Source organism: Ectopseudomonas composti, from assembly GCF_001567565.1.
In the GTDB taxonomy this organism is placed as follows: domain Bacteria; phylum Pseudomonadota; class Gammaproteobacteria; order Pseudomonadales; family Pseudomonadaceae; genus Aquipseudomonas; species Aquipseudomonas composti_A.
Genome location: NZ_LSSW01000029.1, coordinates 445918 through 502010 on the forward strand (window position 1 = coordinate 445918; position 56093 = coordinate 502010).

At 63.3% G+C, this 56093-nt stretch carries 53 protein-coding genes and 1 tRNA gene (2 of these 54 only partly in view); 31 read left to right on the plus strand and 23 right to left on the minus strand.

Features of this window, described 5'->3' with window-relative positions; all coding sequences use genetic code 11:
- A protein-coding gene (locus PCLY_RS18560) for a GlxA family transcriptional regulator (RefSeq protein WP_061241084.1) crosses the window boundary here: on the minus strand, window positions 1-524 show its 5' portion. Its footprint begins 418 nt before the window's first position; only the first 524 of its 942 coding nucleotides appear in the window; its start codon is at window positions 522-524; its stop codon lies off the left edge, out of view.
- 122 nt (window positions 525-646) lie between these two features.
- On the opposite strand from PCLY_RS18560, the gene PCLY_RS18565 reads away from it, so the two are divergent.
- The 4 genes from PCLY_RS18565 (at window position 647) to PCLY_RS18580 (ending at window position 3215) form a co-directional block, all read left to right on the plus strand.
- A complete protein-coding gene (locus PCLY_RS18565; RefSeq protein ID WP_061241085.1) occupies window positions 647-1117 on the plus strand; it encodes a nuclear transport factor 2 family protein in 471 nt (156 codons plus the stop codon).
- 100 nt (window positions 1118-1217) lie between these two features.
- Window positions 1218-1937, plus strand: coding sequence for a phosphatidylcholine synthase (pcsA, locus tag PCLY_RS18570; RefSeq protein WP_061241086.1), 720 nt, complete (start codon window positions 1218-1220; stop codon window positions 1935-1937).
- Entirely contained in the window at window positions 1934-2215 is a 282-nt protein-coding gene (locus PCLY_RS18575; protein WP_061241087.1) for a GIY-YIG nuclease family protein, read from the plus strand. The genes pcsA and PCLY_RS18575 overlap by 4 nt, the downstream gene beginning before the upstream one ends.
- A 64-nt stretch (window positions 2216-2279) precedes the next feature.
- A complete protein-coding gene (locus tag PCLY_RS18580; RefSeq protein WP_061241088.1) occupies window positions 2280-3215 on the plus strand; it encodes a glutathione S-transferase family protein in 936 nt (311 codons plus the stop codon).
- A 311-nt stretch (window positions 3216-3526) separates the two neighbouring features.
- Here the strand turns inward: PCLY_RS18580 and eutC are convergent, their stop codons facing one another.
- The 4 genes from eutC to exaC form a co-directional block, all read right to left on the minus strand.
- Window positions 3527-4336 carry an ethanolamine ammonia-lyase subunit EutC gene (eutC, locus tag PCLY_RS18585; protein ID WP_061241089.1) on the minus strand — a complete coding sequence of 270 codons (810 nt, stop codon included), beginning with the start codon at window positions 4334-4336 and terminating at the stop codon, window positions 3527-3529.
- A gap of 15 nt (window positions 4337-4351) precedes the next feature.
- Window positions 4352-5746: an ethanolamine ammonia-lyase subunit EutB gene (locus tag PCLY_RS18590; RefSeq protein WP_061241090.1), complete on the minus strand. Its 1395-nt coding sequence runs from the start codon at window positions 5744-5746 to the stop codon at window positions 4352-4354.
- Window positions 5747-5792: 46 nt separating this feature from the next.
- Window positions 5793-7241: an ethanolamine permease gene (gene eat / locus PCLY_RS18595; RefSeq protein ID WP_061241091.1), complete on the minus strand. Its 1449-nt coding sequence runs from the start codon at window positions 7239-7241 to the stop codon at window positions 5793-5795.
- Between the two features lie 63 nt (window positions 7242-7304).
- On the minus strand, window positions 7305-8825 hold the full coding sequence (gene exaC, locus PCLY_RS18600; protein WP_061241092.1) for an acetaldehyde dehydrogenase ExaC: 1521 nt from the start codon (window positions 8823-8825) through the stop codon (window positions 7305-7307).
- 351 nt (window positions 8826-9176) lie between these two features.
- Between exaC and qhpR the strand changes: the two genes are divergently transcribed.
- Window positions 9177-10247 carry an AraC-like transcriptional regulator QhpR gene (qhpR, locus tag PCLY_RS18605; RefSeq protein ID WP_061241093.1) on the plus strand — a complete coding sequence of 357 codons (1071 nt, stop codon included), beginning with the start codon at window positions 9177-9179 and terminating at the stop codon, window positions 10245-10247.
- Between the two features lie 4 nt (window positions 10248-10251).
- On the opposite strand, the gene PCLY_RS18610 is transcribed toward qhpR, so the two are convergent.
- From PCLY_RS18610 to yjeH, 5 genes are all read right to left on the minus strand, one after another.
- Window positions 10252-10572, minus strand: a complete 321-nt coding sequence (locus PCLY_RS18610) for a glutaredoxin family protein (RefSeq protein WP_061241094.1) — start codon at window positions 10570-10572, stop codon at window positions 10252-10254.
- Window positions 10569-11414 (minus strand): polyphosphate kinase 2 family protein, encoded by an 846-nt coding sequence (locus PCLY_RS18615; protein ID WP_061241095.1) that lies wholly within the window; start codon window positions 11412-11414, stop codon window positions 10569-10571. Before PCLY_RS18615 ends, PCLY_RS18610 begins: the two co-directional genes overlap by 4 nt.
- 1 nt (window position 11415) lies before the next feature.
- The gene (yejK, locus tag PCLY_RS18620; protein WP_061241096.1) at window positions 11416-12423 is read right to left on the minus strand and encodes a nucleoid-associated protein YejK; all 1008 of its coding nucleotides are present in this window, start codon (window positions 12421-12423) and stop codon (window positions 11416-11418) included.
- A 289-nt stretch (window positions 12424-12712) separates the two neighbouring features.
- Window positions 12713-14038, minus strand: coding sequence for a TAXI family TRAP transporter solute-binding subunit (locus PCLY_RS18625; protein ID WP_061241097.1), 1326 nt, complete (start codon window positions 14036-14038; stop codon window positions 12713-12715).
- A gap of 171 nt (window positions 14039-14209) precedes the next feature.
- Complete coding sequence (gene yjeH, locus PCLY_RS18630; RefSeq protein ID WP_061241098.1) at window positions 14210-15463, minus strand: L-methionine/branched-chain amino acid transporter; 1254 nt, start codon at window positions 15461-15463, stop codon at window positions 14210-14212.
- A 123-nt stretch (window positions 15464-15586) separates the two neighbouring features.
- On the opposite strand from yjeH, the gene PCLY_RS18635 reads away from it, so the two are divergent.
- The 11 genes from PCLY_RS18635 to PCLY_RS18685 all read left to right on the plus strand — a co-directional run bounded on the left by PCLY_RS18635 (window position 15587) and on the right by PCLY_RS18685 (window position 27899).
- Complete coding sequence (locus PCLY_RS18635) at window positions 15587-16006, plus strand: Lrp/AsnC family transcriptional regulator (RefSeq protein WP_061241099.1); 420 nt, start codon at window positions 15587-15589, stop codon at window positions 16004-16006.
- The gene (sbcD, locus tag PCLY_RS18640) at window positions 16003-17223 is read left to right on the plus strand and encodes an exonuclease subunit SbcD (RefSeq protein WP_061241100.1); all 1221 of its coding nucleotides are present in this window, start codon (window positions 16003-16005) and stop codon (window positions 17221-17223) included. Before PCLY_RS18635 ends, sbcD begins: the two co-directional genes overlap by 4 nt.
- A 276-nt stretch (window positions 17224-17499) precedes the next feature.
- A complete protein-coding gene (locus PCLY_RS18645) occupies window positions 17500-18126 on the plus strand; it encodes a LysE family translocator (RefSeq protein ID WP_061241101.1) in 627 nt (208 codons plus the stop codon).
- A 784-nt stretch (window positions 18127-18910) separates the two neighbouring features.
- Entirely contained in the window at window positions 18911-19288 is a 378-nt protein-coding gene (locus PCLY_RS18650; RefSeq protein ID WP_231740188.1) for a GNAT family N-acetyltransferase, read from the plus strand.
- An 84-nt stretch (window positions 19289-19372) separates the two neighbouring features.
- Complete coding sequence (locus PCLY_RS18655; protein WP_061241103.1) at window positions 19373-20122, plus strand: outer membrane protein; 750 nt, start codon at window positions 19373-19375, stop codon at window positions 20120-20122.
- Between the two features lie 122 nt (window positions 20123-20244).
- Window positions 20245-20850, plus strand: coding sequence for an HD domain-containing protein (locus PCLY_RS18660; protein WP_061241104.1), 606 nt, complete (start codon window positions 20245-20247; stop codon window positions 20848-20850).
- Window positions 20851-21055: 205 nt separating this feature from the next.
- The gene (locus PCLY_RS18665; RefSeq protein WP_231740176.1) at window positions 21056-22036 is read left to right on the plus strand and encodes a GGDEF domain-containing protein; all 981 of its coding nucleotides are present in this window, start codon (window positions 21056-21058) and stop codon (window positions 22034-22036) included.
- A gap of 68 nt (window positions 22037-22104) precedes the next feature.
- A complete protein-coding gene (locus PCLY_RS18670) occupies window positions 22105-22467 on the plus strand; it encodes a hypothetical protein (protein WP_061241105.1) in 363 nt (120 codons plus the stop codon).
- Between the two features lie 60 nt (window positions 22468-22527).
- Window positions 22528-25962: an SbcC/MukB-like Walker B domain-containing protein gene (locus tag PCLY_RS18675; RefSeq protein ID WP_061241106.1), complete on the plus strand. Its 3435-nt coding sequence runs from the start codon at window positions 22528-22530 to the stop codon at window positions 25960-25962.
- A 2-nt stretch (window positions 25963-25964) separates the two neighbouring features.
- On the plus strand, window positions 25965-26507 hold the full coding sequence (locus tag PCLY_RS18680; RefSeq protein WP_061241107.1) for a hydrolase: 543 nt from the start codon (window positions 25965-25967) through the stop codon (window positions 26505-26507).
- A gap of 147 nt (window positions 26508-26654) precedes the next feature.
- Window positions 26655-27899, plus strand: coding sequence for an SLC13 family permease (locus PCLY_RS18685; RefSeq protein WP_061241108.1), 1245 nt, complete (start codon window positions 26655-26657; stop codon window positions 27897-27899).
- A gap of 22 nt (window positions 27900-27921) precedes the next feature.
- On the opposite strand, the gene rlmF is transcribed toward PCLY_RS18685, so the two are convergent.
- Entirely contained in the window at window positions 27922-28923 is a 1002-nt protein-coding gene (rlmF, locus tag PCLY_RS18690) for a 23S rRNA (adenine(1618)-N(6))-methyltransferase RlmF (RefSeq protein ID WP_061241625.1), read from the minus strand.
- Window positions 28924-29131: 208 nt separating this feature from the next.
- On the opposite strand from rlmF, the gene PCLY_RS18695 reads away from it, so the two are divergent.
- Window positions 29132-29602, plus strand: a complete 471-nt coding sequence (locus PCLY_RS18695; protein WP_061241109.1) for a bacteriohemerythrin — start codon at window positions 29132-29134, stop codon at window positions 29600-29602.
- A gap of 6 nt (window positions 29603-29608) precedes the next feature.
- Here the strand turns inward: PCLY_RS18695 and PCLY_RS18700 are convergent, their stop codons facing one another.
- The 8 genes from PCLY_RS18700 to PCLY_RS18735 form a co-directional block, all read right to left on the minus strand.
- Window positions 29609-31438: an SLC13 family permease gene (locus tag PCLY_RS18700; RefSeq protein ID WP_061241110.1), complete on the minus strand. Its 1830-nt coding sequence runs from the start codon at window positions 31436-31438 to the stop codon at window positions 29609-29611.
- Between the two features lie 31 nt (window positions 31439-31469).
- Window positions 31470-31766: a winged helix-turn-helix domain-containing protein gene (locus PCLY_RS18705; protein ID WP_061241111.1), complete on the minus strand. Its 297-nt coding sequence runs from the start codon at window positions 31764-31766 to the stop codon at window positions 31470-31472.
- A gap of 35 nt (window positions 31767-31801) precedes the next feature.
- Window positions 31802-33178, minus strand: a complete 1377-nt coding sequence (nhaD, locus tag PCLY_RS18710; protein WP_061241112.1) for a sodium:proton antiporter NhaD — start codon at window positions 33176-33178, stop codon at window positions 31802-31804.
- A 145-nt stretch (window positions 33179-33323) separates the two neighbouring features.
- Window positions 33324-34757 carry a Na+/H+ antiporter NhaC gene (gene nhaC, locus PCLY_RS18715; protein WP_061241113.1) on the minus strand — a complete coding sequence of 478 codons (1434 nt, stop codon included), beginning with the start codon at window positions 34755-34757 and terminating at the stop codon, window positions 33324-33326.
- 139 nt (window positions 34758-34896) lie between these two features.
- The gene (locus PCLY_RS18720) at window positions 34897-37728 is read right to left on the minus strand and encodes a valine--tRNA ligase (RefSeq protein WP_061241114.1); all 2832 of its coding nucleotides are present in this window, start codon (window positions 37726-37728) and stop codon (window positions 34897-34899) included.
- A 138-nt stretch (window positions 37729-37866) separates the two neighbouring features.
- Window positions 37867-38304, minus strand: a complete 438-nt coding sequence (locus PCLY_RS18725) for a hypothetical protein (RefSeq protein WP_061241115.1) — start codon at window positions 38302-38304, stop codon at window positions 37867-37869.
- Window positions 38305-38364: 60 nt separating this feature from the next.
- Entirely contained in the window at window positions 38365-38784 is a 420-nt protein-coding gene (locus PCLY_RS18730; protein WP_061241116.1) for a DNA polymerase III subunit chi, read from the minus strand.
- 107 nt (window positions 38785-38891) lie between these two features.
- Window positions 38892-40379, minus strand: a complete 1488-nt coding sequence (locus PCLY_RS18735) for a leucyl aminopeptidase (RefSeq protein ID WP_061241117.1) — start codon at window positions 40377-40379, stop codon at window positions 38892-38894.
- Between the two features lie 143 nt (window positions 40380-40522).
- Between PCLY_RS18735 and lptF the strand changes: the two genes are divergently transcribed.
- Both lptF and lptG read left to right on the plus strand, forming a co-directional pair.
- Window positions 40523-41647 (plus strand): LPS export ABC transporter permease LptF, encoded by a 1125-nt coding sequence (gene lptF, locus PCLY_RS18740; protein ID WP_061241118.1) that lies wholly within the window; start codon window positions 40523-40525, stop codon window positions 41645-41647.
- Complete coding sequence (gene lptG, locus PCLY_RS18745) at window positions 41640-42704, plus strand: LPS export ABC transporter permease LptG (protein ID WP_061241119.1); 1065 nt, start codon at window positions 41640-41642, stop codon at window positions 42702-42704. Before lptF ends, lptG begins: the two co-directional genes overlap by 8 nt.
- Before the next feature lie 61 nt (window positions 42705-42765).
- On the opposite strand, the gene PCLY_RS18750 is transcribed toward lptG, so the two are convergent.
- From PCLY_RS18750 to PCLY_RS18760, 3 genes are all read right to left on the minus strand, one after another.
- Window positions 42766-43263 (minus strand): RDD family protein, encoded by a 498-nt coding sequence (locus PCLY_RS18750; RefSeq protein ID WP_061241120.1) that lies wholly within the window; start codon window positions 43261-43263, stop codon window positions 42766-42768.
- A 104-nt stretch (window positions 43264-43367) separates the two neighbouring features.
- Entirely contained in the window at window positions 43368-43580 is a 213-nt protein-coding gene (locus tag PCLY_RS18755; RefSeq protein ID WP_003459665.1) for a cold-shock protein, read from the minus strand.
- 336 nt (window positions 43581-43916) lie between these two features.
- Window positions 43917-44001 (minus strand) — tRNA-Leu (locus tag PCLY_RS18760).
- A gap of 220 nt (window positions 44002-44221) precedes the next feature.
- Between PCLY_RS18760 and PCLY_RS18765 the strand changes: the two genes are divergently transcribed.
- The 7 genes from PCLY_RS18765 to PCLY_RS18795 all read left to right on the plus strand — a co-directional run bounded on the left by PCLY_RS18765 (window position 44222) and on the right by PCLY_RS18795 (window position 51265).
- Window positions 44222-44965 (plus strand): substrate-binding periplasmic protein, encoded by a 744-nt coding sequence (locus tag PCLY_RS18765; protein WP_061241121.1) that lies wholly within the window; start codon window positions 44222-44224, stop codon window positions 44963-44965.
- Window positions 44966-45033: 68 nt separating this feature from the next.
- Entirely contained in the window at window positions 45034-46077 is a 1044-nt protein-coding gene (queA, locus tag PCLY_RS18770; protein WP_061241122.1) for a tRNA preQ1(34) S-adenosylmethionine ribosyltransferase-isomerase QueA, read from the plus strand.
- Window positions 46078-46097: 20 nt separating this feature from the next.
- The gene (tgt, locus tag PCLY_RS18775; protein ID WP_197432210.1) at window positions 46098-47213 is read left to right on the plus strand and encodes a tRNA guanosine(34) transglycosylase Tgt; all 1116 of its coding nucleotides are present in this window, start codon (window positions 46098-46100) and stop codon (window positions 47211-47213) included.
- Between the two features lie 40 nt (window positions 47214-47253).
- The gene (gene yajC / locus PCLY_RS18780; RefSeq protein WP_061241124.1) at window positions 47254-47583 is read left to right on the plus strand and encodes a preprotein translocase subunit YajC; all 330 of its coding nucleotides are present in this window, start codon (window positions 47254-47256) and stop codon (window positions 47581-47583) included.
- Between the two features lie 225 nt (window positions 47584-47808).
- The gene (gene secD / locus PCLY_RS18785) at window positions 47809-49677 is read left to right on the plus strand and encodes a protein translocase subunit SecD (RefSeq protein WP_061241125.1); all 1869 of its coding nucleotides are present in this window, start codon (window positions 47809-47811) and stop codon (window positions 49675-49677) included.
- Between the two features lie 9 nt (window positions 49678-49686).
- Window positions 49687-50604, plus strand: coding sequence for a protein translocase subunit SecF (gene secF / locus PCLY_RS18790; protein WP_061241126.1), 918 nt, complete (start codon window positions 49687-49689; stop codon window positions 50602-50604).
- Between the two features lie 118 nt (window positions 50605-50722).
- Window positions 50723-51265, plus strand: coding sequence for a glycine zipper 2TM domain-containing protein (locus PCLY_RS18795; protein ID WP_061241127.1), 543 nt, complete (start codon window positions 50723-50725; stop codon window positions 51263-51265).
- A 133-nt stretch (window positions 51266-51398) separates the two neighbouring features.
- On the opposite strand, the gene suhB is transcribed toward PCLY_RS18795, so the two are convergent.
- Window positions 51399-52214, minus strand: coding sequence for a type III secretion system regulator SuhB (suhB, locus tag PCLY_RS18800; protein WP_061241128.1), 816 nt, complete (start codon window positions 52212-52214; stop codon window positions 51399-51401).
- Window positions 52215-52358: 144 nt separating this feature from the next.
- On the opposite strand from suhB, the gene trmJ reads away from it, so the two are divergent.
- From trmJ to iscU, 5 genes are all read left to right on the plus strand, one after another.
- Entirely contained in the window at window positions 52359-53138 is a 780-nt protein-coding gene (gene trmJ, locus PCLY_RS18805) for a tRNA (cytosine(32)/uridine(32)-2'-O)-methyltransferase TrmJ (RefSeq protein WP_061241129.1), read from the plus strand.
- A complete protein-coding gene (gene cysE, locus PCLY_RS18810; RefSeq protein ID WP_061241130.1) occupies window positions 53131-53916 on the plus strand; it encodes a serine O-acetyltransferase in 786 nt (261 codons plus the stop codon). The genes trmJ and cysE overlap by 8 nt, the downstream gene beginning before the upstream one ends.
- A 137-nt stretch (window positions 53917-54053) precedes the next feature.
- Window positions 54054-54551 (plus strand): Fe-S cluster assembly transcriptional regulator IscR, encoded by a 498-nt coding sequence (gene iscR, locus PCLY_RS18815; RefSeq protein WP_061241131.1) that lies wholly within the window; start codon window positions 54054-54056, stop codon window positions 54549-54551.
- 30 nt (window positions 54552-54581) lie between these two features.
- Entirely contained in the window at window positions 54582-55796 is a 1215-nt protein-coding gene (locus tag PCLY_RS18820; RefSeq protein ID WP_061241132.1) for an IscS subfamily cysteine desulfurase, read from the plus strand.
- A gap of 71 nt (window positions 55797-55867) precedes the next feature.
- On the plus strand, window positions 55868-56093 hold the 5' portion of the coding sequence (gene iscU, locus PCLY_RS18825) for a Fe-S cluster assembly scaffold IscU (protein ID WP_017362576.1). The gene runs 161 nt beyond the window's last position; 226 of the gene's 387 nt are visible here — the first part of the coding sequence; its start codon is at window positions 55868-55870; its stop codon lies off the right edge, out of view.

Genomic DNA, 56093 nt, shown 5'->3' on the forward strand with positions numbered 1-56093 from the left:
CCGGCATGCTGGGCGATCAGGTGCAGGCACAGGTCGAGCCCGGCCTGGGCGCCACCGGAGCAGAACAGCAGGCCATCCTCGGTCAGCAGCAGGTCGCTGCGCAGTTTCACCTGGGGGAAGTGGCGGGCGAATGCCTCGGCCAGCGCCCAGTGAGTGGTGGCCTGGCGACCATCGAGCAAACCGGCAGCGGCCAGCAGGAAGGCGCTACTGCACAGACTCGCCACCTGCTGCCGGTTGCGCCGGGCCAGCCACGGCAGAAGCCTGGCGTTGCTGTCCAGGGTGCGGGCAATGGCGCTGCCCGTTGCAGGCACTATCAGCAGGTCGGCCTGTTCGGCCAACGGCAGGCCACCATCGACCTGAATCTGCGCGAACTCCAACTGCACGGGCTGGCCGTCGAGGCTGAAACGCAGCAGCTCGAAATGTGGCGTACCGGCCAGACGATTGGCCAGGCTGAAGGCGTCCTGGGCCATGCTCAGGCTGGAACAGACGGTTTGCGGACAGACGTACAAGGCGATGCGCAGCATGACTGTGAGCTCGAATGGGGTTGGCGATTATTGACACAAAGTTGTCTTTATAGCCAATCGCCGCATGCTCCTCCTGCGCCCAGACTAGGCTGCATTCACCAACGAGCACGCAGGAGCGAGCCATGAGCCACCCCAACGCCGAGTTGATCCAGCGCTTCTACAGCGCCTTCCAGGCGCTCGATGCCGAAACCATGGCAGCTTGCTACGCCGAGGACGTGCGTTTCTCCGATCCGGTGTTCATCGGCCTGCGCGGTGCTGAGGCGAGCGATATGTGGCGCATGCTCTGCAGCCGAGCCGAAGGCTTCTCGCTGACCTTCGACTCGGTACACGCCGATGACCATGCCGGCAGTGCCCGCTGGGTCGCCCGCTACCGGTTCAGCGCCACCGGTCGTCAGGTGGTTAACACTATCCAGGCGCGCTTCGTGTTTCGCGACGGGCTGATCGTCGAGCATCGCGATCATTTCGATCTCTGGCGTTGGGCCCGTCAGGCGCTGGGTGGCAAAGGGCTGCTGCTGGGCTGGGCACCACCGGTTCAGGCTGCCATTCGTCGACAAGCGGCACGCGGTCTGGCCCAGTTTCGCGGTACTCGCTGAGGCGTGTGAAGGAACGCAGTGGTAGGCTAGCCGGTCTTAGCCTTCAATAAGAGAGTTCGCACATGGGGTGCGGCCTCTCCACTGCCAATCGAGACCTGCCGTGACCGAACTGATCGTAGCCGTAAAACAGGCCAAGGCCTGGGGGGTGCATGCCGTCACTGCCAGTGGGGTGATTCTCGCCCTGCTGGCACTGCTTGCCGTGCTCGACGGCCAGCCCAAACAATGCCTGATGTGGCTGGGGCTGGCGCTGCTGGTCGACGGGCTCGATGGTTCGCTGGCGCGACGTTACGACGTCAAGGGCGTGCTGCCGCACTTCGACGGCTCGACCCTGGACCTGGTGATCGACTACCTGACCTACGTGTTCATCCCGGCGATCTTCCTCTATCGCTTCATCCCGCTCCCTGACTACACCCCCTTGTTTGCCGTGGGGCTGATTCTGCTGTCCTCGCTGTTCTGCTTCTGCAACCTGAACATGAAGAGCAAGGACAACTACTTCGTCGGCTTCCCGGCGGCCTGGAACGTGGTGGTGTTGTACTTCTACATTCTTGACGTACACCCCTGGGTCACTCTCGGCATGATCGTGCTGTTGGCTGCTCTGACCCTGACCAAGATGAAGTTTCTGCATCCCTTCCGCGTACGCCAGTTCATGCCGCTGAACATCGTCGTGACCTTCGTCTGGATGCTCTCCAGCGCGCTGCTGATTGTGCAGTACCCGCACAATTCGATGTGGGTACTGGGCCTGTGGTTCGCCGCCTCGGCCTATTTCGTCGGCATGTGCCTGTGGCGCTCGGCGCGTGAGTGGTTCCCGGCACGCGGATGACGGCGGCACTGGAAAAGCCCTGGTTCGTCTACCTGGTGCGTGCCGCCAACGGCGCTCTCTACTGCGGTATCAGTGATGATCCGCAGCGACGCTTCGCCCAGCACCAGAGTGGCAAGGGCGCGCGTTTCTTTCATACCAGCCCGGCGCTGGCGCTGGCCTACGTTGAGGCCTGTGCCGGAAAGGGCGATGCCCTGCGCCGCGAACGGGCGATCAAGCGCCTGAGCAAAAGTGCCAAAGAGGCGCTCATTCTGGCCGTTGATGGCGATTCATCAGCCTGAGGCGGTGTGCGTGCGTGGGCTGCAGGGGTAAGCTGGACGCTTTCGAACTGACGCGGAGCGCGCCATGCACGAGCTGATTCTTCACCATTACCCGACCTCTCCATTTGCCGAGAAGGCTCGTTTGCTGCTGGGCTTCAAGCAACTGTCCTGGCGCTCGGTGATGATCCCGCCTGTGATGCCCAAGCCGGATCTGACCGCGCTGACCGGTGGCTACCGCAAGACGCCGGTGTTGCAGGTAGGTGCCGACATCTACTGCGACACCGCACTGATCTCCCGCCGTCTGGAAGCGGAAAAGAGCACGCCGCCGCTGTTCCCGGAAGGGCAGGGCTTCAATGTCGCGACCCTCGCCCAGTGGGCCGATTCGGTGCTGTTCCAGCACACGGTGTCGCTGGTGTTTGCCCCCGAGTCCATGGCCGTGCGCTTTGCCAAGGTGCCGCCGGAGTTCGCCAAGGCTTTCGCGGCCGATCGTGCGGCCCTGTTTTCGGGCGGTACAGCCAGCCGTCTGCCGTTGGAGCAAGCGCGTCACCAGTGGCCGGCGCTGATGGGGCGCCTGCAGCAGCAACTGCAGCAGGGCGGTGGTGACTTCCTGTTTGGCGAGCCCTCGATTGCCGACTTCGCCGTCGCGCACCCGCTGTGGTTCCTGCGCGGTACGCCGGTCACGGCAGCGCTGGTGGACGAGTACCCGGACGTAGCGGCCTGGTTGGCCCGGGTGCTCGGCTTTGGCCATGGCGCGCTCAGCGAGATGAGCAGTGAGCAGGCCATCGCCGTGGCGCGCGAAGCGACGCCGGCGGCGCTGCCCGATGAGGTATTCAACGAGCCCAATGGCTTCAGCGCCGGTCAGCGCGTGACCATCGCGGCGGTCGACTATGGCGTCGACCCGGTGGCAGGCGAGTTGGTGTTCGCCGGGCGTGAGGAGCTGATTCTGCGCCGTGAAGACGAGCGTGCCGGCACCGTGCATGTGCATTTCCCGCGTTGGGGCTTTCGTATCGAGGCCTGCTGATCGGTCGTAAAGAGCGCGGCTAAAGCCCCTCCCACAAAAGCTGTTTTCACAGCACCCAGCTAACAGGTTGATGACCTGTGGGAGGGGCTTTAGCCGCGACAGAGGCGGTTGGGGCGGCGGATGAAGCGTCGCCTATCCTGCGATGGCTCAGCGCTGATCCGGCAGCAGTAATCCGTAGCCCGGATGCAATCCGTGGATGCTGTGCCAGGGATTCCCGGATTGCATCCGGGCTACGTGGGGGGCCAGTGCGTAGGGTGGATGACGCTTTTTTCATCCACCCAGGCGCGTACCGTAGGCGCTGACCAACCGTCTCAACGCTTGTCCGGCAAGAGGAAATTGCCCGGCCCGGCGTTTTCCAGCGTCGGCACTTCGGCTTCGTCCTTGAGATCGACGCCCGAGAGTTGGCGGCGGCAAGCCTCGCGCATCAGGTACATCAGGCGGAAGGTGGCCATGCCGTAGCTCAGGCCCTCCAAGCGCACGTTGGAGATGCAGTTGCGGTAGGCGTCGTTGAGGCCGACCTTCGGCCCGTAGGTGAAATACAGACCGAGGCTGTCCGGCGAACTCAGACCGGGACGTTCGCCAATCAGGATCACCGTCATCTTCGCCCCCAGGCGCTGCCCCACTTCATCGGCCACTGCCACCCGTCCCTGTTCCACCAGGGTGATGGGCGCCAACGACCAGCCCTCTGCCTGCACCTGTTCCAGCAGGCGTTCCAGAAACGGCAGGCTGTGCCGTTGCACCGCCAGCGAGGACAGGCCGTCGGCGATGACGATGGCCAGGTCGTAGCCCCGGCCGTGCTCTTCGGCGTATTCGTCGAGCCGTTGCGCGGCATCTTCATGCAGGCGCCGGCCCAGATCCGGGCGTTGCAGGTAGGTGTGGCGGTCGGCGGCGGCACTGTGCAGCAGCAACGTCGGCAATTGACGCTCGTGCAGCGCCTCGCGCAGGGCCGTGTGGTCGAACGGCAGGTGTACGGCGTCACGCGCCTGGGCGTGGGCGAACTGGAAGTCCAGTTGCGCGGCGGTCGGCAGGCTGGTGCCGGCCCGCCCCAGGGCAATGCGCGCCGGTGTCAGCTGGCGCAGCTGCTGCCAGGGGTTTTCGGTGGCGGGGGACTTTTCGCTCATGACAACCTCGAATGATCAGGCCAACTGGGCCAGAGCCTGGCGAAATGCCGGTGGCAGTTCCTTGCCCATGCGCAGCTGGCCGCCCTGTTGCTGGAAGATGCCCATGCGCGCCAGCCAGGCCTCGAACTCGGGCGCAGCATGCAGGCCGAGCACCTTGCGCGCGTAGAGCGCGTCATGGAACGAGGTGGTCTGGTAGTTGAGCATCACGTCGTCGGAGCCGGGAATGCCCATGATGAAGTTGATGCCGGCGGCCCCGAGCAAGGTCAGCAGCATGTCCATGTCGTCCTGGTCGGCCTCGGCATGGTTGGTGTAGCAGATGTCGCAGCCCATCGGCACGCCGAGCAGCTTGCCGCAGAAGTGATCCTCCAGGCCGGCGCGGATGATCTGCTTGCCGTTGTACAGGTACTCCGGGCCGATGAAGCCGACCACGGTATTGACCAGAAACGGGTTGAAACGGCGGGCCACGGCATAGGCGCGGGTCTCGCAGGTCTGCTGGTCGACGCCATGGTTGGCGTTGGCCGACAGCGCGCTGCCCTGGCCGGTCTCGAAGTACATCAGGTTGTTGCCGAGGGTGCCGCGCTTGAGGCTCAGACCGGCCTCGTAGCCTTCCTGCAGCACCTTGAGGCTGACACCGAAGCTGGCGTTGGCCGCCTCGGTGCCGGCAATGGACTGGAACACCAGATCCAGCGGCGCACCGCGCTCGATGGCGGCGATCGAGCTGGTGACGTGAGTCAGCACGCAGGACTGTGTGGGAATCTCGTAGCGCTGGATCACCGCATCGAGCATTTCCAGCAGAGTGCACACCGCGCTCATGCTGTCGGTGGCCGGGTTGATGCCGATCATGGCATCGCCATTGCCGTAGAGCAGGCCGTCGACCACGCTGGCAGCGATACCGGCCGGGTCGTCGGTGGGGTGGTTCGGTTGCAGGCGGGTGGACATGCGTCCGCGCAGGCCCTGGGTGTTGCGAAAGCGGGTGACCACGCGGGTCTTCTGCGCCACCAGCACCAGGTCCTGAATGCGCATGATCTTCGACACCGCCGCGACCATCTCCGGTGTCAGGCCAGGGGCCAGCGCCGTGAGGCTGGCTTCGTCGGCGACATCACTGAGCAGCCAGTCGCGAAATCCGCCCACCGTGAGGTGGCTGACCGGGGCGAAGGCCTGGACGTCATGGCTGTCGATGATCAGGCGGGTGACTTCGTCGCTCTCGTAGGGGATCAGCGCTTCCTGCAAGAAGTGCTTGAGCGGCACCTCGGCCAGGGTCATCTGCGCGGCCGCCCGCTCGGCGTCGCTGCTGGCGGCAACCCCGGCCAGGTAGTCGCCGGAGCGCGCCGGGGTGGCCTTGGCCATCAGCTCGCGCAGGCTGTCGAAGCGCCAGGTCATGTTGCCGATGCTGTGGGTGAAACTTGCCATGTCGTTCCTCCTGTCGCGGTCGCCGCAAGGCGACCGCTTGGGTATTTCAGCGCAGGGAGCGTTCGGCGGCCTGGATGGCGGCGAACTCTTCCTCCGGTGTGCCGGACACCAGATGGTGGCGGCTGTACAAGGCGAAATAGGCAATGAACAGAGCGTAGATGAGCGCAGCGCCGATCACGACCCGTGGGTCGACCAGGAAACCTGCGACCAGTGCCACCGCCGCCAGCACCAGCGCCACCGAGGAGGTCAGTACGCCACCGGGCGTGCGGTACGGACGCGGCATGTCCGGGCGACGGATACGCAGGGTCACGTGGGCGGCCATCATCATCACGTAGGAGATGGTCGCACCGAACACCGCCACCAGAATCAGCAGGTCGCCCTGGCCGCTCAAGGACAAGCCAAAGCCGATAATCCCAGGCACGATCAGTGCCAACACCGGCGCCTTGTTGCGGTTGGTCAGCGACAGGCTGCGTGGCAGGTAGCCGGCGCGCGACAGAGCGAAGATCTGCCGCGAATAGGCGTAGATGATCGAGAAGAAGCTGGCGATCAGCCCGGCCAGGCCGACCAGGTTGACGAACTGGCTCATCCAGGTGGAGCCGCCGTAGACCTTTTCCAGTGCCTCGACCAGCGGGTTGCCCGAGGCCATCAGCGCCTGGGCACCGGCGCCGCCCGGACCGACCAGCAGAATCAGCCCGGCAAAGGCCAGCAGCACCAGCATGGCGCCGATCAGGCCACGGGGCAGGTCACGCTTGGGATTCTTGGTTTCCTCGGCGGCCAGCGGCACGCCCTCGACCGCCAGGAAGAACCAGATGGCGTAGGGCAGGGCGGCCCAGATGCCGAGGTAGCCGAACGGCAGGAAGGCACTGGCGCCGGTGGCTTCGCTGGCGGGAATGTCGAACAGGTTGGCGGCGTCGAAGTGCGGCACCATGGCGACGATGAACACCCCCAGGGCGATGGCCGCCACGGCGGTGATGACGAACATCAGCTTCAGCGCCTCGCCGGCACCGAGGATGTGGATGCTGATGAACACCACGTAGAAGATCAGGTAGATGACCCAGCCACCGATGCCGAACAGCGACTCGCAGTAGGCGCCGATGAAGCAGGCGATGGCCGCCGGAGCGATGGCGTACTCAATGAGGATCGCCGTGCCGGTGAGGAAGCCGCCCCAGGGGCCGAAGGCGGTGCGGGTGAAACCGTAGCCGCCGCCGGCGGTGGGGATCATCGAGGACAGTTCAGCCAGCGAGAAGCACATGCACAGGTACATGGTGGCCATCAGCAGCGTGGCGACGAACATGCCGCCCCAGCCGCCCTGGGCCAGGCCGAAGTTCCAGCCGGCGTAGTCGCCGGAAATCACGTAGGCCACGCCGAGGCCGATCAGCAGGATCCAGCCGGCGGCGCCTTGCTTCAACTGGCGGTTGGCGAAGTAGTCGGCGCTGACCGCTTCCGTTTCCACACCGCCTGCCGAGGCCTGCGTGGTGAGGGTTTCTTTGCTCATGGGGAAAACTCCTTCACACCCCGTGGCCTGGCCACGGGGTGATCGTGTCGAGGGAATGGCAGATCAAAAGAAGCCCAGCGGATTGATGTCGTAGCTGACCAGCAGGTTCTTGGTCTGCTGGTAGTGGTCGAGCATCATCTTGTGGGTTTCACGCCCGACCCCGGACTTCTTGTAGCCGCCGAAGGCAGCATGCGCCGGGTACAGGTGGTAGCAGTTGGTCCATACGCGGCCCGCCTTGATCGCACGGCCCATGCGGTAGGCGACGTTCATGTCGCGGCTCCACACGCCGGCGCCCAGGCCGAACTCGGTGTCGTTGGCGATGGCCAGCGCCTCGGCCTCGTCCTTGAAGGTGGTCACGCCGATCACCGGGCCGAAGATTTCCTCCTGGAACACGCGCATCTCGTTGCTGCCCTTGAGTAGCGTCGGCTGGATGTAATAGCCGCTGGCCAGGTCGCCCTCCAGGCGCTCGGCCGCCCCGCCGGTGAGCACCTGGGCGCCCTCCTGCTGGGCGATCTCCAGGTAGCTGAGAATCTTGTCGAACTGCTGCTGCGAGGCCTGGGCGCCGACCATGGTGTCGGTGTCCAGCGGGTTGCCGCGCTTGATCTGCTTGACCTTCTTCATCACCTCGGCCATGAACGGCTCGTAGATCGACTCCTGCACCAGCGCGCGCGACGGGCAGGTGCACACCTCGCCCTGGTTGAAGAAGCCCAGCACCAGACCCTCGGCGGCCTTCTCGATGAAGGCCGGCTCGGCGTTCATGATGTCGGCGAAGAAGATGTTCGGCGACTTGCCGCCCAGCTCGACGGTGGACGGGATGATGTTCTCGGCCGCGCACTTGAGGATGTGCGAACCGACCGGGGTGGAGCCGGTGAAGGCGATCTTGGCGATGCGCTTGCTGGTCGCCAGCGCTTCACCGGCTTCGCGGCCGAAGCCCTGGACGATGTTGAGAACGCCCGGCGGCAGCAGGTCGCCGACGATTTCCGCCAGCAGGGTGATCGACAGCGGGGTCTGCTCGGCCGGTTTGAGCACGATGGCGTTGCCGGCAGCCAGGGCCGGCGCGAGTTTCCAGGCGGCCATCAGCAGCGGGAAGTTCCACGGGATGATCTGCCCGACCACGCCCAGCGGTTCGTGGAAGTGATAGGCCACCGTGCCGTCGTTGATCTCGGCGGTGCTGCCTTCCTGGGCGCGGATGCAGCCGGCAAAGTAGCGGAAGTGGTCGGCGGCCAGCGGCACGTCGGCGTTGAGAGTTTCACGCACGGCCTTGCCGTTGTCCCAGGTCTCGGCCACGGCCAGCAGCTCGAGGTTGGCTTCGATGCGGTCGGCGATCTTCAGCAGGATATGCGAGCGCTCCTGCACGCTGGTACGGCCCCAGGCATCGGCGGCGGCATGCGCGGCGTCCAGCGCCTTGTCGATGTCGGCGGCGTTGGAGCGAGGGAATTCGGCGATCACCGAGCCATCGACCGGGCTGGTGTTGCTGAAGTACTGGCCACTGAGCGGGGCGACGAACTCGCCGCCGATGTAGTTGCCGTAGCGCGGCTTGAGGGTGACGACGGCGCCTGCGGTACCGGGTTTGGCATAAATCATGAGGAGTCTCTCCGTAACGACGGTTGTTGTAGTTATGTGCAGCGAGGGCTGTGCAAGGAGCACTCACCACGATCATGAAACGATTTCATGTGATGAACTTGACGCTACAGCTGAGCGGCTGTCGTCTGCAGTCAAGTTTCGGCCTTCGGGGATGAGCGTGTCGTAAAGGGATAAATTCCACTGCCCTGTTCGGGTGCGAGTGTTTCCATATGACTCGTTTTGGGGCGTGATCGGGCGGTGGGGTTTGCTCTTGGGGTCTCTGGAGCGAGGCCTGGTGTGCGTTCGATGATCGCTTTCGGTGCCCGGTGTGTTTCTTGCTTCTTTTGCAGGCTTGTCACCGAGGAGGCATCGATGAGTTCCCTTACTGCCCAGCCCACAGGTTTGTCTTCCCAGCAGGGCGCGCCGAGCAATGCCGGCGTGTTGGCTGCAGCCGCCAGCGGGCTATGCGGTTTCATCGAGAAGCATGGCGGCGACGCTGACCGCATCCTCGGTGTGTCGGGCATCGATCCCGAATTGCTGCGTCATCCGACCCTGAGCCTGGCATTACCGAACTACTGTCAGGTGCTGGAGGAAGCGGCGCGTCAGTCCGGCTGCGATAACTTCGGCCTTTACTACGGGCAGCAGTTCAGGCCGCAGGCGCTTGGTCTGCTGGGCTATATAGGCTTGTGTTCGGCGACGTTGGAACAGGCGCTGATCAACTTCGCCAGAGCCTTTCCGCTGCATCAGCGCAACAGCCTGATTCGCCTGGTCGATGCGGGCGAGTGTTACCGCTTCGATTATCAGATTCGCCACGGCGCGATTCTCAGCCGCCGTCAGGACGCGGAGTTGACCCTGGGCATGGCGCTCAATCTGATCCGCCACGTACTGGGTAGCCAATGGGCGCCGCGGGCGGTGCACTTCGAGCATCCACGCCCGGAGCACTGGCATGAGCACTGCAAAGTGTTCGATGCGCCGGTTTATTTCGAGCAGCCATTCAATTCTCTGCTGATCCCCAAGCGCGGCCTGAACCGGGCGATGCCGGAGCACGATCCGGTGCTGTTGCTGGTGATGCAGGATTCGCTGCGGCAGCTCAGTCAGCAGAGCATGCGCAGCGAGCAGGATATTGCCGACGACACCCGCGCGCAGATTCGTCAGCAGCTGCTCTCAGGCGAGCCGACACTGGAAGGCGTGGCCGAACAGATGGGCATGACCAGCTGGTCCTTGCAGCGACGCCTGCGTGAGCAGGGGCTGAGCTTCTCGACGGTGGTGGACAAGCTGCGTTGCGAGCTGGCGACTCATTACCTGAGCCAGCAGCAACTGCCGATCACCGCCCTGGCGCCGCTGCTCGGATACTCCGAGGCCAGCGCATTCTCCCGCGCGTTTCGCCGCTGGTTCGGCGTCAGCCCGCGGCAGTGGCGGCGCGAGGGCGACGCTTCAGATTGAGGCGTCAGTAGGCTGCACGGATGGCGCGCACGTCATAGCCGTGGATGACCTGCCCGCGCATGTCGATCACCGGTATGCCGCGCCCGCCCAGGGCCTGGTAAGTGGCACGACCGGCGCTGTCCTTCTCGATATCCACTTCGCGGTAGGCGATGCCGTCTTCGGCGAACAGTTCGCGGGTCTTGGCGCAGTAGCCGCACCAACTGGTGGCGTAGAGGACGATCTCGCCACTGGCGTTGCCGGCCTGTGGCGGGTTGAGCCAGCGGTCGAGTTTGTCCCAGTTTTGCCACAGGGCCAGGGCAGCGAGAATCAGCAGGATCTTCTTCATGGCAACACGTCCTTGTGCGTGGTGGCGGCCGTCAGTTGTTGCAGAGTAAAGGGTGCCGGCTGATCCGGCCACTGCAGTTGCAAACGCTCCAGCTCGCGGGCCAACAGGCTGGCCAGCAGCAGGTCGCGCAGCCAGCGCTTGTGCGCGGGGATCACGTACCAGGGCGCGTCGGCGTGGTGGCTGGTGCTCAGCAGCTCGCTCCAGCGGCGCTGACGCTCGTCGAACTGGCGATGTGAGCGCAGGTCGCTGCTCTTGAGCTTCCAGCGCTTCTCCGGTTTTTCCAGGCGATCGACCAGGCGCCGGTACTGCTCGGCCTTGTCGATCTGCAGGTAGCACTTGAGGATGTGGATGCCCTGCGCCGGCAACTGCCGCTCGAAGGCCAGCACGTCGGCCAGGCGCTTGGGCAGTGCGTCCTCGCCACAGAGCCCGTCCAGCGGGTCGCTGATCAGCGCTTCGTAGTGGCTGCGATTGAACACCCCGAGCATGCCTGGCGCCGGCAGGCGCTGGCGATAGCGTTCTAGGAAGTGTGCCTGGCGCTCCCGCGCGCTCGGCACCTGGAAGCTGTGAATGCTCAGGCCCTGTGGGTTGCAGGCGCTCAGTACCCGGCGGATCACACCGTCCTTGCCACTGCAGTCAGGCCCTTGCAGCACCAGCAGCACGGCCTGGCGCCGGTTGGCCCAGAGCCGCGTCTGCTGCTCCAGCAGCCAGGGCTTGAGCTGCTCCAGGCGAGCCTTGGCTTCGTGTTTGCCTAGGCCGAAGGTGCGCGCCGGGTCGTCAGTCAGCGGGGCTTCGCGCTGGCACAGGCAGGCGTCGAGCACCTCATCCGCCAGGCGCGCGCTCATCTCAGTCCTGACGGCGCTTGAGCTGATCCTTCAGCTGGGTCGGCAGCTGGCGAATGATCAGCATGTCGCGACCCTCGTCATACTCGACCTTCGAGCCCAGCAGGTGCGCTTCGAAGCTGATCGACAGGCCTTCGGCGCGCCCGGTGAAGCGCTGGAACTGGCTCAGGGTGCGCTTGTCCGCCGGAAATTCCGGGGCCATGCCGTAGTCCTTGTTGCGGATGTGCTCGTAGAAGGCGCGCGGGCGGTCTTCGTCGATCAGCCCGGACAGCTCGTCGAGGGTGATCGGCTCGCCCATCTTGGCCTGGCTGGTGGCGTAGCCGACCAGGGTCTTGGTCTTTTCGCGGGCCTGTTCTTCGGGCAGGTCTTCGCTTTCGACGAAGTCGCTGAACGCCTTGAGCAGGGTACGGGTTTCGCCCGGACCGTCGACGCCCTCCTGGCAGCCGATGAAGTCGCGGAAGTAGTCCGAGACCTTCTTGCCGTTCTTGCCCTTGATGAAGGAGATGTATTGCTTGGACTGCTTGTTGTTCTGCCACTCGCTGATGTTGATGCGTGCGGCCAGGTGCAACTGGCCAAGGTCCAGGTGTTTGGCCGGGGTCACGTCCAGCGCGTCGGTCACTGCCACGCCTTCGCTGTGGTGCAGCAGGGCGATGGCCAGGTAGTCGGTCATGCCTTGCTGGTAGTGGGCCAGCAGCACGTGGCCGCCGGTGGAGAGGTTGGATTCCTCCATCAGCTTCTGCAGGTGCTCGACGGCCTGGCGGCTGAAGGCGGTGAAGTCCTGCTCGCCGTCGAGGTAGGCCTTGAGCCAGCCGCTGAACGGGTAGGCGCCGGACTCCTCGTGGAACAGGCCCCAGGCCTTGCCCTGCTTGGCGTTGTAACTCTCGTTGAGGTCGGCCAGCAGGTTTTCCATGGCTTGCGAGGTGGCCAGCTCGCTGTCGCGGGCGTGCAGTACGGCAGGGCTGCCGTCGGGCTTCTTGTCGATCAGGTGGACGATGCAGTGACGGATCGGCATGGCGGTCTCGATGGGCAAATTCAAACAGGGGCGCAGTTTACCCGAAGCGGGTCATGGATTCTGGTGCGGATGCATCGTTGAAGGGGATGCAGCAGATCGCGGCTGAAGCCCGCGGAAGTCGTCGCGGGCTACAAAGCCAGAGCTTTCGCGGCTGAAGCCGCTCCTACAGGGAGACGTCTTGTAGGAGCGGCTTTAGCCGCGATCGCTGTTCTGGTTGCGTAGGCTGGATTTATCCACCGCGTCGGCATCAGGACCTGCGCATCGGTGGACATGAACAGCGATGTCCCCCCTAGGATTGGCGGCGCTGCTGCAGCGCGCGCAACCGCTCGATCACATAGCGCACGTGCAGGTGCAGCTCGTACAGCTGGTTGGAGTACGACAGCGGCACTTCCACGGCGGCCAGCTCCTGTTCCAGGTGTTCCAGGCGCTCGATTTCACTGTCGAGTTCGGCTGGCAGTGAGCCAGCGTGCAGCTTGCGATCGACTTCACGCAGGTACTTGTACCAGCGGTAGATGCGCGCGCGGATGCGCCACTGGTAGATCGGCCCGACCGCCTTGAACAGCGGGATCATCACCACGATCAGGGGGATCAGCAGGATGATGTAGCGGTCGGCCAGCGAGGCGATGCGAAATGGCAGGTAGCGCTGCAGGATCGGCAGGCCCTTTTCATAGTAGTGCACGGCATCCTTGTGCAGTTCGAAGGTGCGCGGCTCGGCGCTGGGGAAGGTGCCGGCAGCGTCGAGCAGGGTGCCGTCGCGCATCACTTCGCGGCTGGCTTCGAGAAACAGTGGCACCAGGCCGGGGTTGAAGTCTTCGTTGACCACCAGGGTGGCCACCGGGGCCAGAGTGACGATGTCGCGATCCGGGGCGTTGCTGGCCAGGTCGAGCAGGCCCTCGCCGACGGTCACCTGATTGAAGAACGGCAGGCGCGCTTCGTAGGCCGCCGCGCGGCGAAAGTGCGCCAGGGCGATATCCGGGTTGGCCGCCAGTTGCTGCACCAGGGTATTTTCCGCCGGCCCGACGAAGAAGGCCGCGTCCAGTTCGCCCGCCATCAGCGCGCGGGCTGCCTTGCCTCCGCCGAGGCTCTGCCAGCTCGGTGGATATTGCTCCGGCGAGATGGCGTTGGCGCCGAGGATGGCATCACTGGCGGCACGGGTGCCGCTGCCTTCGCCGCCGAGGCCGAGGCGCAGCGGCAGCAGATCGGCGATGCGGTCCAGGCTGACGTCACGGCGGTAGAACAGCCACAGCGGTTCCTGATAGATCGCCCCCAGGCTTTCCAGCTGGTGCTGCTGCTCGGGCGCCAGCTGGCGCTCCAGGCCGCTCTGCACCAGGGCGATCTGTACTTCCGGGTCCTTGGCCAGCAGGCGCTGCAGGTTGTCGCGCGAGCCGGACGACGGCACCAGAGTAAGCTCGAAACCCTCCTTGGCCAGTTCTTCCTTGAGGCGTTCTGCGAACTGCTGGTAGGCGCCACCCTGGGCGCCGGTGGCCATGCTGGCGCTCATCGGCGGTGGCGGCGCGACGAACTGGAACAGCGCCCAGACCAGGCCAGCCACCACCGGGACGATCCACAGGTTGGCCAGGATCATGATTTTCAGGTCATTGAGTACGCGGCGCATGGGGCTTCCTTTCAGCGAATTCAGCCTAAGGATAGAACCCCATGCGCCCCGAGGTCATCTGCAGTGTGGCTGGCCGCTAGCAACACGGTGGACAGGCGTAGGGCGGACGACGCTTCACCCGTCCACCGACAGCGCCTTGCGCGATGGCGAATGAAAAGAGCGTCATCCACCCTACGCCAGCGCCTTGTGCCTGGCGCGCAGGTGGCTGAACAGCAGCAAGGCGGCGAGCAGCACCAATGCATACAGCGCATCGCTGCCCAGCATGGCCAGCACCGCTGCACAGAGCAGCGCGCTGAGTCCGGCCAGCAGGCGCCAGACGCCGCGCAGCAATACCCAGCCTGCGGCCATGCTGAGCAGGTAGATCAGCACGAAGTTGCCGTTGGCGTAGCGGATCAGGTCGTCCACCGACAGATTCATGGTGGCCGACAGCACGGCGCACAGCGCGCAACTGATCACCACCAGCAGCAAGGCCTTGCCGGGTACGCCCTGGCGGTTGCGTACGGCCAGTGCAGCGGGCAGGCGGCCCTCCTCGGCCAGGCTCCAGATCAGCCGGGCGAAACCCTGGATGTACACGTTCATCGAGGCGAAGCAGGCCAGATAGCCGAGCACCGCCACCAGCACTCGCGCCCGCTCGCCCAGCAATTGCTCGAACAGGCGGGGCAGGGCGGTGGTGTCGCTGTGTACGTCGCCGTAGGTGGCGAAACTCAGCACCGCCACCGAACAGGCCCAGTACACCAGGCCGGCCAGCAGCACGCCGAGCAGCAGCGCCAGGGGAAAGTCCCGCTCCGGGTGTTTGAACTCCTCGCCCAGATGGGTGAAGGCCTCGATACCGACGAAGCACCAGAACATCACCCCCAGCGCTGTCGGCAACAGGTGCCATTGGCCGTCCATGGCCGGCAGCAGGGGCTGGCTGGCGCGTGGCAGATCACCCATCCACCAGATCAGCGCCACGCTGGATACGATGGCCACGGCGATCAAGCCCTGCAGCAGGCCTGATGCCTTTGGCGGGCGCTGGCCGAGCAGGAGGATGGCGCCCAGTGTGGCCAGTTCGATGGCCAGCAGCCCGGCCCGGTCGAGATCGAACAGCGCCAGCCAGAAGCCGCTGGCGATATGCAGCGCAGCGGGCAAGCCGACCGGCAGCACGGCGAGAAACAACAGGGCGCTGACGCCTTCCATGCGCAGGCCGAAGGCGCGGCCGATCAGATGCGGCGCGCCGCCGGCGTGGGGGAAGCGCTTGCCCAGTTGGGCGAAGGTGAAGGCCACCGGCAGCACCAGGGCAATCAGGATCATCCAGGCCCATAGCGACGCCTGGCCTGCGGCGGTGGCGGCCAGTGCCGGCACCACGAAGATGCCAGTGCCGAGCAGCGAGGTGCTGAGTAGGGCGATACCCTGCAGCAGGCCCAATTCCTTGTTCAATCGACTCATGGGGTATGCTCGTCACTTTTCAGATGCTGCCATGGTAGAGCGCCGCCCGATTACAGGCTGTCGCCTTTTGCCGACGAAATGGCGGTTTCCACCGTCAACCTGATTGCCACCCCGAGAAGCCCCGTGGACAAGTTTGATCGTCAGATCCTCGCCCTGCTGCGCAGTGATGCGCGCACCTCCGTCAGCCAGATCGCCCGTGAGGTCAACCTTTCCCGTTCGGCGGTCAGCGAGCGGATTCGCCATCTGGAACAGAGCGGGGTGATTCGCGGCTATCACGCTCAGGTTGCGGTGCCGGGCGAGGGCGGGGTCAGGGCTTACCTCGAACTCTTCTACCAGAACGCCCGTTGCCAGGACTACGTCGAACGCATGCGCGAATACCCGGAAATCCGCCATTGCAGCGGCATCAGCGGCGAGACCGACATGCTGGTACTGGTCGAGGCGCCGAACATGGCGCGCCTGAGCGAAGTGCGCGCGGCCATCGAAGCCTTCCCGCAGATGCAGCGGGTCAAGACCCATGTCGTGGTACAGGACTGGCCGCTATGAGCCTGCGCGTCCTGCACAGCTCCGACTGGCACCTGGGCCAGCACTTCATGGGCAAGACCCGCCAGGCCGAGCACCAGGCCTTCTGCGCCTGGCTGCTGGAACAGGTACGTACGCACCAGGTGGATGTGCTGCTAATTGCTGGTGATGTATTCGACACCGGCGCACCGCCCAGCTATGCCCGCGAGCAGTATTACCGCCTGGTGGTCGAACTGCGCGATGCCGGTTGCGCTCTGATCGTGCTCGGCGGCAACCACGACTCGCCGGCCATGCTCGGCGAGAGCCGCAGCCTGCTGGCGCAACTGGGCACCCAGGTGGTGCCGGGCGTGGGGCTCGACCTGGCCGAACAGGTGCTGCTGCTCAATGATCGCGCCGGCCAGCCCGGCGCCATCCTCTGCGCCATCCCCTTCATTCGTCCGCGTGACGTGCTGGCCAGTCAGGCCGGGCAGAGCGCGCAGGACAAGCAGCAATCATTGCAACAGGCCATCGCCGCGCATTACCAGGCCTTGTACGAGCTGGCGCTGGGCAAGCGCGAGGCGTTGGGCCAGGCGCTGCCGATCATCGCCACCGGCCACCTCACCACCGTCGGTGCCAGTGCCAGCGAGTCGGTGCGCGAGATCTACGTCGGTAGCCTGGAAGCCTTCCCCACCAGCGCCTTCCCGCCGGCTGACTACATCGCCCTTGGCCATATACATCGCCCACAGAAAATCGGCGGCCTGGAACACATCCGCTACAGCGGCTCGCCGATTGCCCTGTCCTTCGACGAAGCGCGCCAGCAGAAGGAGGTGCTGCTGCTGGAGTTCGGCACTGCCGCGCTGCAATCGATCACGGCATTGCCCGTGCCGGTGTTCCAGCCCATGGCCAGCCTGCGTGGCTCGCTCAAGGAACTGGCCGATGCCATCGCAGGCATCGCCAGCCAGGGCACGCCCGAACGGCCCGTCTGGCTGGAAGTGCAGGTGAGCAGCGACGACTATCTCAGCGATCTGCAAAGCCGCATCAACACTCTGTGCGAAGGGCACCCCGTGGAAGTGCTGCGCATCCGCCGCGAGCGTGGCAATGCGGCAGCCGGCCTGGCCAGCGAAGCACGGGAGACGCTGGACGAGCTGAGCGTGGAGGACGTCTTCGCCCGGCGCCTGCAGCAAGAGACATTTGAGGAAGAGGATGCCCGGCGCCTGCAGGGTTTGTATCGGCAGGTGCTGGAGGCGCTGCCCAAGGCTTAGCGGCACAGACCCTGTAGCCCGGATGCAATCCGGGAATGGCGGTCGCGATAATCTCTGTCGGCCTAGCAGACTCTGAACTGCGCAGATATCACTAACCGGCGCCCAATTGCCAACCATCAGAGAAAGGCGTTGACCTCGGCAGTATCAGTAATTGGCTGGTAATAGCATTATTTGAAAGAGTTTTTCAGGGCGAGGATGAGGAGGGTGCGGAGTTATACGGAAGACTCTACTATCGGATTAGTGCTGTCTCCACCTAATCACTGTTAGGCCTGCCACATGACCGAAACTCTCCTCCTCTTCGCCATCGTCGCGTTCATCGGCATCGCAACGCCCGGCCCCACGGTGTTGCTGGCGCTTACGAACGGCTCCCGCCTTGGCGTCCGAGCGTCGGTTCCCGGCATGGTCGGCGCGGTGTTGTCCGACTTCCTCCTCATCGGAGCCGTGGCGCTTGGCCTCGGCGCCTTGCTCGCCGCCTCGGAATTCTGGTTCTCGGTCTTCAAGTGGGTTGGTGTTGCGTACTTGGCCTATCTGGGCCTGCGCCTGTTGCGATCCACCGGTTCACTTGCACTTCCATCAGAAGAGAGTGGGGGCTTTGCGCCCAGTCGGCGCACCGTCTTCCTCCGTAGCCTGCTCGTCGCAGTCACGAATCCAAAGGGATACCTCTTCTTTTCCGCATTCCTGCCGCAGTTCATTGTGCCCTCGGAGCCCCAGTGGCCGCAGTACTTGGCACTCGCGGTCACCTTCGCAAGCATCGACTTCGCCGTCATGCTCGGCTATGCATGCGCCGGAGCCCAGGCAATGAAGGTGCTTCGGGCAAAGGGTGCACTCTGGTTGGAGAGAGTTTGTGGTGGTGCCCTTCTCGCATTGGCCGGCTCTCTGGCGCTCTACCGAAAGCAGGCCTAACCCTCCGCTTAAGCGGCCGTCGTCCGCCGCTCAGCTCAAACATCAGGTGCACTCATGGAAGAACCCGCAAAACCTGCCCAGGCAAACACCAGCAGTAACTTGGTCTTCTATGGCATTGTCATTTGTGGGCTAGGTGGCAGTTTATGGCTCATATACATGGTCTATACAGCCATAATCATGATCATCTCTGACAAAGGGCTAGAAACTTTATAGAACCTTCTGGTTAGTACAGTTTAATTGGTATGGTTTTCTTGCTTTTGCAGTAGCGTGTACTGGTGCTATTGTCATTTTTCTTTGGTTTCGGTGGCACGAAAAAATGCAATGGAAAAGCCTTCAGAAAATATGCTCGGCGTAAACGCACACCTAACTAGTGTATATGGACTCTCCCCACAAGTAGTGAGCAAAGCTTTGCTTTTGCACTTGTCGTCAGCGCGGTTGCATTCGTATATCCGGCCTGTGTTGGGCTTTGCCGCCCTGGCCATTCTGTAGTTCGCGCAGCGAAAAAAGGGGGCAGATTTATTTATGGCACAGCGCTATCAGGCTAAAAATAAATTTGTCCCCTTTTCGGAAAGCAATGGGCACATTGGGGCGTACTTCCAATCGGAGAATAAACCTGCTCCTTTTATCCTTTCACTCTCCATAGACCTTAATGAACATTGATCGAGCCACCCTTTCGGACGTTCGTGCAATAGCAGAGATTCATGTTGATGCGTGGCGTTCGGCTTACGCCCGAATCCTGCCTGCGGACTATCTAGCTTCACTATCGGTCTCTCAGCGAGAGGCCATGTGGAGGGCTGTCGTCGAATCTGGGCAGCCGGATCTGCTCGTCGCCAAGGACAACGGCGATGTCCTCGGTTGGGTAGCTTTTGGCGATTGCAGGGACCAGGATGCAAAACCTGCTCAGGCGGAGGTCTGGGCTATCTATGTCGCACCGACCAGTTGGTCTGCGGGCGTTGGTCGCCAACTGTGGCAGCGGACCCGAGACATTCTGTCCGAGCGGGGTTACAGCGTATGTAGCCTGTGGGTCTTGCCAGAGAATGAGCGGGCAATCCGTTTCTATCGGTCAGTCGGGTTTGGGGCAGATGATGTACCTCCGCAGCAGTTCGAACTGGGTGGTAGCTGTTTTCAAGAGGTTCGCTACATTTGCCCACTTGTTGCCTAGTTCTTCTGCTTTCATTGGTGCATATCAGGTCATCACTACTATCTTGATAGCAGGCCTTAAAGGAAGCTTCAGGAAGGGGGTGGTATGCGCAATCAATCATGGCTGCTGGTTTCTCTCGTCGGCGTGTTTTCTCCAGTTGCGGCGTGGGCTGAATCAGGGGCGGCTGATTTCTCTTTGAAAGCGCGGCAAGACGGCGGCTTCTTTGCCGGTGTGGATGTGCTGACCGGCAAGGCTTATGGCTCGTCCGATACGAAGGATGGTGGTGCACCGTTCGCGGGTGGCGGTGTTGTCGATGAGGTGAAGTTCAAGCGCACGACCGGGCTCGGTGGTCACGTTGGCTACCGCTTCGATTCGGCGTGGTCGGTTTTCGTCAGTTACCAGCACTCGCGGGGCGACGTCAGCTGGAACGCGGATTTCCCCATGCTGGGCGTGGCCTCTTCATACAAAGGCAAGGCCACCAGCAATATCGTGATGGGCAACGTGGCCTACGACCTGGCACTGTCGAAGGCGACTGCGTTGCGCCTGAGTGGCGGTGTCGGCGTGGCTTACAACAAGCTGGCCGATGTGGAGGAGCATAATCGACCTGGTGGTGAGTACCTGTCCGAGCTGGCTGAGGAAACGAAGCGCAATTGGGCAGCCCAGGTCGGCGTTGGCCTGCGTCACCGCGTCACGACGAATACCGAGCTGGGGCTGGATTTACTGGCCACCTATACCGGCGGTTTTGAAACCGGTGATAGCCGCTTCGGCAATCTTGGCGAAACCGAGATCAAGCCCTATCGAATCGACGATGTCTGGCGAGCCGATCTCAACGCTTCCGTGCGCTATACGTTCTGATCGAGAGTACTGTCGAGTGCTCTGTGAGGGCCGCAGGCCCGCTTCGCAATGAGGCGGGCTAACCTCTCATCGACGCCGATACCATTCGCCAGTGGCTTAACTCCAGTGTCAGGCAATTGAGCATGATCATCCTCGAAACATCCTGGCTTAACGCCTGGTCAGATCTCGACCTACAGCCTCCGGCAGGTCTGTTCGAGCAGCTGGTTGGTGCCTACGAGCAACCGCAGCGGCACTATCACTCGCTGCAGCATCTGCGCGAATGCCTGATGCATTTCGAGCAGTCACGGCATTTGGCGCAGCGACCGGGGGAGGTGGCCATCGCGCTCTGGTTCCATGACGCCGTCTACGACGTGCGCGGCAAGGACAACGAGCGCCAGAGCGCGGATTGGGCGTGCCGGGTGCTTGCGAGCTGTCAGGCCAGCCAGGTGACGTTGGCGCGGGTCGAGAAGCTGATCATGGTCACCCGACATGACGCGACGCCCAGCGAGCCGGATGAGCAGTTACTGGTGGATATAGACCTGGCGATTCTCGGGGCTGCGCCAGAACGTTTCGCCGAGTACGACGCCCAGGTACGTGCCGAGTACGCCTGGGTGCCGGGCTTCGTGTACCGAATGAAGCGGCGCTCTGTGCTCAAGTCATTTCTTGCACGACCGACTCTCTACAGTACGGATCATTTCAGAGCGCGTTACGAGGCGCAGGCGCGGAGCAATCTCGCTGCCGTGCTGTGAAGCAGGGCCAGGGTGGCGATCCGCATCGCATCGGGCGCGAATAGCGTTCTATGCTGTGCAATAGTGGCTTTTCGACAGGGGAGTGAAAGTGCCGTTGTTCAATGCCTTGCTGCGAGCGCTTGACCCTTTGCATGGAGTGCCCGAAGCGACTCGGCAAGCCTTCGCCTGCTGGTATTTGCAGGCGAAGATTGCGCAGATCCGCTACGTGGCTTTTCTTACTACCGGGCTGTACCTGATCTATGCCGCCATCGAACAGAATGTCGAGGCCGACCAGCCTTTCGCGCGGCTGATCGTTCATGCGTTGCTGGTGCCGGGGCTGCTGCTGGCGATCGGGCTGCTTAGCTTCCAGCCAAGGCAGCAGCCCTTGATGCTGGGTTTGCTGTCGGCCGCTCCAATCATCTCGGTAGTGGCCAATCTCTACTTCAACTTCGGCTCGCCGCGCTTTACCTTCTACGCACCGGAAATCTACCTCAACCTGATGTGGACCTTCGCCGTATCCGGGCTGACGCTCAAGCGCGCGATGCTCACGTCTCTGGTTTCTCTCACGGCGATCCTGCTGGTCACTCTGGAGCAGTCGCTGATGCCCGGCATGCAGCGCCTGCATCTGATCTGGATCCTGGCGTCGTTCTCCTTCGGACTGCTCAGCGCCTTTCTGCTGGAGAAGGCGCACAAGCGCATGTTCCTGCATCAGGACAGCCTGGCCCTGAGCGCCAGCATCGACAGCCTGACCGGGCTGTGGAATCGCTCGCGCACCCTGCATTTTCTGGTCGAGGAGGGCGCTCGGGCCAATCGCTACGGCACGCCGTTCTCGGTGGTGCTGATCGACATCGATCACTTCAAGAGCGTCAATGACACCCATGGCCATGCCGTGGGCGACAGCGTGCTGCGTCAATTCGCCGGTCTGCTGCGCGATGGCGTGCGTGTGGTGGACAAGGTCGGGCGGCTCGGTGGCGAGGAGTTTCTCATCATCCTGCCGGAGATCGATGCGGCCCACGCGGAGCAGGCGATGCAGGCTCTGCAGCAACGCATTAACGGCTTTACCTTCGACCGGGTGCAACGCAAGAGCGCCAGCTTCGGCATCGCCGAATATCGTCCGGGGGAGAGCCTGGACAGCCTGATGGAGCGTGCGGACCAGGCGATGTACTGCGCCAAGGCCGGTGGCCGCGACCGTATCGCGATACTGTGAGTGCAGCTCTGAACCGGCCATGAACGGTATCGGTCGAAATCGTTACACCCCTTCCAGTGGAGAGCGTCATGCAAATAACTGCACCGTTTATTCTCGCGGCTGTGGCCGTAGCGTTGCTGGCCGGCTGCGCCAAATCCTCCGGCGCGCACGACGCCAAGGTGACCGAGCAATGGCTGGGTCGCTGGAATGGGCCGGAGGGCACTTACCTGGACATCACCGGCTCGCCTGCCGATTACCGCCTGACCATCGCCAACCTCGATGGTCCACGGCGTTTCGTCGGGCGTGCGCAGGGGGCGAAGATCGTCTTCGTGCGCGACGGTGTGGTGGAGAGCATCCGTGCTACCGACGGCGAAGCCACCGGCATGAAATGGCTGCAGGACAAGCGCAACTGCCTGACCGTGCGCAGCGGCGAGGGCTATTGCCGCGACTGAGCCTGCAAGGCGCGGCGGACAATGCCAGAATGACGGCCTTCATCGGCTTACGACCTGTGCATGAAAATCCTCAGCCTGCGCCTCAAGAACCTCAATTCCCTCAAGGGCGAATGGAAGATCGACTTCGCCGCCGAGCCCTTCGCCGGTAGCGGCCTGTTCGCCATCACCGGGCCGACCGGCGCGGGCAAGACCACGTTGCTCGACGCCATCTGCCTGGCCCTGTATCACCGCACGCCGCGTATGAGCACGCTGTCGGCCAGCGGCAACGAGCTGATGACCCGGCACACCGCCGATTGTCTGGCCGAGGTCGAGTTCGAGGTGAAAGGGCAGGGCTATCGTGCCTTCTGGAGCCAGCGCCGCGCGCGGGACAAGGTCGACGGTGCGCTGCAGGCGCCCAAGGTCGAGCTGGCGCGGATCGAAGGCGGCGAAATCCTCACCGACAAGATCCGCGAGAAGGAAAGCCTGACTGCCGAACTGACCGGCCTGGACTTCGAGCGTTTCACCAAGTCCATGTTGCTGGCCCAGGGCGGTTTCGCCGCGTTTCTCGAGGCCAACGCCAACCAGCGCGCCGAACTGCTCGAAGAGCTGACCGGCACCGAGGTCTACGGTCAGATTTCCCAGCAGGTTTACGAGCGCACCAAGGCCGCCGAGCAGGCGCTGAATCTGCTGAAAAGTCGTGCCCAGGGTATGGAGTTGCTGGACGAGGCGCAGCGCGCCGAGCTGCAGGCAGAGACCGAGCGCTTGCGTAACGAGGAGGCGCCGCTGCTCGCCAGCCAGCAGCAATGGCTGGCGCAGCGCCGTTGGCGCGAGGACCTTCAGCAAGCCGAGCAGCAACAGCAGCAGGCGCGTCAGGCTTTGCACCAGGCGCAGCAGACGGCCGCCGCCGCAGCGGCTGACTTGCAGCGCCTGGCTGCCAGTGAGCCGGCCGCGCGTTTGCAGCCGTTGTATCAGAGCATGCAGCAGGCGCAGCGTGATCACCTGCAGGCCGACGTCAGCCTGCAGGCCCTGCAGCAGCAACTGCAGAACAATGCCGAGGCCGAGGGTCAGCAGCTGTGGCTGGCCAGCCGCTATGCCGGGCAGGCACTGCTGCAGCGGCAGGCCCAGCTGCAGCATCTGGCTGTGCAGCATCAGCGTGTGCAGGCGCAACTTGATCAAGCGCCGCAGCGAGCGCAGCTGGGGGAACTGCTGGGAGGCTGGAGGGCGCAGTTCGACCGGCGCAGCCAGTTGCAGGCCGAGCAGCACGGCCTGCAGACGCGACTGCAGAACACCGCGCAGCAACTGCAGCGGGTGCAGGACGAGGTCGTCGAACTCGAACGCCAGACCCACGACGCAGGTGAAAAACTCGCTGCCGCTCAGGCCGCCGAGGTGCAGCAGCAACAGGCTCTGCAGGCGCTGCTGGGCGAGGGCGGTGAGGCCGGCTTGCGCCAGCGTTGGCAAGCGCTGCAGCAGCGCCTGCGTGGGCTGGAGCGCCTGCAGCAGCTGGCCGATACGCGCGCGCAACTGCTGACGCAGATCGCCGCGCTGCAGCCGCAGCTGGTCCGCCAGCAACAGCTGCATACCGAGCGCAACGAACAGATCGTCGCGCTGCGCGAGCGCTACAAGACGCTGCGCGAACAGATCGCCGACAAGGAGAAACTGCTCGAACAGGAGCAGCGCATCCAGGCACTGGACGTCTATCGCCAGCAGCTGCAGGCCGGTGACGCCTGCCCGCTGTGCGGCTCCCACGAGCATCCGGCGATCAGCGAATATCAGGCGCTGAATGTCCCGGCGACGCAGCAGGCGCTGCAGTTGGCCCGTGAAGAACTGGAGCGCCTGAAAAACGAGGGTTCCAGCCTGGGTGAGGCGCAGGCCAAGCTCAGTGCGCAGATCGAGCAGCAGCAGTTGCAGCTCGATCAGGCCCGCGAGCATTTGGCGCAACGTGATGTGCAGTGGCAGCAACTGCAAGCCGAGCAGGCGTTCGAGCTGGCTGACGCGGCCGCGGTGCGCGAGCAACAGCAGATACACGAAACGCAGCTGGCCGAGCTGCAGGCGCGGCAGACCGCGCTGGACAGCCAGCAGCGCGTACTCGACCAGGCGCGCGTGGCCCGTGAAGCGGCCAGGCAGATGCTGGAGGCGCTGGAGAAACGCCACCTGCAGGCGCAGGGCGAGCGTCGCACGCTGCAGACGCAGCAGGCCGATCAGCAGCAGCAACTGGATGCATTGCTGCACACGCAACAGGCTCAGGAACAGGCGCTATTGGCGGCGCTGGATGGTTTTGCCGAGGCGTTGCCGGCTGATGGACAAGCCTGGTTAACCGCGCAGCAGGATGCCTGGCAGAGCTGGCAGCAGAACCTGAGTCAGGCGCAGCAGCTACAGGAGCAGCAGCGTGAGGCTCAGCGCCTGCTTGGCGAAGCTCAGGCTCAGGCCGAACATTGGCTGCAGCGCTGGCAGGCTGCCGGCAGCGCGCCGCTGGCCGAGCCTGACCAGGAGGCGCAACCGGCGCAGGCGCTGGACACAGCGCTCAGCCGTCTGGCAGCGGTGCAGCGCGAAGGTGCCGAACTAAAAGGGCGCGAGCAGAGCTTGCAGGCGCAACTGGCGCAGACGCAGGCGCGGCTGGACGAGACTGGGGGGCACTGGTTGCAGGCGCTGACGACCAGCCCCTTCGCCGATGAAGCGGCATTTCTCGCGGCGCGCCTCGATGACGCCGAACGCGAACGCCTGAGCGCCCTGCAGGCGCGTCTGCAGCAGGCGCAGAGTGAGGCCGGCACCTTGCTTGCCGCCGCCGAGGCGCACTGGCAGCAATTGCACGTGCAGGCGCTGAGCACATTGAGCCTGGCCGAACTGGATGAGCAACTGCTGGCCGTGCAGGCGCGCTTGCGCACCTGCAGCGAGCGCCTTGGCGAGCTGCGTGGCCAACTGCAGGCCGATGAGGCGCGGCGTAGCAGCCAGCAGGCGCTGTTTGCCGAGATCGAGACGCAGGCCGTTGAGCAGGCCTTGTGGCAACAGCTCAACGGCCTGATCGGCTCGGCCGACGGCGCCAAGTTCCGCAAGTTCGCCCAGGGCCTGACCCTCGACCATCTGATCCACCTGGCCAACCGCCAATTGGCACGCCTGCACGGTCGCTACCAATTGGCGCGCAAGAGCAGTGGTGAGCTCGAACTGGAGGTGTGCGACACCTGGCAGGCTGACGTGGCGCGCGACTGCCGCACGCTGTCTGGCGGCGAGAGCTTCCTGGTCAGCCTGGCGCTGGCATTGGCGCTGTCGGACCTGGTCAGCCACAAGACCAGCATCGACTCGCTGTTTCTCGACGAGGGTTTTGGCACCCTGGACGGCGAGACGCTGGAGGTGGCGCTCGATGCCCTGGACAACCTCAACGCCAGCGGCAAGACCATCGGTGTGATCAGTCACGTCGAGGCGATGAAGGAGCGTATTCCCGTGCAGTTGCGGGTGCACAAGGGTGTCGGCCTGGGTTACAGCCGGCTCGACGCGCGTTTTGCGGTGAAGGAAGGAGCGTAGCGATGCTGATGCGAGCGAAGGATTCCACCCTGCTGGTGATCGACCTGCAGGAACGGCTGCTGCCGGCCATCGACGGCGGCGCGGCAGTGGTCGAGCAGGCCGCCTGGCTGGTGCAGGTGGCGCAGCGCCTGCAGGTACCGGTGATCGCTACCGAGCAGTACCCCAAGGGGCTGGGGTATACCGAGCCGAGCCTGCATGAGCTGCTGCCGGGGGGCGGGCTGCGGGAGAAAATTCATTTCTCGGCAACCGCCGGGGCCGGGGTATTCGACTTACCCGGTGGCGAGCGCCAGCAGTTCATCGTCTGCGGTACCGAAACCCACGTCTGCGTCCTGCAGACGGTGCTCGGCCTGCTGGCCGCCGGGCGCGAGGTGTTCGTGGTCGACGAGGCGGTGGGCTCGCGCCGGGCGCGCGACAAGGCACTGGGCCTGGCGCGCATGGAGCGGGCCGGGGCGGTGATCGTCTCGCGTGAGATGGTCGCCTTCGAGTGGCTGGAGCAGGCCGGCACGGAGGTATTTCGCGAGGTCAGCAAGGGCTTTATTCGCTGAAGCTGTCGCGGCTCAAGCCCCTCCCGCATTCCAGGCCAGGGCGTCCCGTGTGGGAGAGGCTTTAGCCACGACACGCGAACAAGGATTCCGCCGCGTGTGATCTACGGCTAGAGTGCTGGCGCCTGTCTCATCCTTGGATGTTTCTGCATGACCTTCGCCTCGTGGCTGACCATCGGCTTGTTTGCCTTCACCTATCTCGGTATGGCTGCCGGCGGCATTCGCGGCCTGCGCATCGACCGCAGCTGGATCGCCTGCTGCGCCGCGGTGCTGTTGCTGGTCAGTGGGGCGTTGGGCATGGAAGAGGCTGCCCATCATCTGGACCCGGGCGCATTGTTGTTGCTGCTGGCGCTGATGCTGATCTCCGCGCAGTTCGATTTTTCCGGGGTCTATGCCTGGCTCAACCGCTACCTCACCGAGCATGCCGAGCGTCCAGCCGTTCTGTTACTGGGCGTGGTGCTGCTCGGCGGCGTGCTCTCAGCGGTGCTGGTCAACGATATCGTCGCCTTCGCCCTGACCCCGCTACTGTGTCGCAGCCTGCACCAGCGAGGCCTGGAGCCACGGCCGTTTCTGTTGGCGCTGGCGTTGTCGTGCAATGCCGGCTCGGCCGCGAGTCTGATCGGCAACCCGCAGAACATTCTCATCGGCCAGGCCGGCGGCCTGGATTTCTGGGGATACGTGGCCGTGGCGGGGCCGCCTGCGCTGGCTGCGATGGCGATCGTTTACGCGGTGATCTGGCTGCAGTGGCGGCAACGCTGGGGGGAGGCCAGGCCGCTGACGGTGGACGACACACCGGTCGAGCATATCTATGGTGCGCACAGCTATCTGAAGCCGCTGCTGGCCAGCGTGGCATTGCTGGCGCTGTTCGCCACGGCGATGCCGCGCGAGCTGTCGGCGCTGCTGGTAGCGGTGCTGGTGATGGTCTCGCGCCGCGTGGACAGCCGTGACTATGTGAACAAGGTGGACTGGAACCTGCTGCTGTTGTTCGTGGGGCTGTTCCTGGTCAGCGGCGCCGCGCTGCAGCTACCACAACTGGCGCAGGGCGCCACCTGGCTGGCCGAGCAGGGCCTGTTGCCACAGGGCGTGGTATCGCTGGCCACGGCCGCTCTGGTGGCGGGCAATCTGATCGGCAACGTGCCCTTCGTGGTGCTGCTGCTGGGGCTGATGCCCGATCTGTCACATTCGGTGCTGATCGGCCTGGCGGTCATGTCGACGTTGGCCGGCAACCTGTTACTGATTGGCAGCGTGGTCAACCTGATCGTCGCCGAAGCGGCGAAACGCCAGGGCGTCAGCCTGGGTTTCGTCGATTATGCGCGCAGCGGCGTGCCGGTGACGCTGCTGAGCATGACGGTGGCCGGGCTTTGGCTGGCGCTGGGTGGCTGGCTGCCCTGGTAGAAGGAACTGCCAGCCAGCTGGCTCAGCGCCAGCGACTGTCGCGCCAGGCGCTGCGTGCTGGCGCATCCTTGAAGGTCCAGGCCACCAGGCGGCTTTGCTTCTGTCCCTGGGACATACCGAGGATGCGGACTTCGGCAGCGCCGGCCCTGGCCAGCCAGCCCTGTAGCAACTCCACATTGCTGCCTTTGGAGACCAGGCTGCTGAACCACAGCACCTGCTTTGCCACCTGCGCGCTTTCGCTGGCCATGCGCTTGAGAAATCCTGCCTCACCACCAGGGCACCAGAGTTCGGCGGCCTGGCCGCCGAAGTTGAGTACCGGCAGCTTGCGTTTCGGGTCGAGCTTGCCGAGGTTGCGCCACTTGCGCGTGCTGCCGCTGCTGGCTTCGGCGGCGCTGGTATGGAAGGGCGGGTTGCACAAGGTCAGGTCGAAGCGCTCGTCGCTGTGCAGCAGGTCGGCGAAGATCTGCTCGGCATGAGGCTGCAGACGCAGCTCGATGGCGCCGCTCAGTTGCGCGTTGGCGTCGACGATGGCGCGTGCCGAGTCCAGCGCGGCGGCTGCGATATCGGCCCCGAGAAAGTGCCAGCCATATTCGCAATGGCCGATCAGCGGGTAGATGCAGTTGGCGCCGACACCGATATCCAGCGCGTGAACCCTGGCTCCCTGGGGGATCTGCGCATCGTTGTCGGTCGCCAGCAGATCGGCAAGGTTGTGCAGGTAGTCGGCGCGCCCGGGAATCGGCGGGCACAGGTAGCCATCGGGGATGTCCCAGTGGCGAATGCCGTAGTACTGCGCCAGCAGCGCGCGGTTGAATACCTTGACCGCCGCCGGATTGGCGAAGTCGATGCTCGGCTTGCCGTAGGGGTTGGTGATGACGAACTCGCCCAGCTCGGGGCTTGCCTTGATCAGCGCCGGGAAGTCGTAACGCCCCTGGTGACGATTGCGCGGGTGCAGCTCGCCCTTGCTCGGTGTGCTCTTCACGGCAGCGGGGGCGGGTTTGCGCGGGCGTTTCGGCGGCTGGGGCATGGTGGTCATCTGCTCAGGCGGGCGCGGGATTTTCCCACGCTTTGCTCGCCGACAGTAACCCGAGATTAAGGCAAAGCCATCTGTGCGCTGTTTAACGAAATATGGCGAGTGGACATAAAGCAGCCAGCCTCGCGTTGACCCACGTCAATGGGGTGCTCGCCTGCCGTCTTAGACTGCCAGCCTTTTCGATCAGCAGCTTGGAGGCACTGTGGCATATCTGCAATGGAGTGATGACTTGGACACCGGTATCGCGGTCATCGATGATCAGCACAAGCGTATCGTTGCCATGATCAATCAGTTGGACGATGCCCAGCACGCCGCCAGCAGGAGCAGGGTGGGCACGGTGATCGACGAGTTGATCGATTACACCGTCTCGCATTTCGCCTTCGAGGAGGCGATGCTCGAGGAAGCTGGCTATGTCTTCACCAAGGCGCACAAGCGGGTGCACGCCCTGTTCATCAAGCGCGTGGAGGACTACCGCCAGCGCTTCATCAGTGGCGAGGATATCGCCGACGAACTCAAGGGGCTGCTGGGGCGCTGGCTGTTCAGCCATATCCGCAGCGACGATCGAAACTATGTCGAAGCCGTCAATGACAACCTGCGTCGACTCAGTGCCGATGTCTCCGAGGGCGGTTGGCTACGTCGCGCCGGGCGGCGCTTCTTCCGTGGTGCCGCGTGAGCCACCTCAGAGCGGAAAGAGCAGCGGTACCAGCGCCACGCTGACGATCATCACCAGCAGGGTGAAGGGCACGCCGACACGCACGAAGTCGCCGAAACGATACTGACCCGGACCGAGCACCAGGGTGTTTACCGGTGAGGAGATCGGTGTCATGAACGCCGCCGAGGCGGCCAGGGCCACGGTCATGGCGAAGGGCAGCGGCGAGGCACCCAGCGCCTGCGCGGTGGCAATGGCCACCGGCGCCATCAGCACCGCTGTGGCGGTGTTGGAGATGAACAGGCCGATCACGGCGGTCAGGACGAACAGACTGGCGAGGATCAGTCGTGGCCCGGCATCGCCCAGACCACCTACCAGTCCTTGTACCGCCAGTTCGACGCCACCGGTCTGTTGCAGCGCCTGGGCGAAAGGCAGCATACCGACGATGAGGATCAGCGTCGGCCAGTGAATGGCGCGGTAGGCGCTGTCCAGGTCGATGCAGCGGAACGCGCCCATCAGCAGGCAGGCGATCAGCGCGGCCTGCACGTTGGGCACCAGGCCGCTGACCATCAGCAGCACCATCAGCGCCAGGCTGAGCAGTGCGTAGGGCGCCTTGCGTGCAGCAGGGGCCACCTCGGCCACTTCCGCCGGCAAACTGAGCACCAGGAAATCCCGATTCAGCCCCTGCAGGCGGTGGATGTCGCGCCAGGCGCCGGCTACCAGCAGGGTATCGGAGGCCTTGAGCTTTTCGTCCACCAGCACGCCCTCCAGCGCCTGGCCCTGGCGGCGCAGGCCGACCACGTTGAGCTTGTGCCGCGAGCGAAAGCCCAGCTCCTGGATGCTCTTGCCCGGCAGTTGCGATTCCGGCGGCAGCGCCACTTCGGCCAGGCCCAGTTCGTGGGCGTGCAGGCTGAAGTACGAATGCGGCAGCGGCATGGGCGCCAGGCCCAGGGCCTGGTAGCTGCCGAGCAGGCCGATGGTGGGGCTGGCGATGTCCACCAGCAGTATGTCGCCCGGCTCCAGCAGGGTATTGCCGCTGGCCATCAGCAGCAGGGTGCGCAGGCGCTGGCGGCGTTCGACGGCGATGACATTGATGCCATGCTCGCGGCGCAGTTGCAGTTCGTTGAGCACCTGATTGACCAGCGGCGAGTCGGCGCGCACTTGCAGGCGCCGCTCGCGCTCGCTGAGGCGATAGCGCTCGGCTAGATCGGCCAGGGTCAGCCGCGGCGGTTCGGCGTTGCCGTGGGCGTCATTGCGCACCAGCCAGCGCCGCGCGATCAGCATGTAGCCAACGCCCAGTACCAGCACGGCCAGGCCTATCGGGGTGAAGGCGAAGAAATCGAAGCCAGCCAGTCCGGCGCGGCGCAGCTCGGCATGCACCACCAGATTCGGCGGCGTCGCAACTAGGGTGAGCATGCCGCTGATCAGCCCGGCGAAGGCCAGTGGCATCATCAGTCGCGCCGGGGCGATGCGCAGCCGTGCGGCGACGCCGAGCACCACGGGGATGAAGATCGCCACCACGCCGGTGGAACTCATCACCGAACCGAGGCCGGCCACCGCGAGCATCAGCAGGATCAGCAGGCGCGTCTCGCTGCTGCCAGCTTTGGCCACCAGCCAGTCACCGAGGCGGTAGGCGATGCCGGTGCGCACCAGGCCGTCGCCGATGATGAACAGCGCGGCGATCAGGATGACGTTGGCGTCACTGAAACCGGCCAGGGTCTGCTGCAGGTCGAGCACGCCGGTCAGCGGCAGGGCAACCAGCACCAGCAGGGCGACCACGTCCATGCGTGGTTTGCCGATGACGAAGAGGGTGATGGCGCCGGCCAGCAGGCCCAGCACCCAGAGCAGATCCAGATTCATCGCGCTTCCTATTGGCTAGGGCGCGATTATCTCAGGGATAACCGAGCGTGGTTTTGATCTGCTGCAGGTTGGCGGCGATCCAGCGCTTGTCGATCGGGCCCCAGTCGCGAATCCGGTAGTGGCCGGCGTTGTTGCGTTCACCCTCGTTCTGTTCGAACTGGCAATCGATGTCCAGCTCGGCCAGGGCGGCCAGGGTGTCCTGCGCGGTGCGCCGCGGCATGCCGGTGGCGTCCATCAGCGCCGGCACGCTGACCGCCTGGCCGCTGTCGATCAGCCAGGCCAGGTAAAGGCGGCGGTAGAAGCTGGTGCGGGTCTTGCTCGTCTGCATGGTGACTCCCTGTACGGTGCCGAGCGCCGCGTGGATCAGGCGGCGAACATCAGGATGTAGGTGGCTGCGCCGGCCAGGTAGCCGATGAAGGCCAGGCCGGTGATCTTCTTCAGATACCAGATGAAGTTGATCTTCTCCATGCCCATGGCCGCAACGCCCGCTGCTGAGCCGATGATCAGGCAGCTGCCGCCGGTACCGGCGCAATAGGCGAGCATTTCCCAGAAGTTGCCATTGACCACGAAGCTGCGCAGCCATGGCAGCTCGTCAGCGGCCGCCGTCGCCAGGGCCTCGGGGCTGATCAGCGGGTACATCTTCATGGCCCCGGCGACCATCGGCACGTTGTCCACCACGGCCGAGAGCATGCCGATGGAGATGGCGATGCTGTAGACGTTACCCAGGCCGTCCTTGAGCAGGGTGGCCACCTGAGTCAGGTGGCCGGCGCTGGACAGCGCGGAAACCGCGAGCAGGATGCCGAGGAAGAACAGCACGCTGGTGATGTCGATACGGCGCAGCACGCCGACCACCGACAGCGGGTCCTTCTCTTCGCTGTTCTTGCTGCGGTGGATGATCTCGGTGGTGATCCACAGCAGGCTGAGACCGAAGAGGATGCCCATGTACGGCGGCAGATGGGTGACGGTCTTGAAGATCGGTACGAAGATCAGTGCACCCAGACCCAGGCTGAACACCAGGTTGCGCTCGAACGGTGTGGTCGGATCACGGCGGCTTTCGTTGCTTTCCTTGATGCGCGGTTCGGCCACTTCGCCCTTGAGGCGAAAGCTCATGATCAGCAGCGGCACCAGCAGGCAGACCAGGCTGGGCAGGAACAGCTTGACGATGATGCCGGTAGCGGTGACCTGGTTGCCGATCCACAGCATGGTGGTGGTGACGTCACCGATCGGCGACCAGGCGCCGCCGGCGTTGGCGGCGACGACCACGATGCCGGCGTAGAACCAGCGCTCATGCTGGTCGGCGATCAGCTTGCGCAGCAGCGAGATCATCACGATGGTGGTGGCCAGGTTGTCCAGTGCCGAGGACAGGAAGAAGGTGATCAGCCCCACCAGCCACAGCAGGTGGACGCGCTTGTGGGTGCGGATGCGGTCGGTGATCACCTTGAAGCCTTCGTGGGCATCGATCAGCTCGACGATGGTCATCGCGCCCATCAGGAAGAACAGGATTTCGGAGATCTCGCCGAGGTGGTGGCGCAGTTCCTCGACCACGTGATGGGTGTTGGTGCTCGAGCCTGCGGTACCGGTGCCGAGCAACGGCAGGATGCTGTCTGCGCCGATGACCAGAAGGGTCCAGGCAATTACGGCGGTGAGCAGTGCGGAGGCTGCCTTGTCGATCTTTAACGGGTGTTCGAGTGCAATGCACAGGTAACCGAGGACGAATACGAGTGCCATCAACGCATACATGGAGGGTCCGCCTGTTTTCTTCTGTTGATATTGAAGGTCGGTAGGCGGGGGAAGATGCCTGAAACACCTTGTAAAAGGAAAGGACTTAATGCCGCAGCGGCGCTGCGAGGGCGATCCATGCCGCTCGCGCGCAGGTGAGCAGGGGCTACTGTGCCGCGCTGGTGCGGCGTGGCGGCAGCAGGTAGGCCAGGCTGATGGCCAGCACCGGCATGATCAGGTTGAAGAAGCAGTACGGTAGATAGCTCAGGGTGGCGACGCCAAGCGTGGCAGCCATGTAGGCGCCGCAGGTGTTCCAGGGCACCAGCACCGAGGTCAGGGTGCCGCCGTCTTCCAGTGCGCGCGACAGGCTGGTCGGAGCCAGGCCGCGCTTCTCGTATTCGGCGCGGTACATGCGACCCGGCAGCACCAGGGCGATGTACTGGTCGGCGGTGATGACGTTGGTACCGATGGTGGTGGTGATGGTACTGGCGACCAGGCCGCTGTCGCTGCGCACCAGGCGCAGCGCGCTCTGCAACAGGCGTTGCAGCAGGCCGAGGCGCTCCAGCACGCCGCCAAAGCACATGGCGCAGATGATCAGCCAGACGGTGGTGAGCATGCTGGCCATGCCGCCTTTGGACAACAGACCATCGAGCTCGGCATTGCCGCTGGCCGATTCATAACCGGCGAACAGTGCGCTCCATACCGTTTTCAATGGCGCCAGGGCCCCGGCCGAGGGATCGGCCAGCCGCGCCATCACGTCGGGCTGGAAGGCGATGGCGAACAGCGCACCGAGCAGGGCGGCGAGAAATATCGCCGGGAAGGCGGCCCATTGGCGTACCGCCAGCAGCAACAGGAAGGCCACCGGCAGCAGCAGGTGCCAGCCCAGGCGGAACTGGGCTTCCAGCGCAGCGAGGACCTCGCTGATGCGCCCGGTGTCGTGTTCGGTGCTGGCCTGCTGGCCGAGGGTGAAGAAGATCGCCAGGGCAATCAGCAGCGCCGGCACCGTGGTGCGCAGCATGTTGCGGATATGCGCGAACAGGTCGGCGCCGGCGGCGGCTGGCGCCAGGTTGGTGGTGTCCGACAGCGGCGACAGCTTGTCGCCGAAGTAGGCACCGGAAATGATCGCGCCGGCGGTGATCGCCGGGTCCAGGCCAAGGCCGGCGGCCACGCCCATCAGGCCGATACCGAGGGTGCCGGCCACCGTCCAGGAGCTGCCGATGGACAGCGCGGTGAGCGCGCAGATCAGGCAACTGGTGACATAGAAGTACTCGGCGCTGATCAGCTTCAGGCCGAGCCAGATCATGGTCGGCACGGTGCCGGCGAGAATCCAGGTGCCGATCAGCGCGCCGACCGCGAGCAGGATCAGGTTGGCCTTCATCGCCATGTGGATGCCGGCGAGTATGCCTTCCTCGATCTCGCTCCAGCGCAGGCCGTTCTTCAGCCCGACCAGGCCGGCGACGAAGGCGGCGCTCATCAGGGCGATCTGGTTCGGGCCGCTGGAGGAGCCATCGCCGAACAGGTAGACGGAAAGACTGAGGAGAACGACGAGCACGCCGATAGGCAGTAGCGCATCGGCAAGGGAAGGGGAGCGGGCTGTCATGGGTATACCGGGCAATCAAACTAACCGTGGGAGGGGCTTCAGCCGCGACTTTGCTGTTAAAGCTCGCGGCTGACGCCCCTGCCACAAAAAACAAAACCCGCGCCTTTCAGGGCGCGGGTCTGTGGGTGTTGCGCGATGATCAGAGTGCGGCGATCTTGCCGCGCTGCTCGACCATCTTGGCCAGGGCCTGCTCGGCCTCGGTCAGTTTGGCGCGTTCCTTCTCCAGCACTTCGGCCGGGGCCTTGGCGACGAAGCCTTCGTTGGCGAGTTTGCCGCTGACGCGTTTGACTTCACCTTCCAGGCGGCCGATCTCCTTGTCCAGGCGCGCCAGTTCGGCGTCCTTGTCGATCAGCCCGGCCATCGGCACCAGCACTTCCATGTCGCCGACCAGGGTGGTGGCAGACATCGGCGCTTCTTCACCGGCGGCCAGCACGCGTACCGATTCGAGTTTGGCCAGCTTGTTCAGCAGCGGTTCGAAGTCGGCCAGGCGGCGCTGGTCGGAGGCCGAGGCGTTGGCGACGATGATGTCTATGCGCTTGGCCATGGAGATCTTCATCTCGCCACGGATCTGGCGTACGCCGAGCATCAGCTGCTTGACCCACTCGATATCGCCTTCGGCGGCGGCGTCGATGCGGCTCTCGTTGGCCACCGGCCAGGGTTGCAGCATCAGAGTCTCGCCCTGCACACCGGCCTGGCCCTTGATGCGTTGCCAGATTTCTTCGCTGATGAACGGCATGAACGGATGTGCCAGGCGCAGGATCACTTCCAGCACGCGCACCAGGGTGCGGCGGGTGCCGCGCTGGCGTTCGAGCGGCGCGTTCTCGTCCCACAGCACCGGCTTGACCAGTTCCAGGTACCAGGCGCAGTACTCGTCCCAGACGAATTCGTAGAGTGCCTGGGTGGCCAGGTCGAAACGGAAGGCGTCGAGGTGGCGGGTTACGTCCTGCTCGCAGCGCTGCAGCGCGGAGATGATCCAGCGGTCGACCGGCGACAGGTCCACTGCCTCGCCATTGATGCCGGTGTCCTGGCCATCGGTGTTCTCGATGACGAAGTTGGCGGCGTTCCACAGCTTGTTGCAGAAGTTGCGGTAACCCTCGACGCGGCCCATGTCGAACTTCACGTCGCGGCCGGTGGTGGCTAGCGAGCAGAAGGTGAAGCGCAGGGCGTCGGTGCCGTAGCTGGCGATGCCGTCCGGGAATTCGGCCTTGGTCTGCTTGGCGATCTTCTCGGCCAGCTTGGGCTGCATCATGCCGCTGGTGCGTTTTTCCAGCAGCTCGTCGAGGGTGATGCCGTCGACGATGTCCAGCGGATCGAGCACGTTGCCCTTGGACTTGGACATCTTCTGGCCCTGGCCATCGCGCACCAGGCCGTGCACGTAGACGGTCTTGAACGGAATCTGCCCGGTCAGGTGGGTCGACAGCATGATCATCCGGGCGACCCAGAAGAAGATGATGTCGAAGCCGGTGACCAGCACGTCGGTGGGGTGGAAGGTCTTGAGGAAGTCGGTCTGCTGCGGCCAGCCGAGGGTGGAGAAGGTCCACAGGCCGGAGCTGAACCAGGTGTCGAGCACGTCTTCGTCCTGGCGCAGAGCAGCATCGCCGAGGTTGTGCTTGGCGCGCACTTCCGCCTCGTCACGGCCGACGTAGACGTTGCCGGCTTCGTCGTACCAGGCCGGGATGCGGTGGCCCCACCACAGCTGACGGCTGATGCACCAGTCCTGGATGTCGCGCATCCAGCTGAAGTACATGTTCTCGTATTGCTTGGGCACGAACTGGATTTCACCGCTCTCGACCACGGCGATGGCTTTCTCCGCCAGCGGCTTGGTGGAGACGTACCACTGGTCGGTCAGCCACGGCTCGATCACGGTGCCGGAACGGTCGCCCTTGGGCACCTTCAGGGCGTGGTCTTCGATCTTCTCCAGCAGGCCGGCGGCGTCGAAGGCGGCAACGATCTGCTTGCGCGCCTCGAAGCGATCCAGGCCGGCGAACTGTGCCGGAATGTTGGCTTCGACCTGCTCGTTGACGCTGCCGTCGAGGTTGAACACCTGGGCAGTGGCCAGCACGGCGGCGTTCTTGTCGAAGATGTTGATCAGCGGCAGGTTGTGGCGCTTGCCCACTTCGTAGTCGTTGAAATCGTGGGCCGGAGTGATCTTCACGCAGCCGGTGCCGAACTCGGGGTCGCAGTAATCGTCGGCGATGATCGGGATGCGGCGGCCCAGCAGCGGCAGTTCGACGTAGCTGCCGATCAGCGCCTTGTAGCGCTCGTCTTCCGGGTGCACGGCCACGGCGCTGTCGCCGAGCATGGTTTCCGGGCGGGTGGTGGCGACGATCAGGTAGTCATTGCCTTCGGCAGTCTTCTTGCCGTCGGCCAGCGGGTAGCGCAGGTTCCACAGCGAGCCTTTCTCGTCGTGGTTTTCCACTTCCAGGTCGGAAATGGCGGTGTGGAACTTGGTGTCCCAGTTGACCAGGCGCTTGCCGCGGTAGATCAGGCCGTCTTCATGCAGGCGGACGAAGGCTTCCTTGACCGCTTCGGACAGGCCGTCGTCCATGGTGAAACGCTCGCGCGACCAGTCCACCGACGAGCCGAGGCGGCGGATCTGCCGGGTGATGGTGCCGCCGGACTGGTTCTTCCATTCCCAGACCTTCTCCAGGAACTTCTCGCGGCCCAGGTCGTGGCGGCCGATGCCGTCGGCGGCCAGCTGGCGCTCCACCACCATCTGCGTGGCGATACCGGCGTGGTCAGTGCCCGGCTGCCACAGGGTGTTGCGGCCCTGCATGCGGCGGAAGCGAATCAGCGCATCCATGATCGCGTTGTTGAAACCGTGCCCCATGTGCAGGCTGCCGGTGACGTTCGGCGGCGGGATCATGATGGTGTACGGCTCACCGCTACCTTGGGGGGCGAAGTAGTTGTTCTGCTCCCAGTTCTGGTACCAGTTGGATTCGATGGCGTGCGGCTGGTAGGTCTTGTCCATGCGCGGCGGGACCCTTGTGACGGCTGATCGGAAAAGCCGACAAGTATAACGGGGATGGGCCTTGCGGCGTAAGGGCTGCGCGTCAGAGGACGGTGGCGCGCTGCTGAGTTCGCGCTGCACCGCGTGCCTTGAGGCGTGTCAGGGTTTGCGCGGTGGCAGCAGGCGCGGCAGGCGGGCTTCGAGGCGGCGCTTGAGCTCGGCTTCGATCTGCGGCACGAAATCGTCGATCACGTCCTGCAAAATCAGTTGCGCAGCGGCGCGCAGTTCACCACTCAGGTGCTGAAGGTCGCGGGCACTGTCGTGCAGGCGCGGCTCGATGCGCTCGCGCAGCGGGCTCGGGGCAGCGCTTGCAGCAGGCTGCGCTGGGGCGGCCGGCTTGGCTGGCGGTGAAACATGAAAAGGGGGTGGCGGGCCGGGGGGCGCGCTGACGATGTCGGAGAGCACCGGAATGCTGTCCGGATCGAGTGACTCGATCAGCAGCGGCGGCTCGGAGCTGTCGTCACCCAGCAGCTCGCGGATCGACTCCAGGTCGTGCAGCAACTGAGCAGGTTTTTGTGGCGGCTTGGGGGTGTCCATGATGATCGGCACAGCGAGAAGTTGGGCGGGAGTGACATGAGTTGTGAGCGTGCACGGACACTAAAGTTCGACGCGTTGTGGATCATACCCGCGCTGGCGATAGGTGCGGAAATTCTCGCGACAGGCGCCCAGCAGTTCAGGCTGCTGATTGACGATCTCGATGATGCGTGAAAAACGTTCGACATGCGGCGACAGGCTGCTGCCAAGGTTGATCAGTACGCCTTGCTCGGCGCTCGGCACTTCGTCGATACCCAGTACCACGGGCGACAGCGGGGCGTCCTGGTACAGATCATGGGGCACGAAACGTTCGGCCTTGAACTGCCAGAGCATTTCGTCGAGCTCGCCGCACTGCGCCTCGTCGCTGCCGCGCACGAACACCGGCAAGCCGGCGCTCCAGGCCTTGAGCGCCAGTTGGCAGGCCGCGCGCAAGCGACCTGTGGCGTCGCTGGAGGAGAGAACGTAGAACTCGATTCTGGGCATTCGGTTTTCAGTAGGTCAGGGGTGGTGGCTGAATGCTGTAGGAGCGATTTCATCGCGAGTTATCGCGGCTGAAGCCGCTCCTACAGGGGCGTGGCCCGGCTATGGCATCAGGCCTTGGCGCGATCCAGCAGGTATTGGGTCAGCATCGGTACCGGACGGCCAGTGCCGCCCTTGTCCTTGCCGCCGCTGATCCAGGCGGTGCCGGCGATATCCAGGTGCGCCCAGTGGAAGTTCTTGGCGAAGCGCGACAGGAAGCAGCCGGCGGTGATGGTGCCAGCCTTCGGCCCGCCGATGTTGGCGATGTCGGCGAACGGGCTGTCGAGCTGCTCCTGGTACTCGTCATGCAGCGGTAGCTGCCAGGCGCGATCGTCGGCGCTTTCGCCGGCCTTGAGGATCTGCTTGATCAGCGTGTCGTTGTTGCCCATCAGGCCGGAGACGTTGCTGCCCAGGGCGACGATGCAGGCGCCGGTGAGGGTGGCGATGTCGATCACAGCCTGCGGCTTGAAGCGCTCGGCGTAGGTCAGGGTATCGCACAGCACCAGGCGGCCTTCGGCGTCGGTGTTGAGGATTTCCACGGTCTGCCCGCTCATGGTTGTGACGATGTCGCCAGGGCGGGTGGCGCGACCACTGGGCATGTTCTCGGCGCAGGCCAGCAGGCACACCAGGTTGATCGGCAGTTGCAGCTCGAGCACGGCCTTGAGGGTGCCGAACACGCTGGCGGCGCCGCACATGTCGTACTTCATCTCGTCCATGCCGGCAGCCGGCTTGATGCTGATGCCGCCGGTGTCGAAGGTGATGCCCTTGCCGACCAGGGCGAAGGGTTTCTCATCCTTCTTGCCGCCCTGGTAGTGCATGACGATCATCCGCGGCGGCTGCTCGCTGCCCTGGGCTACGGCGAGGAAGGCGCCGGCGCCGAGCTCCTTGAGCTTCTTCTCGTCGAGGATCTCGACCTTGAGGTTCTTGTGCGCCTTGCCCAGAGCCTTGGCCTCTTCGGCCAGGTAGCTGGGGTGGCACAGATTCGGTGGCAGGTTGCCCAGATCCTTGGTGAAGGCGACGCCGCTGGCAATGGCGCGGGCATGCTGCAGGGCACGTTCGGCATCGGCCAACTCGGCCTTATCGACGACCAGGGTGATCTTCTTCAGAGCACGCGGGTCGGCTTTCTGGCTCTTGAACTGCTCGAACAGGTAGGTGCCGTCGGCCAGGGTTTCCACGATCAGGCGGGTCTTGCCATAGGTGTCGCGGCTCTTGACCTTGAGTTCGCCCAGGGCGAGCAGGGCGTCGCTGCCGCCCAGGCTCTTGAGCACGCCATGCACGCTGGCAACCAGCTTGCGCAGTTGGCGGTCGGACAGGTCGCCCTTGCCGCAGCCCACCAGCAGTACGCGTTCGGCCTTGAGTCCTGGCAGACTGTGCAACAGCAGGGTCTGGCCTGGTTTGCCGGCGATGTCGCCGCGCTTGAGCACGGCGCTCAGTGCGCCATTGCTGGCCAGGTCGACGGCCTTGGCGGCATCGCCGAGCTTACGGCCTTCACCGATGGCGACAACCAGCGTCGCGGTTTTCAGGGTTTCCGGGCGGGTACTTTTGACGAGCAATTCCATAGTGAGCTGTCCCCAAGACAAAGAGTCGGGTTTGACGGATAATGGCCGCCATTTTTCGAGGGTCCACCCTGCGGTGGGCCGGCAAGTAGGTGCGGCTAGTTTGAGCGCTCGCGCCTGAGCCTGACAACCCTGGAGCGTCCGGTTTGATCGTCTTCCGTTATCTGTCCCGCGAAGTGCTGGTGACCCTCAGTGCAGTGAGCGCTGTGCTGTTGGTAATCATCATGAGTGGTCGTTTCATCAAATACCTGGCCCAAGCCGCACAGGGCGTGCTCGATCCTGGCGTGCTGTTTCTGATCATGGGTTACCGGATTCCCGGCTTCCTGCAGTTGATCCTGCCGCTTGGTCTGTTCCTCGGTTTCCTGCTGGCCTACGGCCGCCTGTACCTGGACAGCGAGATGACCGTGCTGTCGGCTACCGGTGTGAGCCAGCAGCGCCTCACCGCCTACAGCATGGCGCCGGCCCTGATCGTCGCACTGCTGGTCGGCTGGCTGAGCCTTGGCCTGGCGCCGCAAGGCGTGGCCAGCGTGGCACGCATCATCAGTGAGCAGGATGCCCTGACCGAGCTCGATACTCTGGTGCCGGGCCGCTTCCAGTCGCTGCGCGATGGTTCCCGGGTGACCTATTCGCAGGAGTTGTCGGCCGACCGCAGCGAGCTGCGCGGCGTGTTCATGTCGGAAAAGCGCTTCGCTGCAGATGGCCGTTCCGAGCGCGGCATTACCGTGCTGGTAGCCGAAAGCGGTCGTCAGGAAATTCAGAAAGATGGCAGCCGTTATCTGATTCTGGAAAATGGTTACCGCTATGACGGCGAGCCGGGCGAGGCGGATTACCGCGCCATCCAGTACGACACCTACGGCGTGTTGCTGCCCAAGCCCGAGGTGGCCGTCGAAGCCAGCGAACGTGAGGCGACGCCGACTCGTGAGCTGTTCGGCAGCGAGGACCCGCGCATGCAGGCCGAACTGCAATGGCGCCTGTCACTGCCGTTGCTGGTGTTCATCGTCACCTTGCTGGCCGTGCCGTTGTCGAAGGTCAATCCGCGCCAGGGGCGCTTCCTCAAGCTGCTGCCGGCGATCTTCCTTTATATGGCTTACCTTGGCTTGCTGATCGCTGCACGTGGTGCGCTGGACAAGGGGCAGCTGCCGCCGGCGCTGGGGTTGTGGTGGGTGCATGGCATCTTCCTCGCCATTGGCCTGTTGTTGCTTTACTGGGAACGTCTGAGTCTGTGGTGGGCCAGTCGTCGTGCGCCGGTGTCGGAGGTGGCTCATGGCTAAGTTGGATCGCTATATCGGTGCTCAGGTGTTCTTCGCCATTCTGGCAGTGCTGGGCATCATTCTCGGCTTGGCGCTGCTGTTCGCCTTCATCGACGAACTGGGCGACTTGAACAAGGGTGACTACGGCCTCGGCCAGGCGCTCTGGTACGTTCTGCTGACCGCGCCGCGCCGTGCCTACGAGATGCTGCCGATGGCAGCGCTGATCGGCTGCCTGATTGGCCTCGGTACATTGGCCAGCAACAGTGAGCTGACCATCATGCGCGCTGCCGGAGTGTCCATCGGGCGTATCGTCTGGGCGGTGATGAAGCCCATGCTGGTGCTGATGCTGGCCGGTATTCTGATCGGCGAATACGTCGCTCCGATGACCGAGAACCAGGCTCAGGCCGATCGTGCGCTCGCCCAGGGTGGCGGAGCGGCGCAGAGTTCCAAGCGCGGTATGTGGCATCGCCAGGGCCAGGAGTACGTGCACATCAATGCCGTGCAGCCCAATGGCATTCTGCTTGGGGTGACGCGTTACCGCTTCGATGATGAGCGTCGCCTGCTTTCGGCCAGTTTCGCCCGTCGCGCCGAGTACCGTGACAACCACTGGATGCTGCGCAACGTGCAGACCACGCTGCTGCATGACGATCATTCCGAAGTGCTCAATCAGCCGGAAGAACGCTGGGATATCGAGCTCAATCCAGAGCTGCTCGGCACCGTGGTGATGGAGCCCGAGGCCCTGTCGGTCACCGGGCTGTGGCAATACATCCATTACCTGGGCGAGCAGGGGCTGAACAATGCCCGCTACTGGCTGGCGTTCTGGACCAAGGTACTGCAGCCGCTGGTAACCGGCGCGCTGGTGGTGATGGCGATTTCCTTCATCTTCGGCCCGCTGCGTTCGGTGACGCTGGGCCAGCGCGTGTTCACTGGCGTGCTGGTGGGGTTCGTCTTCCGTATCGCCCAGGACCTGCTGGGGCCATCGAGCCTGGTATTCGGCTTCTCGCCGCTGCTTGCGGTGCTGGTGCCGGCCGGCATCTGTGCGCTGGCGGGTGTATGGCTGTTACGCCGCGCTGGCTGAGTCGATGGCGGGCATGAAAAAGCCGGTTCAATGAACCGGCTTTTTCGTATCTGCTCCGAGGTTACTTCTTGTGAATGTTCTTCGGCAGTTGCACCACGCGGCTATCGGAATAGATGTCGTGCCAGGTGCGGCCCTGTTTATCCCATAGCTGCCAGAGAAAACCGAGGCCGGCGAACAGCCACGAGCCAATGGCGACCACGAAGCGCAGCAGCGCCTGCCACAGGTCGATGGCCGTACCATCGGCATTCTGGATGCGCAGGCCCCAGGCCTGCATGCCCAGCGTCTGGCCGTTATGGGTCCAGAACTTGGCGAAGAAGGCGAACAGCGATAGAAGTGCCAGGCTGGCGAGAATCGGGTCATGGTCCAGGGCGCCGGCTTCGGCCATGGCTCTGAGCGTATCGCCTCCGTGGATCAGGCGCAGGATGCCCTGCTGGTAGACCAGGGTCACGACCATGACCAGGGCCACGCAGAGCAGAAAGTCGTAGAAGAGGGCCGCCAGGCGACGAATCAACCCGGCAGTGGGGAAATCTCCCTGCGGGCGCAGCTGGTGTTTCGGCATGATGGGCTCGCTGTGACGAAAGTGCGCGCCATTCTAACCGCGACTTTTCCTCAGGCATAAAAAAACCCCTGATAGAGATCAGGGGTTCTTCAAAGCAGCGGCGATTAGCCCAGGACTTGAACCTGGTCAGCCTGCATGCCTTTTTGACCTTGCACAGCTACGAAGCTGACTTTCTGGCCTTCTTTCAGGCTCTTGAAGCCGTTACCTTCGATCGCGCGGAAGTGCACGAACAGATCCGGACCGCTTTCAGGAGTGATAAAACCAAAACCTTTCTCGTCGTTAAACCACTTGACGGTACCGTTCTGACGATTCGACATGTCTTTTTCCTTGAAACTAGAGTTGATGACAGCCTCCAAGTATAGAGGGCTGAGACTGGTTGCAAGGAGTAATAGAAGTCGAGCGGGATGTAGCGGATCTTGATGATCTGCTGCACCAGAGTCACGATTCACAGCGACCCATGCAAACAGTTCGTTCACTCTACGCTAAGTTTTGCGCAATTGCCAACCCCCGCCAGCAAGGTCGCCAGCCAGGTTTTACGGGGCTTGCCGAGGTGCCGAAAAAGTTCCTCTGCAACCTGCTTGCAACAATTGCCCAAGTTGTTCGCGTAAAAACGAAAAAGCCCGCAAGACCAATGTCTTGCGGGCTTCGAATCGTGGTGCCCCGGGGGAGACTCGAACTCCCACTCCTTTCGAAAACGGATTTTGAATCCGCCGCGTCTACCGATTCCGCCACCGGGGCACGATGGCGGCGCAGTATAGGGATGCGTCTGGCGCTGGTCAATCGGCTGCAGTGCTGTGATTCGCTATTGGCGCGTTCCTGTACTAACAACCAATGGTAATGCTGATTGCGTCCGGCTTTTATGACCAGCTAACGGCTAAAATCGCGGCTGTCATCAAGACCGCCGAGTATGGCGTTTATATCAATGATTTCGGGGTGATGCCGTCGTGGGAGCCGTTGTGTGACCAGAGTATTGTGCCGGGCGCTGGTTGCCGCTCTGCTGCTCGTGCCGGGCGCTCGCGCCGAGACCCTGACCTACGCCGTGACCGATGAGAGCTGGGCGCCGTACTGGATCGTCGATGGGGCGCGTGTCAGTGGCATTCTCCACGACTTCATGCTCGCGCTGGATCAGCGTTTGCCAGAGCAGTTGCAGGCCAGTCATCCACTGCCGCCGCTGCGTACGCAGAAGCTTTTCCGCGAAGGCCATCTGCAGATCGAGTGCTGCGTCAGCAAGAGCTGGCGTAGCGATCGCGGGCAGATGGGGGTGTCACTGTGGACGGTACCGGTGCTGCAGGCTGAGGAAATGCTGATCTTCGCGCCGGGCAGGCGGTTTCCCTATCAGAGCCTGCAGGACTTGCGTGGTCGCTCGATCGCCACTGTGCGCGGTTATGGCTACGCTGGCAGTGAGTATTTCCAGCGCAACGATGGCGCCGATGCTCGGGCGCTGATCTATCTGGTAGCCCAGGGGCGCAGCGAGGCCGGCATTCTGGACCGCCTGGAGTGGCGCTACCTGCAGCACCAGAATTCGCAATCGCAGGCCTCGCGCTGGGAAGAGGTAGAGGAGGGGCCGACGATCAACCGCTCTCAGTTGCGCTTACGCCTGCATCGTGACCAGGCTGGTCGGCTGGAGGCCTTCAATGCCGCCATCCGCGCCCTGCAGGCCGACGGCACCTTGGCGCGTATTGTCGCCAACTACGCTCCGTAGGCTCACGTGGTCGGACAAGTGGAAATCCGGTAAGCTTTGCCACCCTGCAGAAATACCCCCTCCGAATCATGCGTGTTGCCGATTTCCACTTCGATCTTCCCGAGTCGCTGATCGCTCGTCACCCGTTGGCCGAGCGCCGCGCCAGTCGCCTGTTGCAGCTCGATGGAGCAAGTGGTGAGCTGCGCCATGGCCAGTTCACCGATGTGCTGGAGCAACTGCGTCCTGGCGACCTCATGGTGTTCAACAACACTCGAGTGATTCCGGCGCGCCTGTTCGGTCAGAAGGCCTCTGGCGGCAAGCTCGAGGTGCTGGTGGAGCGCGTGCTCGATCAGTATCGCGTGCTCGCTCACGTGCGCTCGAGTAAATCGCCCAAGCCCGGTTCGCAGATTCTCATCGACGGTGGTGGCGAGGCCGAGATGGTCGCGCGCCACGATGCGCTGTTCGAGCTGCGCTTTGCCGAGCCGGTGTTGCCGTTGCTCGAGCGTGTCGGGCACATGCCGCTGCCTCCTTATATAGACAGGCCGGATGACGAGGCGGATCGCGAGCGTTATCAGACCGTCTACGCGCAGAAGGCCGGCGCCGTGGCGGCTCCGACCGCGGGTCTGCACTTCGATGACGAATTGTTGGCGGCGATCCGCGCCACGGGGGTGGAAACCGCCTTCGTGACGCTGCATGTCGGTGCTGGCACTTTCCAGCCCGTGCGTGTCGAGCGTATCGAGGATCACCACATGCACAGCGAGTGGCTGGAGGTCGGCCAGGATGTGGTCGACGCCGTGGCAGCCTGTCGTGCGCGTGGCGGGCGTGTGGTTGCGGTGGGCACGACCAGTGTGCGCTCGCTGGAAACCGCAGCGCGAGACGGTGAGTTGCAGCCCTTCAGCGGTGATACCGACATCTTCATCTATCCAGGCCGCCCGTTTCATGTGGTCGATGCCCTGGTGACCAATTTCCACCTGCCCGAGTCGACCCTGCTGATGCTGGTGTCGGCCTTTGCCGGTTATTCCGAAACCATGGCCGCCTACCGCGAAGCCGTGGCGCAGGGCTATCGCTTCTTCAGTTACGGTGATGCCATGTTCATCACCCGCAATCCCGCCGCGCGCGGGCCCGAGGTTTGAGTATGACGCGCACCTGTCGCATGTCCTTCGAGTTGCTGGCTACCGATGGCAAGGCCCGTCGTGGTCGCCTGACCTTCCCGCGCGGTGTGGTCGAGACCCCGGCCTTCATGCCGGTGGGTACCTATGGCACGGTCAAGGGCATGCTCCCGCGCGACGTCGAGGGTATCGGCGCGCAGATCATTCTCGGCAATACCTTCCACCTGTGGCTGCGCCCAGGCATGGAGGTGGTCAAGAAACACGGTGACCTGCATGATTTCATGCAGTGGCAAGGGCCGATCCTTACCGACTCCGGTGGCTTCCAGGTGTTCAGCCTGGGTGCCATGCGCAAGATCAAGGAGGAGGGCGTGTACTTCGCTTCGCCGGTCGATGGCGCCAAGGTGTTCATGGGGCCGGAAGAGTCGATGCAGGTGCAGCGCGACCTGGGCTCGGACATCGTGATGATCTTCGACGAATGCACGCCCTATCCGGCCGAGTTCGACGTGGCCAAGCGCTCCATGGAGCTGTCGCTGCGCTGGGCCAAGCGCTCCAAGGTGGCGCATGGCGAGAGCAGCGCGGCGTTATTCGGCATCGTCCAGGGCGGCATGCATGAAGAGTTGCGCATGCGTTCGCTCGAAGGGCTGTGCGAGATCGGTTTCGACGGTCTGGCCATCGGCGGTCTGTCGGTTGGCGAGCCGAAGGAAGAAATGATCCGCGTGCTGGACTTCCTGCCGCCGCACATGCCAGCCGACAAGCCGCGTTACCTGATGGGCGTGGGCAAGCCGGAAGACCTGGTCGAGGGCGTGCGCCGTGGCGTGGACATGTTCGATTGCGTGATGCCGACGCGAAATGCGCGCAATGGCCACCTGTTCGTCGACACCGGCGTGGTGAAGATCCGCAATGCCGTGCACAAGCACGATGATTCACCGCTGGACCCGAGCTGCGACTGTTACACCTGCAAACATTTCTCGCGCGCTTATCTGCACCATCTGGACAAGTGCGGCGAAATGCTCGGTAGCATGCTCAATACCATCCACAACTTGCGGCATTATCAGCGGGTTATGGCTGGTTTGCGCGAGGCTATCGGACAGGGTACATTGGCCGCCTTCGTCGAAACCTTCTATGCCAAGCGTGGCCTGCCTGTGCCGCCGCTTGACTGATTCCTGAACGATTCAAGATCCTTTCCATTAGGAGTGTTACATGAGCTTTTTCATCCCCGCCGCCTACGCTGACACCGCGGCTGCTGGCCCTGCCGGCAGCGGTTTCGAGTGGGTATTTTTGATCGGTTTTCTGGTCATCTTCTATCTGATGATCTGGCGTCCGCAGGCCAAGCGTGCCAAGGAACACAAAAATCTGCTCGGCAACCTGCAGAAGGGCGACGAAGTGGTCACCAGCGGCGGCATCGCTGGCAAGGTGTCCAAGGTTGCTGAAGATTTCGTGGTCATCGAGGTGTCTGACACCGTCGAGCTGAAATTCCAGAAACAGGCCATCGCCGCCACCCTGCCCAAGGGCACGCTGAAAGCCATCTGATTCGGTTCTTAGTTTCCATTCGACGGGGCGCTTTAGGGCACTTCTAAAAACGTAGGCGAGGCAGCCAGCGCAAGGCAAAAACAGGCGAGAAACGGCCGGGGTCGCGACCGACTTTACGAGCGATTTTCGAGCATTTTGAGCCTGTTTTTAACGCAGCGATGGCAACGCAGGTAGTTTTTAGAGGTGCACTTTAGCGCCCCGCGTCATAAAGCGGGCGGCTCGTTCATGCTCAATAAATACCCTCTGTGGAAGTACCTGCTGATTCTGTCCGTACTGGCGATCGGTCTGGTTTACTCCATTCCCAATCTTTACCCTGACGATCCTGCCGTGCAGATCAGCGGCGCCAGCTCGGCGCTCAGCATTCAGCAGACGGATATCGATCGCGCCAGCAAGGCGCTGCAGGACGCCGGTATCTCCGTCAAGGCGGCCAGCATCGACGAGCGTGGTCGTGGTGGCCTGATTCGCCTGACCCGACAAGATGATCAACTGCCGGCCAAGGACATCGTTCGCCGTGCATTGGGCGACGATTACGTCGTGGCGCTGAACCTGGCGCAAACCACCCCCGACTGGCTGCGCAATCTGGGCGCGAGCCCGATGAAGCTGGGTCTGGACCTGTCCGGTGGTGTGCACTTCCTGCTGGAAGTCGACATGGAAAAGGCGCTGGATGTGCGCCGCAAGGTCTATGAAGGCGAAGTCAAGAGCCTGCTGCGCAAGGAGCGTGTGCGCTACCGCAGCATGCCGGAAAGCAATGGCCGTATTCAGCTCGGTTTCGCCGACAGCGAGACGCTGGACAAGGCCGAGAGCCTGATCCGCAAGGATTACAAGGACTTCGAACTGACCACCGTCGAGCGTGGTGGTCAGCAGGTTCTGCAACTGGGGCTGACCCAGGCCAAGATCGCCGAAATTCGCGAGTACTCGATCAAGCAGAACCTCACCACCGTGCGTAACCGGGTCAACGAGCTGGGCGTGGCCGAGCCGCTGGTGCAGCGCCAGGGTGCCAACCGCATCGTGGTCGAGCTGCCGGGCGTGCAGGACACTGCCGAGGCCAAGCGTATTCTCGGCAAGACCGCCAACCTGGAGTTCCGTTTGCAGGCTGAGCTGGACGCGCCGCGTGGTGCGACCGAGGACTTCGGCTTCCGTGAGGCCGGTCGTCCGCCGGTACAGTTGGAGCGCGAGCTGATCATCACCGGTGATCAGGTGACCGATGCCCAGGCCAGTTTCGACGAGAACGGTCGCCCGCAGGTGAACATTCGCCTCGACGGTCACGGCGGCGATCTGATGAATCGCGCCACGCGTAACAACGTAGGCCGCAGCATGGCGGTGATCTTCATCGAGCAGAAGCCGGTCACCCGCTACGTGCGCCAGAACGTCGATGGTGTCGAGCAGGAAGTCGCTGTTTCCTCCTTCGTCGAAGAGAAGAAGATCATCAGCCTGGCGACCATCCAGTCGGCACTCGGCAGCCAGTTCCGCATCACCGGTCTGAACGGCCAGGGCGAGTCCTCCGAGCTTGCGCTGCTGCTGCGTGCCGGTGGCCTGGCGGCGCCGATGTACTTCGCCGAAGAGCGCACCATCGGCCCAAGCCTGGGCGCCGAGAACATTGCCAAAGGTGTCGCTTCCACCGAGTGGGCGATGCTCTTCGTGGCGATCTTCATCATCGCCATTTATCGCTTCTTCGGTGTGCTGGCGACCGTGGCCCTGGCGTTCAACCTGGTGCTGCTGGTCGGTCTGATGTCTGCTATCGGGGCGACGCTCACCCTTCCGGGTATCGCCGGTATCGTGCTGACCCTGGGTATGGCGGTTGACGCCAACGTGCTGATTTTCTCGCGGATACGCGAGGAATTGGCCAACGGCTTGCCGGTGCAGCGAGCGATCCACGAAGGTTTCGATCGTGCCTTCTCGGCGATTCTAGACAGTAACCTGACCACCCTGTTGGTCGGGGGCATCCTGTTTGCCATGGGCACCGGTCCGGTCAAGGGCTTTGCCGTGACCATGTCACTGGGGATCGTGACTTCGATGTTCACAGCCATCATGTTCACCCGAGGTCTGGTCAACCTGATCTTCGGTGGTCGCAACGTCAAGAAGCTGTGGATCTGAGGTGCAGTCATGAACAAATCAATCATTCGTTTCATGGCGATCCGCAATATCGCCTTCTCCATCACGGTCGTGCTGACGCTGATTGGCCTGGGTGCACTGTTCACCAAGGGGCTCAACTTTGGCCTGGACTTCACGGGCGGCACGCTGATCGAGCTGCAGTACGAGCAGTCGGCGAATCTTGATCTGATCAAGAACGAGCTGGGGCAGGCTGGCTATACCGACGCAGTGGTACAGAGCTTCGGTGCCAGCACCGATGTGCTGGTGCGCCTGGCGGGTGACGACGCCGATCTGGGTAACCAGGTCGCTGCGGCGCTGCGCAAGGTGGATGCCGCTGCGCAGTTCGAGGTCAAGCGTGTCGAGTTCGTAGGCCCGCAAGTGGGCGAAGAGCTGCGCGACCAGGGCGGTATCGCCATGCTCCTGGCGCTCGGCGGTATCCTGCTGTACCTGGCTTTTCGCTTCCAGTGGAAGTTCGGCGTTGGCGCCATCGCCTCGCTGGTGCATGACGTGGTGATCACTCTGGGCGTGCTGGCATTCTTCCAGATCCAGTTCGACCTGACGGTGCTGGCTGCGGTACTGGCGATGATCGGTTACTCGCTCAACGACACCATCATCATCTATGACCGGATTCGTGAGAACTTCCGTGTGCTGCGCAAGACCTCGTTGATCGATAATGTCGATATCTCGATCACCCAGACCTTGCTGCGTACCATCGCCACTTCGTTGTCCACCGCGCTGGCGCTGCTGGCCCTGCTGTTCTTCGGCGGCGACGTGCTGGCCGCGTTCGCCCTGACCTTGCTGGTCGGTGTGGTGGTGGGTACCTACTCGTCGGTCTACATTGGTGCCTCGGTGCTGGTGTGGTTGAAGCTCAGCGTCGAGGATCTGATTCCTCCGGTGGCCGAGGCCGAGGTCGACGACGGTCGCCCCTGATGGTGTGACGGGCTTCAAGAAAGACAGTGAAAGCCGCGGTAAGTCGAACTTGCCGCGGCTTTTTGCTGTCCTAGGCAGGGAGAAGAGCGCGAGTCGCCGAGCCTAGGAGACACAAAAAATGAATAAATCACTATTGGTAGGTGCCGTACTGGGTGCTGTTGGTGTGACCGCAGGTGGTGCTGTCGCTACCTACAGTCTGGTTGATCGTGGCCCGGATTATGCCGAGGTGCTGGCTGTAACGCCGATCAACGAAACAGTGAAAACTCCGCGGGAGGTGTGCAAGGACGTGGCCGTGACTCGTCAGCGTCCGGTGCAGGACCAGCATCAGCTTGCCGGTACCGCTATCGGTGCCATCGCTGGCGGTCTGCTGGGTAATCAGGTTGGTGGCGGCAACGGCAAGAAGATCGCCACCGTGGCTGGTGCTGTTGGCGGCGGCTATGCCGGCAACAAGATTCAGGAGGGCATGCAGCAGCGTGACACTTACACCACCACCGAAACCCGCTGCAGCACCGTGACCGATACCAGCCAGAAGCTGGTAGGTTACGACGTGAAATATCAGTTGGACGAGAAGGTCGGTACCGTGCGCATGGATCGTGATCCGGGCAGCCGTATTCCGGTCAACAAGCAGGGTGAGCTGGTGCTGGTGCAGCAGGCCCAGTAAGGATCTCGAGCAATAAAAAAACGCCCCTCGGGGCGTTTTTTTGTGGCCTGCCATCCATGGCGGCCTCCCATCGGGCCGTCGCTGCGCGACGTCAAAAATCGCTCCGGGCGATTTTTTATGGCCTGGCGGAAGCTCAGCGCTTCATCGAGGGTGCCAGGTGCGGCTGGATCGCGGTCAGCACGGCCTTGAAGCACTTGGTGTTACCGGCGACGATCTGGCCTTTCTCGAGGAATTCATGGCTGCCGCTGAAGTCGCTGACCAGGCCGCCTGCTTCCTGAATCAGCAGGGCGCCGGCCGCCATGTCCCACTCGGACAGGCCGAACTCCCAGAAGGCATCGAAGCGGCCGGCAGCGACGTAGGCCAGGTCGAGGCTGGCAGCGCCTGCGCGGCGGATGCCGGCGGTTTGCCCGGTCAGGCTGCGGAACATGTTCAGGTAATTGTCCAGATGGTCGAGCTGACCGTCGCGGAACGGGAAGCCGGTGCCGAGCAGGGCGCCTTCCAGGCTCTTGCGGTTGCTGACGCGCAGGCGGCGGCCGTTGAGGGCCGCGCCGCGGCCGCGGCTGGCAGTGAACTCTTCCTGGCGAACCGGATCCAGCACGATGGCGTGCTCAAGGCGGCCGCGGTACTTGCAGGCGATGCTGATGGCGAAGTGCGGTACGCCGCGGACGAAGTTGGTGGTGCCGTCCAGCGGGTCGATGATCCACTGGTAGTCGGCGCCTTCGCCGCTGCCTTCCAGTACGCCGCCTTCTTCTCCCAGGAAGCTGTGGGTCGGGTAGGCCTTGCGGATGGCCTGGACGATCATCAGCTCGGCGGCCTTGTCGACCTCGGTGACGTAATCCTTGGCATCCTTCTCGTCGACCGAGATGACATCCAGGCGCTCGATGGAGCGAAAGATCATTTCACCGGCGCTGCGAGCGGCGCGCAGGGCGATATTCAGCATGGGCTGCATGGGAGGTTCACCTGGGGCGTTAAAGAAAGCCGGCCATGTTAGCAGAAAACCAATGTTGATGAAGTGCCGTCTGTACCTCGCATGGTAATCGCGCAGGGGCTTGGGTAAGATCGTTGCCCCTAAACGTTTCTGAGAGTGTCTGCGTTGCTGGACAATATTCGCGTCGTTCTGGTGGGTACCAGTCATCCGGGCAATATCGGCGGTGCCGCGCGGGCGATGAAAAACATGGGCCTGTCGCGTCTGGTGCTGGTCGCTCCCGAGGATTTCCCCAGTGGGGATGCCGTCGCGCGCGCCTCCGGTGCCACCGATGTGCTGGATGCTGCGCGGGTGGTCGAGACGCTGGAGGAGGCTCTGGTCGGCTGCACGCTGGTAATTGGCACCAGTGCGCGTGATCGGCGCATTCCCTGGCCGCTGCTGGATCCGCGTGAGTGTGGCGTGACCAGTTGTGAGCAGGCGGCTGCTGGTGGTGAAGTGGCGTTGGTGTTTGGCCGTGAATATGCCGGTCTGACCAATGAAGAGCTGCAGCGATGTCAATACCACGTGCATATTCCGTCGAATCCCGAGTTCAGCTCGCTGAACCTGGCGGCGGCGGTGCAGGTGCTGGCCTATGAAGTGCGCATGGCCTGGCTGACAGCGCAGAATCTGCCAAGCAAGGTGGAGAAGCTGGAATCCACGGCGATGCTCAATTCCCAGGCTGCGACGGCAGATGAGCTCGAGTCTTTTTACGGTCATTTGCGTCGTGTGCTGGTGATGATCGGGTTTCTCGATCCGCAGAAGCCTAGGCACCTGATGACTCGCCTGCGTCGTCTTTACGGGCGCAGTGCGGTGAGCAGGTTGGAGATGAATATCCTGCGCGGCATCCTTACCGAAACGGAGAAGGCCGTGCGTGGAGAGCCTCACAAGCAGGGGAAGTCTGATGTTTGAGCGCATTCGAGAAGATATCCAAAGCGTTTTTCACCGAGATCCAGCGGCGCGTAATGCCTTCGAGGTGGTGACCTGCTATCCGGGGCTGCATGCCGTGTGGTTGCACCGTGTGGCGCATGCTCTGTGGCGCTCGGGTTGGAAATGGCTGGCGCGCGTGGTGTCCAATTTCGGGCGCTGGATGACCGGTATCGAGATTCATCCGGGGGCGAAGATTGGGCGACGCTTCTTCATCGACCATGGCATGGGCATCGTGATCGGCGAGACCGCCGAGATCGGCAATGACGTCACGCTGTATCAGGGTGTAACCCTGGGTGGTACCAGCTGGAACAAGGGCAAGCGTCACCCGACGCTGGAGGATGGTGTGGTGGTGGGCGCCGGTGCCAAGGTGCTGGGGCCTTTCACTGTCGGTGCGGGCGCCAAGATCGGCTCCAATGCGGTGGTGACCAAAGCGGTGCCGGCGGGTGCGACTGCTGTCGGTATTCCCGGCAAGATCATCGTCAAGTCCGACGACGAGCAGGAGGCCAAGCGTCAGGCCATGGCCGAGAAGATCGGCTTTGATGCCTACGGCGTCGGTCAGGACATGCCGGACCCGGTGGCGCGCGCCATCGGCCAACTGCTCGATCATCTGCATGCGGTCGATGGTCGTCTGGAGGGTATGTGCAAGGCGCTGACGGGGCTGGGCAGTGACTACTGCGCCAAGGATTTGCCGACTCTGCGCGACGAAGATTTCGCGGACGTGTGCAAGGACCAGCAGCAGAGCGACAAGCCCGCAGCGTAATGCGTAGCGAGGCGGCATTTGCTATAGTGCCGCCTCGTTTTTGCGGTCAATCCTGAGTAAATTAATAGGTCTTATAGTTGACTTAAATACTCGGGAATCGCATACTTCGCCGCAATTCAGTGATTCGTGGTAGAGCCATGCGACTGACCACCAAAGGCCGTTACGCCGTTACCGCCATGCTTGACCTGGCGCTGCATGCGCAGCACGGTCCCGTTTCCCTGGCCGATATTTCCGAGCGGCAGGGCATCTCTCTGTCCTATCTCGAGCAGCTGTTCGCCAAGCTGCGCCGCGGCAGCCTGGTTTCCAGTGTGCGTGGGCCGGGTGGCGGTTATCAGCTGTCGCGTGACATGCGCGGCATTCAGGTAGCTCAGGTGATCGATGCGGTCAATGAGTCCGTGGATGCCACGCGCTGCCAGGGGCAGGGCGATTGTCACTCTGGTGACACCTGTCTGACCCATCACCTGTGGTGCGACCTCAGTCAGCAAATTCACGAATTTCTCAGCGGCATCAGCCTGGCTGATCTGGTCGCGCGCCATGAGGTGCAGGAAGTCGCGTTGCGTCAGGATCAGCGTCGCTGCTCCGGCAGGGGCACTGCACCGCTTTTGGATAAGATTGAAGCGTCTGCCATCGAGTGAGCAGGGCGTTTGCCTGATAGGAGAAAACCAATGAAATTGCCGATCTACCTCGATTATTCCGCCACCACGCCGGTAGACCCGCGTGTTGCGCAGAAGATGAGTGAGTGCCTGCTGGTCGACGGTAACTTCGGTAACCCGGCTTCGCGCTCTCACGTATTCGGCTGGAAGGCAGAAGAAGCTGTCGAAAACGCCCGTCGTCAGGTTGCTGAGCTGGTGGGCGCCGACCCGCGTGAAATCGTCTGGACCAGCGGCGCTACCGAATCCGACAACCTTGCCATCAAGGGTGTTGCGCACTTCTACAGCAGCAAGGGCAAGCACATCATCACCTCGAAGATCGAGCACAAGGCGGTGCTGGACACCACTCGTCAGCTCGAGCGTGAAGGTTTCGAAGTGACTTACCTTGAGCCGGGCGAAGATGGGCTGATCACGCCCGCCATGGTCGAGGCAGTGCTGCGCGAGGACACCACGCTGGTCTCGCTGATGCACGTCAATAACGAAATCGGCACCATCAACGATATTGCTGCCATCGGTGAGCTGACCCGCTCCCGCGGTGTGCTGCTGCATGTCGATGCTGCGCAGTCCACTGGCAAGGTCGAAATCGACCTGGAGAAGCTGAAGGTCGACCTGATGTCCTTCTCCGCGCACAAGACTTACGGCCCCAAAGGCGTTGGCGCCCTGTACGTGCGTCGCAAGCCGCGCGTGCGTCTGGAAGCACAGACTCACGGCGGTGGCCATGAGCGCGGCATGCGTTCGGGCACTCTGGCCACTCACCAGTGCGTTGGGATGGGTGAAGCCTTCCGCATCGCCAAGGAAGAAATGGCTGCCGAGAATCAGCGCATCACGGCTCTGCGTGATCGTTTTTATCGCCAGCTGGAAGACATGGAAGAGCTGTACGTCAACGGCAGCCTGACGGCCCGTGTGCCGCACAACCTCAACCTGAGTTTCAACTACGTCGAGGGTGAGTCGCTGATCATGGCGCTCAAGGACCTCGCCGTATCGTCCGGTTCGGCCTGTACCTCGGCTTCCCTGGAGCCGTCTTACGTGCTGCGCGCCCTGGGCCGCAACGACGAACTGGCGCACAGCTCGATTCGCTTCACCTTCGGTCGTTTCACCACCGAGGAAGAAGTCGACTATGCCGCTGCCAAGGTCCGTGAGGCCGTGGACAAGCTGCGCGAACTGTCGCCCCTGTGGGATATGTTCAAAGAAGGTGTCGACCTTTCCTCCGTGGAATGGGCAGCACACTAAAAGCTGCCGAGGCGGATCGTTCGCTGAGCGCTCCGCCGGAGAGCGGCACCTGATGAGAGAGGAAGTACAACATGGCATACAGTGACAAGGTCATCGACCACTACGAAAACCCGCGCAACGTCGGCAAGCTCAACGCCGAGGATCCGGACGTCGGTACCGGCATGGTCGGTGCGCCGGCCTGTGGTGACGTCATGCGCCTGCAGATCAAGGTCAGTGAGAGCGGCGTCATCGAAGATGCCAAGTTCAAGACCTATGGCTGCGGTTCGGCTATCGCCTCCAGCTCCCTCGCCACCGAGT

Coding starts and splice junctions, on each gene's coding strand:
- PCLY_RS18565 (WP_061241085.1), top strand. CDS start 647: ATGAGCCACCCCAACGCCGAGTTGATCCAGCGCTTCTACAGCGCCTTC.
- PCLY_RS18575 (WP_061241087.1), top strand. CDS start 1,934: ATGACGGCGGCACTGGAAAAGCCCTGGTTCGTCTACCTGGTGCGTGCC.
- PCLY_RS18580 (WP_061241088.1), top strand. CDS start 2,280: ATGCACGAGCTGATTCTTCACCATTACCCGACCTCTCCATTTGCCGAG.
- eutC (WP_061241089.1), bottom strand. CDS start 4,336: ATGAGCGAAAAGTCCCCCGCCACCGAAAACCCCTGGCAGCAGCTGCGC.
- PCLY_RS18590 (WP_061241090.1), bottom strand. CDS start 5,746: ATGGCAAGTTTCACCCACAGCATCGGCAACATGACCTGGCGCTTCGAC.
- eat (WP_061241091.1), bottom strand. CDS start 7,241: ATGAGCAAAGAAACCCTCACCACGCAGGCCTCGGCAGGCGGTGTGGAA.
- exaC (WP_061241092.1), bottom strand. CDS start 8,825: ATGATTTATGCCAAACCCGGTACCGCAGGCGCCGTCGTCACCCTCAAG.
- qhpR (WP_061241093.1), top strand. CDS start 9,177: ATGAGTTCCCTTACTGCCCAGCCCACAGGTTTGTCTTCCCAGCAGGGC.
- PCLY_RS18610 (WP_061241094.1), bottom strand. CDS start 10,572: ATGAAGAAGATCCTGCTGATTCTCGCTGCCCTGGCCCTGTGGCAAAAC.
- PCLY_RS18615 (WP_061241095.1), bottom strand. CDS start 11,414: ATGAGCGCGCGCCTGGCGGATGAGGTGCTCGACGCCTGCCTGTGCCAG.
- yejK (WP_061241096.1), bottom strand. CDS start 12,423: ATGCCGATCCGTCACTGCATCGTCCACCTGATCGACAAGAAGCCCGAC.
- PCLY_RS18625 (WP_061241097.1), bottom strand. CDS start 14,038: ATGCGCCGCGTACTCAATGACCTGAAAATCATGATCCTGGCCAACCTG.
- yjeH (WP_061241098.1), bottom strand. CDS start 15,463: ATGAGTCGATTGAACAAGGAATTGGGCCTGCTGCAGGGTATCGCCCTA.
- sbcD (WP_061241100.1), top strand. CDS start 16,003: ATGAGCCTGCGCGTCCTGCACAGCTCCGACTGGCACCTGGGCCAGCAC.
- PCLY_RS18645 (WP_061241101.1), top strand. CDS start 17,500: ATGACCGAAACTCTCCTCCTCTTCGCCATCGTCGCGTTCATCGGCATC.
- PCLY_RS18650 (WP_231740188.1), top strand. CDS start 18,911: ATGTGGAGGGCTGTCGTCGAATCTGGGCAGCCGGATCTGCTCGTCGCC.
- PCLY_RS18655 (WP_061241103.1), top strand. CDS start 19,373: ATGCGCAATCAATCATGGCTGCTGGTTTCTCTCGTCGGCGTGTTTTCT.
- PCLY_RS18660 (WP_061241104.1), top strand. CDS start 20,245: ATGATCATCCTCGAAACATCCTGGCTTAACGCCTGGTCAGATCTCGAC.
- PCLY_RS18670 (WP_061241105.1), top strand. CDS start 22,105: ATGCAAATAACTGCACCGTTTATTCTCGCGGCTGTGGCCGTAGCGTTG.
- PCLY_RS18675 (WP_061241106.1), top strand. CDS start 22,528: ATGAAAATCCTCAGCCTGCGCCTCAAGAACCTCAATTCCCTCAAGGGC.
- PCLY_RS18680 (WP_061241107.1), top strand. CDS start 25,965: ATGCTGATGCGAGCGAAGGATTCCACCCTGCTGGTGATCGACCTGCAG.
- PCLY_RS18685 (WP_061241108.1), top strand. CDS start 26,655: ATGACCTTCGCCTCGTGGCTGACCATCGGCTTGTTTGCCTTCACCTAT.
- rlmF (WP_061241625.1), bottom strand. CDS start 28,923: ATGCCCCAGCCGCCGAAACGCCCGCGCAAACCCGCCCCCGCTGCCGTG.
- PCLY_RS18700 (WP_061241110.1), bottom strand. CDS start 31,438: ATGAATCTGGATCTGCTCTGGGTGCTGGGCCTGCTGGCCGGCGCCATC.
- PCLY_RS18705 (WP_061241111.1), bottom strand. CDS start 31,766: ATGCAGACGAGCAAGACCCGCACCAGCTTCTACCGCCGCCTTTACCTG.
- nhaD (WP_061241112.1), bottom strand. CDS start 33,178: ATGTATGCGTTGATGGCACTCGTATTCGTCCTCGGTTACCTGTGCATT.
- nhaC (WP_061241113.1), bottom strand. CDS start 34,757: ATGACAGCCCGCTCCCCTTCCCTTGCCGATGCGCTACTGCCTATCGGC.
- PCLY_RS18720 (WP_061241114.1), bottom strand. CDS start 37,728: ATGGACAAGACCTACCAGCCGCACGCCATCGAATCCAACTGGTACCAG.
- PCLY_RS18725 (WP_061241115.1), bottom strand. CDS start 38,304: ATGGACACCCCCAAGCCGCCACAAAAACCTGCTCAGTTGCTGCACGAC.
- PCLY_RS18730 (WP_061241116.1), bottom strand. CDS start 38,784: ATGCCCAGAATCGAGTTCTACGTTCTCTCCTCCAGCGACGCCACAGGT.
- PCLY_RS18735 (WP_061241117.1), bottom strand. CDS start 40,379: ATGGAATTGCTCGTCAAAAGTACCCGCCCGGAAACCCTGAAAACCGCG.
- lptG (WP_061241119.1), top strand. CDS start 41,640: ATGGCTAAGTTGGATCGCTATATCGGTGCTCAGGTGTTCTTCGCCATT.
- PCLY_RS18750 (WP_061241120.1), bottom strand. CDS start 43,263: ATGCCGAAACACCAGCTGCGCCCGCAGGGAGATTTCCCCACTGCCGGG.
- PCLY_RS18755 (WP_003459665.1), bottom strand. CDS start 43,580: ATGTCGAATCGTCAGAACGGTACCGTCAAGTGGTTTAACGACGAGAAA.
- queA (WP_061241122.1), top strand. CDS start 45,034: ATGCGTGTTGCCGATTTCCACTTCGATCTTCCCGAGTCGCTGATCGCT.
- tgt (WP_197432210.1), top strand. CDS start 46,098: ATGTCCTTCGAGTTGCTGGCTACCGATGGCAAGGCCCGTCGTGGTCGC.
- yajC (WP_061241124.1), top strand. CDS start 47,254: ATGAGCTTTTTCATCCCCGCCGCCTACGCTGACACCGCGGCTGCTGGC.
- secD (WP_061241125.1), top strand. CDS start 47,809: ATGCTCAATAAATACCCTCTGTGGAAGTACCTGCTGATTCTGTCCGTA.
- secF (WP_061241126.1), top strand. CDS start 49,687: ATGAACAAATCAATCATTCGTTTCATGGCGATCCGCAATATCGCCTTC.
- PCLY_RS18795 (WP_061241127.1), top strand. CDS start 50,723: ATGAATAAATCACTATTGGTAGGTGCCGTACTGGGTGCTGTTGGTGTG.
- suhB (WP_061241128.1), bottom strand. CDS start 52,214: ATGCAGCCCATGCTGAATATCGCCCTGCGCGCCGCTCGCAGCGCCGGT.
- cysE (WP_061241130.1), top strand. CDS start 53,131: ATGTTTGAGCGCATTCGAGAAGATATCCAAAGCGTTTTTCACCGAGAT.
- iscR (WP_061241131.1), top strand. CDS start 54,054: ATGCGACTGACCACCAAAGGCCGTTACGCCGTTACCGCCATGCTTGAC.
- PCLY_RS18820 (WP_061241132.1), top strand. CDS start 54,582: ATGAAATTGCCGATCTACCTCGATTATTCCGCCACCACGCCGGTAGAC.